At 65.5% G+C, this 57,217-nt stretch carries 47 protein-coding genes and 3 tRNA genes; 20 read left to right on the top strand and 30 right to left on the bottom strand.

The features are described from left to right. A partial coding sequence (locus tag H165_RS19195) for an ATP-binding protein (protein ID WP_017939185.1) occupies window positions 1-161 on the top strand: 161 nt, incomplete at its 5' end. A 192-nt stretch (window positions 162-353) separates the two neighbouring features. Next, window positions 354-1,262, top strand: coding sequence for an AraC family transcriptional regulator (locus tag H165_RS0112040; RefSeq protein ID WP_026146583.1), 909 nt, complete (start codon window positions 354-356; stop codon window positions 1,260-1,262). 6 nt (window positions 1,263-1,268) lie between these two features. Here H165_RS0112040 and epsC read toward each other — a convergent pair whose 3' ends face one another. From epsC to tig, 7 genes are all read right to left on the bottom strand, one after another. Beyond that, window positions 1,269-2,231, bottom strand: a complete 963-nt coding sequence (gene epsC / locus H165_RS0112045) for a serine O-acetyltransferase EpsC (protein WP_017939187.1) — start codon at window positions 2,229-2,231, stop codon at window positions 1,269-1,271. Between the two features lie 294 nt (window positions 2,232-2,525). Further along, window positions 2,526-4,397 carry a SurA N-terminal domain-containing protein gene (locus tag H165_RS0112050; protein WP_017939188.1) on the bottom strand — a complete coding sequence of 624 codons (1,872 nt, stop codon included), beginning with the start codon at window positions 4,395-4,397 and terminating at the stop codon, window positions 2,526-2,528. Window positions 4,398-4,608: 211 nt separating this feature from the next. Next, window positions 4,609-4,881: a nucleoid-associated protein HU-beta gene (gene hupB, locus H165_RS19200; protein WP_017939189.1), complete on the bottom strand. Its 273-nt coding sequence runs from the start codon at window positions 4,879-4,881 to the stop codon at window positions 4,609-4,611. Window positions 4,882-5,016: 135 nt separating this feature from the next. Then, complete coding sequence (lon, locus tag H165_RS0112060) at window positions 5,017-7,413, bottom strand: endopeptidase La (protein WP_026146584.1); 2,397 nt, start codon at window positions 7,411-7,413, stop codon at window positions 5,017-5,019. A gap of 147 nt (window positions 7,414-7,560) precedes the next feature. Continuing rightward, window positions 7,561-8,841 (bottom strand): ATP-dependent Clp protease ATP-binding subunit ClpX, encoded by a 1,281-nt coding sequence (gene clpX, locus H165_RS0112065; RefSeq protein ID WP_017939191.1) that lies wholly within the window; start codon window positions 8,839-8,841, stop codon window positions 7,561-7,563. 107 nt (window positions 8,842-8,948) lie between these two features. Further along, window positions 8,949-9,593 carry an ATP-dependent Clp endopeptidase proteolytic subunit ClpP gene (gene clpP, locus H165_RS0112070; protein ID WP_026146585.1) on the bottom strand — a complete coding sequence of 215 codons (645 nt, stop codon included), beginning with the start codon at window positions 9,591-9,593 and terminating at the stop codon, window positions 8,949-8,951. Between the two features lie 90 nt (window positions 9,594-9,683). After that, window positions 9,684-10,994 carry a trigger factor gene (gene tig / locus H165_RS0112075; RefSeq protein WP_026146586.1) on the bottom strand — a complete coding sequence of 437 codons (1,311 nt, stop codon included), beginning with the start codon at window positions 10,992-10,994 and terminating at the stop codon, window positions 9,684-9,686. A gap of 188 nt (window positions 10,995-11,182) precedes the next feature. Between tig and H165_RS0112080 the strand changes: the two genes are divergently transcribed. Then, window positions 11,183-11,806, top strand: coding sequence for a hypothetical protein (locus H165_RS0112080; RefSeq protein ID WP_017939194.1), 624 nt, complete (start codon window positions 11,183-11,185; stop codon window positions 11,804-11,806). 118 nt (window positions 11,807-11,924) lie between these two features. Here the strand turns inward: H165_RS0112080 and H165_RS0112085 are convergent. The 3 genes from H165_RS0112085 to H165_RS0112095 all read right to left on the bottom strand — a co-directional run bounded on the left by H165_RS0112085 (window position 11,925) and on the right by H165_RS0112095 (window position 12,250). Beyond that, a tRNA-Leu gene (locus tag H165_RS0112085) sits at window positions 11,925-12,009 on the bottom strand. A gap of 54 nt (window positions 12,010-12,063) precedes the next feature. After that, window positions 12,064-12,139 (bottom strand) — tRNA-His (locus H165_RS0112090). A gap of 34 nt (window positions 12,140-12,173) precedes the next feature. Continuing rightward, window positions 12,174-12,250: transfer RNA gene (locus tag H165_RS0112095), tRNA-Arg, on the bottom strand. A gap of 280 nt (window positions 12,251-12,530) precedes the next feature. Here H165_RS0112095 and folD point away from each other — a divergent pair. Beyond that, complete coding sequence (folD, locus tag H165_RS0112100; protein ID WP_017939195.1) at window positions 12,531-13,385, top strand: bifunctional methylenetetrahydrofolate dehydrogenase/methenyltetrahydrofolate cyclohydrolase FolD; 855 nt, start codon at window positions 12,531-12,533, stop codon at window positions 13,383-13,385. A gap of 78 nt (window positions 13,386-13,463) precedes the next feature. Here folD and cysS read toward each other — a convergent pair whose 3' ends face one another. Further along, entirely contained in the window at window positions 13,464-14,849 is a 1,386-nt protein-coding gene (cysS, locus tag H165_RS0112105; RefSeq protein ID WP_017939196.1) for a cysteine--tRNA ligase, read from the bottom strand. Further along, window positions 14,849-16,531, bottom strand: coding sequence for a glutamine--tRNA ligase/YqeY domain fusion protein (locus H165_RS0112110; RefSeq protein ID WP_017939197.1), 1,683 nt, complete (start codon window positions 16,529-16,531; stop codon window positions 14,849-14,851). The genes cysS and H165_RS0112110 overlap by 1 nt, the downstream gene beginning before the upstream one ends. Window positions 16,532-16,653: 122 nt before the next feature. Between H165_RS0112110 and H165_RS0112115 the strand changes: the two genes are divergently transcribed. Both H165_RS0112115 and lpxH read left to right on the top strand, forming a co-directional pair. Then, window positions 16,654-17,151 (top strand): peptidylprolyl isomerase, encoded by a 498-nt coding sequence (locus H165_RS0112115; protein ID WP_017939198.1) that lies wholly within the window; start codon window positions 16,654-16,656, stop codon window positions 17,149-17,151. A gap of 4 nt (window positions 17,152-17,155) precedes the next feature. Continuing rightward, a complete protein-coding gene (gene lpxH / locus H165_RS0112120; RefSeq protein WP_017939199.1) occupies window positions 17,156-17,881 on the top strand; it encodes a UDP-2,3-diacylglucosamine diphosphatase in 726 nt (241 codons plus the stop codon). Between the two features lie 42 nt (window positions 17,882-17,923). Here the strand turns inward: lpxH and H165_RS0112125 are convergent, their stop codons facing one another. After that, window positions 17,924-18,526 (bottom strand): MiaE family protein, encoded by a 603-nt coding sequence (locus tag H165_RS0112125; RefSeq protein WP_017939200.1) that lies wholly within the window; start codon window positions 18,524-18,526, stop codon window positions 17,924-17,926. A 151-nt stretch (window positions 18,527-18,677) separates the two neighbouring features. Between H165_RS0112125 and H165_RS0112130 the strand changes: the two genes are divergently transcribed. Beyond that, entirely contained in the window at window positions 18,678-19,541 is an 864-nt protein-coding gene (locus H165_RS0112130) for a universal stress protein (protein ID WP_026146587.1), read from the top strand. 24 nt (window positions 19,542-19,565) lie between these two features. Here H165_RS0112130 and H165_RS0112135 read toward each other — a convergent pair whose 3' ends face one another. Further along, the gene (locus H165_RS0112135) at window positions 19,566-20,042 is read right to left on the bottom strand and encodes a DUF1289 domain-containing protein (protein ID WP_017939202.1); all 477 of its coding nucleotides are present in this window, start codon (window positions 20,040-20,042) and stop codon (window positions 19,566-19,568) included. 398 nt (window positions 20,043-20,440) lie between these two features. Between H165_RS0112135 and acnB the strand changes: the two genes are divergently transcribed. From acnB to H165_RS0112160, 5 genes are all read left to right on the top strand, one after another. Further along, on the top strand, window positions 20,441-23,050 hold the full coding sequence (acnB, locus tag H165_RS0112140; RefSeq protein ID WP_017939203.1) for a bifunctional aconitate hydratase 2/2-methylisocitrate dehydratase: 2,610 nt from the start codon (window positions 20,441-20,443) through the stop codon (window positions 23,048-23,050). Between the two features lie 302 nt (window positions 23,051-23,352). Continuing rightward, window positions 23,353-24,567: a CmpA/NrtA family ABC transporter substrate-binding protein gene (locus tag H165_RS0112145; protein ID WP_017939204.1), complete on the top strand. Its 1,215-nt coding sequence runs from the start codon at window positions 23,353-23,355 to the stop codon at window positions 24,565-24,567. 18 nt (window positions 24,568-24,585) lie between these two features. Continuing rightward, window positions 24,586-25,164 carry an ANTAR domain-containing response regulator gene (locus H165_RS0112150; RefSeq protein WP_017939205.1) on the top strand — a complete coding sequence of 193 codons (579 nt, stop codon included), beginning with the start codon at window positions 24,586-24,588 and terminating at the stop codon, window positions 25,162-25,164. 138 nt (window positions 25,165-25,302) lie between these two features. Further along, entirely contained in the window at window positions 25,303-26,541 is a 1,239-nt protein-coding gene (gene alaC / locus H165_RS0112155) for an alanine transaminase (RefSeq protein WP_017939206.1), read from the top strand. A gap of 163 nt (window positions 26,542-26,704) precedes the next feature. After that, window positions 26,705-28,771 (top strand): TonB-dependent receptor family protein, encoded by a 2,067-nt coding sequence (locus tag H165_RS0112160; RefSeq protein ID WP_017939207.1) that lies wholly within the window; start codon window positions 26,705-26,707, stop codon window positions 28,769-28,771. 176 nt (window positions 28,772-28,947) lie between these two features. Here the strand turns inward: H165_RS0112160 and H165_RS0112165 are convergent, their stop codons facing one another. Genes H165_RS0112165 through H165_RS0112175 form a run of 3 tightly spaced genes read right to left on the bottom strand, consistent with a single transcriptional unit; the run spans window position 28,948 to window position 32,118 of the window. Beyond that, complete coding sequence (locus tag H165_RS0112165) at window positions 28,948-30,192, bottom strand: lipoprotein-releasing ABC transporter permease subunit (RefSeq protein ID WP_017939208.1); 1,245 nt, start codon at window positions 30,190-30,192, stop codon at window positions 28,948-28,950. Continuing rightward, window positions 30,192-30,875 carry a lipoprotein-releasing ABC transporter ATP-binding protein LolD gene (gene lolD, locus H165_RS0112170; RefSeq protein WP_017939209.1) on the bottom strand — a complete coding sequence of 228 codons (684 nt, stop codon included), beginning with the start codon at window positions 30,873-30,875 and terminating at the stop codon, window positions 30,192-30,194. The genes H165_RS0112165 and lolD overlap by 1 nt, the downstream gene beginning before the upstream one ends. After that, a complete protein-coding gene (locus H165_RS0112175) occupies window positions 30,868-32,118 on the bottom strand; it encodes a lipoprotein-releasing ABC transporter permease subunit (RefSeq protein ID WP_017939210.1) in 1,251 nt (416 codons plus the stop codon). Before H165_RS0112175 ends, lolD begins: the two co-directional genes overlap by 8 nt. 99 nt (window positions 32,119-32,217) lie before the next feature. Here H165_RS0112175 and H165_RS0112180 point away from each other — a divergent pair, with 99 nt between their 5' ends. Genes H165_RS0112180 through H165_RS0112190 form a run of 3 tightly spaced genes read left to right on the top strand, consistent with a single transcriptional unit; the run spans window position 32,218 to window position 33,833 of the window. Beyond that, window positions 32,218-32,790 carry a PilZ domain-containing protein gene (locus H165_RS0112180; protein ID WP_017939211.1) on the top strand — a complete coding sequence of 191 codons (573 nt, stop codon included), beginning with the start codon at window positions 32,218-32,220 and terminating at the stop codon, window positions 32,788-32,790. Between the two features lie 21 nt (window positions 32,791-32,811). Continuing rightward, window positions 32,812-33,117 (top strand): phosphodiesterase, encoded by a 306-nt coding sequence (locus H165_RS0112185; RefSeq protein ID WP_026146588.1) that lies wholly within the window; start codon window positions 32,812-32,814, stop codon window positions 33,115-33,117. Then, the gene (locus H165_RS0112190) at window positions 33,114-33,833 is read left to right on the top strand and encodes a glycerophosphodiester phosphodiesterase (protein WP_017939213.1); all 720 of its coding nucleotides are present in this window, start codon (window positions 33,114-33,116) and stop codon (window positions 33,831-33,833) included. Before H165_RS0112185 ends, H165_RS0112190 begins: the two co-directional genes overlap by 4 nt. Window positions 33,834-33,969: 136 nt before the next feature. Here H165_RS0112190 and sthA read toward each other — a convergent pair whose 3' ends face one another. The 3 genes from sthA to H165_RS0112205 form a co-directional block, all read right to left on the bottom strand. Beyond that, the gene (gene sthA, locus H165_RS0112195; RefSeq protein WP_017939214.1) at window positions 33,970-35,364 is read right to left on the bottom strand and encodes a Si-specific NAD(P)(+) transhydrogenase; all 1,395 of its coding nucleotides are present in this window, start codon (window positions 35,362-35,364) and stop codon (window positions 33,970-33,972) included. A 191-nt stretch (window positions 35,365-35,555) separates the two neighbouring features. After that, on the bottom strand, window positions 35,556-36,563 hold the full coding sequence (locus tag H165_RS0112200; RefSeq protein ID WP_017939215.1) for an FAD:protein FMN transferase: 1,008 nt from the start codon (window positions 36,561-36,563) through the stop codon (window positions 35,556-35,558). 61 nt (window positions 36,564-36,624) lie between these two features. Continuing rightward, a complete protein-coding gene (locus tag H165_RS0112205) occupies window positions 36,625-38,085 on the bottom strand; it encodes a glyceraldehyde-3-phosphate dehydrogenase (protein ID WP_017939216.1) in 1,461 nt (486 codons plus the stop codon). Between the two features lie 138 nt (window positions 38,086-38,223). Between H165_RS0112205 and mfd the strand changes: the two genes are divergently transcribed. Genes mfd through H165_RS0112220 form a run of 3 tightly spaced genes read left to right on the top strand, consistent with a single transcriptional unit; the run spans window position 38,224 to window position 44,828 of the window. Continuing rightward, on the top strand, window positions 38,224-41,664 hold the full coding sequence (gene mfd, locus H165_RS0112210) for a transcription-repair coupling factor (protein ID WP_026146589.1): 3,441 nt from the start codon (window positions 38,224-38,226) through the stop codon (window positions 41,662-41,664). Window positions 41,665-41,676: 12 nt separating this feature from the next. Next, the gene (locus tag H165_RS0112215) at window positions 41,677-42,198 is read left to right on the top strand and encodes a CsiV family protein (protein ID WP_017939218.1); all 522 of its coding nucleotides are present in this window, start codon (window positions 41,677-41,679) and stop codon (window positions 42,196-42,198) included. Beyond that, entirely contained in the window at window positions 42,198-44,828 is a 2,631-nt protein-coding gene (locus H165_RS0112220) for a DEAD/DEAH box helicase (RefSeq protein WP_017939219.1), read from the top strand. Before H165_RS0112215 ends, H165_RS0112220 begins: the two co-directional genes overlap by 1 nt. Window positions 44,829-44,849: 21 nt before the next feature. Here H165_RS0112220 and H165_RS0112225 read toward each other — a convergent pair whose 3' ends face one another. Genes H165_RS0112225 through H165_RS0112240 form a run of 4 tightly spaced genes read right to left on the bottom strand, consistent with a single transcriptional unit; the run spans window position 44,850 to window position 47,911 of the window. After that, on the bottom strand, window positions 44,850-45,590 hold the full coding sequence (locus tag H165_RS0112225) for an S-methyl-5'-thioinosine phosphorylase (RefSeq protein WP_017939220.1): 741 nt from the start codon (window positions 45,588-45,590) through the stop codon (window positions 44,850-44,852). Window positions 45,591-45,600: 10 nt separating this feature from the next. After that, a complete protein-coding gene (gene nagZ / locus H165_RS0112230; protein ID WP_197020061.1) occupies window positions 45,601-46,599 on the bottom strand; it encodes a beta-N-acetylhexosaminidase in 999 nt (332 codons plus the stop codon). Between the two features lie 28 nt (window positions 46,600-46,627). Further along, a complete protein-coding gene (locus H165_RS0112235; RefSeq protein ID WP_017939222.1) occupies window positions 46,628-47,152 on the bottom strand; it encodes a L,D-transpeptidase in 525 nt (174 codons plus the stop codon). 51 nt (window positions 47,153-47,203) lie between these two features. Beyond that, complete coding sequence (locus H165_RS0112240) at window positions 47,204-47,911, bottom strand: TetR/AcrR family transcriptional regulator (RefSeq protein WP_017939223.1); 708 nt, start codon at window positions 47,909-47,911, stop codon at window positions 47,204-47,206. Between the two features lie 239 nt (window positions 47,912-48,150). On the opposite strand from H165_RS0112240, the gene lexA reads away from it, so the two are divergent. Both lexA and sulA read left to right on the top strand, forming a co-directional pair. Beyond that, window positions 48,151-48,762, top strand: a complete 612-nt coding sequence (gene lexA, locus H165_RS0112245) for a transcriptional repressor LexA (protein WP_026146591.1) — start codon at window positions 48,151-48,153, stop codon at window positions 48,760-48,762. 10 nt (window positions 48,763-48,772) lie between these two features. Next, window positions 48,773-49,243, top strand: coding sequence for an SOS-induced cell division inhibitor SulA (gene sulA, locus H165_RS0112250; protein WP_017939224.1), 471 nt, complete (start codon window positions 48,773-48,775; stop codon window positions 49,241-49,243). A gap of 254 nt (window positions 49,244-49,497) precedes the next feature. Here sulA and H165_RS0112255 read toward each other — a convergent pair whose 3' ends face one another. From H165_RS0112255 to fadB, 6 genes are all read right to left on the bottom strand, one after another. Next, window positions 49,498-49,737, bottom strand: coding sequence for a hypothetical protein (locus H165_RS0112255; protein ID WP_017939225.1), 240 nt, complete (start codon window positions 49,735-49,737; stop codon window positions 49,498-49,500). Window positions 49,738-49,800: 63 nt separating this feature from the next. Beyond that, window positions 49,801-50,319, bottom strand: a complete 519-nt coding sequence (locus H165_RS0112260; protein WP_017939226.1) for a DUF6586 family protein — start codon at window positions 50,317-50,319, stop codon at window positions 49,801-49,803. A 77-nt stretch (window positions 50,320-50,396) separates the two neighbouring features. Then, window positions 50,397-52,997 (bottom strand): type I DNA topoisomerase, encoded by a 2,601-nt coding sequence (gene topA, locus H165_RS0112265; RefSeq protein ID WP_017939227.1) that lies wholly within the window; start codon window positions 52,995-52,997, stop codon window positions 50,397-50,399. A gap of 233 nt (window positions 52,998-53,230) precedes the next feature. Beyond that, the gene (locus H165_RS0112270) at window positions 53,231-53,467 is read right to left on the bottom strand and encodes a DUF1653 domain-containing protein (RefSeq protein WP_017939228.1); all 237 of its coding nucleotides are present in this window, start codon (window positions 53,465-53,467) and stop codon (window positions 53,231-53,233) included. Window positions 53,468-53,545: 78 nt separating this feature from the next. Then, a complete protein-coding gene (fadA, locus tag H165_RS0112275; RefSeq protein WP_026146592.1) occupies window positions 53,546-54,721 on the bottom strand; it encodes an acetyl-CoA C-acyltransferase FadA in 1,176 nt (391 codons plus the stop codon). 19 nt (window positions 54,722-54,740) lie between these two features. Continuing rightward, window positions 54,741-56,888: a fatty acid oxidation complex subunit alpha FadB gene (gene fadB / locus H165_RS0112280; RefSeq protein ID WP_017939230.1), complete on the bottom strand. Its 2,148-nt coding sequence runs from the start codon at window positions 56,886-56,888 to the stop codon at window positions 54,741-54,743. Window positions 56,889-57,217: the final 329 nt, after the last annotated feature.

Here is a 57,217-nt window from a genome sequence, read left to right on the forward strand (position 1 = left end):
GCCAAATGCCCGTGGACAACTGGCACGAACTGATCGGCGATCCAACCCTGGCCGACGCCATCCTCGACCGCCTGGTGCACAACGCCTACCGGATCAACCTCAAGGGCGAATCGATGAGAAAGCGGGTGAAGAAATTGACGACACCGGGCACCTCAGACTAACAATGCAACCCCTGCGTCGCTGCGCTCCGACTGCCCGGCCGGATGGCCGTGGAACAGGTGGCCAGATGGCCGTGGAATGCCTGGCCAGATGAGAGCGGACTGGGTGGCCGGATGGCGTGGAATCCGCAGGTTATAAGAAAACCCGGCCATATTCAGTCGTCGCAATCACTTGCTTTTGAGTCCTTTCATTAGATGAATTCATCCTCGCGCCCTTTCGAATGGTTATTAGAGAACCTGGAAGTCGAGACCAGCGTCTTCCATGTCGGCCGTTACTGCGGTGGCTGGCAGGCCAGCACCAGCGGTATGGCGCGGGCCAGCTTCCATCTGCTGCTGCACGGCGACTGCTGGCTGCACCGCGACGACGATGGCTCCAGCACCGCGCTGCGCGAGGGCGATGCGGTCTTCCTGCTCAGTGACCTGCCCTATCGACTGTCCAGCGAGGCCCAGGCGGCGGGCGCCCGGCACAGCCCCCGCCCGGCCATGCAAGCGCTGGCCGTCGGGCAGGCCGAGGGTACCGGGCTGGTCTGCGGCTTCTTCCACTTCCGTCCGGGGCTGAGCAGTCTGATCCTCGAGGCGTTGCCCAAGGTGCTGGTGCTGCGCGTCGGCGATCCGGGCAGCAGCGCGGCGCGCCGTCTATTCGAACTGATCCTCGCTGAATGCACCCGCCCTGCCGGACCTTCGGCCATGCTGCTGGAACGCCTCAGCCAGCTGCTGTTCCTCTACGTGCTGCGCGAACAGGGTCAGGTGGGCGACCTCGGCGGCCTGCTCGGTCTGGCCCGCAATCCGCAATTCGCCCCGCTTCTGGAGGCACTGATCGCCGAACCGGGCCGGGCCTGGAACCTCGCCGAGATGGCCGTGCTCACCGGCCTCTCCCGCTCGGCCTTCTGCAAGCGCTTCCAGGAACTGGCCGGCACCTCGCCGGGCCAGGTGCTGCTCGGCCTGCGCGTTCGCCAGGCCTGCCGCTTGCTGCGCCAGGGCCAGCCGGTGGCCGAGGTGGCCGAGGCGGTCGGCTACCAGTCGGTGGCCGCCTTCACCCGGGCCTTCGCCAAGCTCACCAGCATCCTGCCGGGCGCCTTCCGCAAGCAGTACGCCACCGGGTAACAGCGCTCAGGCGTCGTCGGAAGCGGACTGCCGGCCGCACTCCTGCTGCAGACTGGCCTGGGTGACGCTGCTGCCCGGCGGCACGCTGCGGGTGATCCATACGTTGCCGCCGATGGTCGAACCGGCGCCGATGGTGATGCGGCCGAGAATGGTCGCCCCAGCATAGATCACCACGTCGTCCTCGACGATCGGGTGGCGCGGCTGGCCTTTCAGGAGTTGGCCCTGCTCGTCGCTCTCGAAGCGCTTGGCCCCCAGGGTCACCGCCTGGTAGAGGCGCACCCGCTCGCCGATGATCGCCGTCTCGCCTATGACCACGCCGGTGCCGTGGTCGATGAAGAAGCTGCCGCCGATCTGAGCGCCTGGGTGGATGTCGATGCCGGTGGCCGAGTGGGCCAGTTCGGCGATGATCCGCGCCAGCAGCGGCAGGCCGGCGCAGTACAGGTGATGGGCGATGCGGTGGTGAATCACCGCCAGCACGCCCGGGTAGCAGAGCAGCACCTCGTCGACGCTGCGAGCCGCCGGGTCCCCCTTGTAGGCGGCGATCACGTCGCTGTCGAGCAGCCGGCGCATGGCCGGCAGGGCCTCGGCGAACTCCCGCACCAGGTGCTCGGCCCGGGTATCGACGTCGCCCTCATCACGCCGCGCCTGGCGGGCCGCATAGCGCAGCTCCAGACGGGCCTGCTCGTAGAGACTGTCCAGGGCCTGCTTCAGGGTAAGGGCGACGTACTGCTCCTCGCAGGCATGACGCAGGTCCTCCGGTCCCAAGCGCATCGGAAAGAGCGCCCCGCAGAGGTCGGTGACGAAGGTCTGCACCACCGCCGGCGACGGCAGCTCGCGATCAGCCTCGCTGTTGCGGCCGGTGCGCTTGCGCCAGTCCTGGCGTGCCTCGCGCAGTTGCTGGGTAACCTGGGCCAGCGGCCAACGGCTCGCCAGCTGATCGGGAGAGAGCTTGTAAGGCATGGAAGTCATGGCCCTGGATCAGTGCGAAGACCCGGAAGGATACCGCCTGGCTCCCGGCACGCCAGCAGTTTTTAGCTATGAAGGGCACCCGGGCCGCTCAGACTCTGAACAGTCGTAGCGCTCAGGTCCCACCCTTCCTCCCGCCTGTCCGCCGCCTGAACGGACGCAGCCGTCTTCGACAGAATCGCGGAACAGCGCGTGCCGAACGGCCGGAGAACTCGGGCAAGGCATCGCGTCAGCCTCCCCTCCAAAACGAAAGGGGCAGCTCTCGCTGCCCCTTGGCTCGGCCTCGCCGACCCCGGCCTACTTGCGCTCGATCTCCGCGCTGCGCTCCAGCTCGCGGCGGAAGGCGGAGAAGTCCTGCTGACCGCTGCGCGAAGCCAGGAACTGGCGATACATCTCGCGCTCGTCCTCGGCCAGCTCGTCATCCGGCTCGCTGACGCCCTTCAGCTGCAGGATCACGTAGTCGCCGTTGGCCAGAGCCACGCCAGCGAAGGTCGGCTTACCGTCCACCGGACGCGGCATGCGGAACAGGGTCTGCAGCACCACGGGCTCCACACCTTCCTGGCTGCGGGTCGCTGCTTCAATCTGCTGCCAGGTCTGGCCACCGGCGGCCTGCTCGACCGGGGTCTTGTCCTCGCGCAGACCGGCCAGGAGCTTCTCGCCTTCGCTACGCGCCTGCTCGGCGGCGCGCTTCTCGACCAGTTGCTCGCGAATGCTGGCCGCGACCTGCTCGAAGGGCAGTTGCTCGGGCTTCCGGTGCTCCTTCACCCGCAGCACCACGGCGGTGTCCGGATCCAGCTCCAGGAGGTTGCTGTTGGCGCCATCCTCCAGCACTTCCGGGCTGTAGGCGGCCTGGATCACCTGGTTGTTGGCGGTCAACCCCTCCCCTCCCTCACGCCCGAACGGTGCCGAGATCTGTACCTGGAGACCGAGCTCCTGGGCCGGCTGGGCCAGGTCGGACGCTTCGAAGGCGGCGTCCTCGAGAGCCTTGCTGGCCTCGACGAAACGCTGCTCGACCTGCTGGGCCTTAAGCTCGCGGACCAGTTTGTCCTTCAGGCTGTCGAAGCTGGGTACTTCCGGCGCCTGCACGTCCAGCAGCTTGATCAAGTGCCAGCCGTATTCGCTACGCACCGGCTGGGACACCTCGCCTTTCTTGAGCGCATACAGGGCGGTCTCGAACTCGCTGTCGTACACGCCGGGACCAGCGAAGCCCAGCTCGCCGCCGTTGTCGGCCGAACCTGGGTCCTCGGAGAACTCCTTGGCCAGGGCTGCGAAGTCCTTGCCCTCGTCGAGCTGTTTGCGGATCTCCTCGATCTTCGCCTTGGCCTGAGCCTCGTCGACCTTGTCGTTCACCTCGACGAGGATGTGCGCGGCATTGCGCTGCTCGGCCAGATTGGCGATCTCCCGCTGGTAGAGCGCTTGCAGCTCCTCGTCGCTGACCTCGACCTTGTCGAAGAAGGCGTCCTTCTTCAGTTCGACGTACTCGATGACCACCTGCTCGGGACTCATGTACTGGGCACTGTGCTCGTCGTAGTAGGCCTTGACCTCATCGTCGGAAACCTCGGCGTGCGCCTTGTCAGCCTTGACGGTGAGGCTGGCGAAGTCGCGGGTCTGGCGTTCCAGCCGGGCGAAGGAGCGGACTTCCTCGTCGGTGACGAAGCCGCTGCCGGCAATCCCGGCACGCAGCTGGGCGATCAGCATTTCCTGCTCAAGCATCTGGCGGAACTGCAAACGGGTGTAACCCATCTGGCGGATCACCTGATCGTACTTGTCGACGCTGAACTGGCCGTTCACCTGGAATTCCGGCGTCTGCAGGATCACCTGATCGAGCGCTTGCTGGGAAAACACGAAATCCGCATCGTTGGCGCTCTGCAGCAGCAGCTTGCGCTCGATCAGCCCCTTCAGCGCAGCCTCGCGCAGCAGTTTGTCGTCGAGGCGGGAAACGTCGAAATCCTTGCCCAGACGCTGGATGAGCTGGCGACGCTGCATGTCCACAGCCTGGCTCAGCTCGTTCTGGGTGATTTCCTCACCGTTGACCTCTGCCGCGACCTGGGTGTTGTTCACCGTGTTGATGATCGCGTCGAAGCCAGTCAAGGCCAGCAGGACGACAATGACCCCGATGATGGTCTTGGCGATCCAGCCTTGAGAATTATCCCTGATGTTCTGCAGCATGCTTTGCCCCCGAAAACGGCTGAAACGACAGCACAGCCGCGGAGTGTAGGTAGGTCCAAATATGAGAAAGGCGCATCCGAGGATGCGCCTTCGATTTTACTGCTGGAGCGGTCGAGTCACGTATCAGCGGAACTCGGGGCCGAGCGTCGACCGACTAGTTGCCGCTCCATGCCCAGGCGAGCCTGGCAGGGCTAGGCCCGAAGAGCGCCTATCAGTTGACGGCGTCCTTCAGGGCTTTACCGGCTTTGAAGCCCGGGATCTTGGCAGCAGCGATATTGATCGGCTTGCCGGTCTGCGGGTTACGACCAGTGCGGGCGGCGCGCTCTTTGACGGAGAAAGTGCCAAAACCAACCAGTACTACGGAGTCACCGGCCTTCAGAGCACCAGTAACGGATTCGATTACTGCATCCAGCGCACGGCCAGCGACAGCTTTCGGGATATCAGCAGATGCAGCGATGGCATCAATCAGTTCCGACTTGTTCACTCTAAGTCCCCTTATTCCTGTTGAGTTGTTTCTTAATTTTTGGTGTAAGCAAAGCGGGCGCCGAATGGCCTGCCGCCCCAAATAAGAGCCGCTTTATAACAAGCCCCTGAAAAATGTGTCAAGGAAGCCCCCCAGCTAATGCGTGCTGATTCGCTCCTTGGAGTCAGACTCGCGCTTGTCATCCTTTGCAACCATCTCCGGAGCCGCATCAGGCAAGGGCTCCGGGGCGTATTGCAGCGCAATTTGCAGGACCTCGTCAATCCATTTAACCGGTTTAATCTGCAGATCTTGCTTAATATTTTCGGGAATTTCCTTCAGATCCCGAACATTTTCTTCGGGAATGATCACAGTCTTGATTCCGCCCCGATGCGCGGCCAGCAATTTTTCTTTCAAACCGCCAATTGCCAGCACTTGGCCACGTAGGGTGATCTCCCCGGTCATGGCCACGTCGGCGCGGACCGGAATCTGCGTCAGAGCGGAAACCACCGCCGTGCACATGCCGATACCGGCGCTGGGACCATCCTTTGGCGTGGCCCCTTCCGGCATGTGGATGTGAATGTCGCGCTTCTCGTGGAAATCCACTGGAATCCCCAGGCTCTGCGCTCGGCTTCGCACTACGGTGAGCGCCGCGGTGATCGACTCGACCATCACGTCCCCCAGCGAGCCGGTCTTGATCAGCTGGCCCTTCCCAGGCACCACGGCGGCCTCGATGGTCAGCAGCTCGCCGCCCACCTGGGTCCAGGCCAGGCCGGTGACCTGGCCGATCTGGTCCTGCTGCTCAGCCAGACCGTAGCGGTACTTGCGCACGCCGAGGAAGTGCTCCAGCGAGTCCGGGGTCACAGTCACCTTGAAGCGCTTCTCGCTGGCGTGCTCCTTGACCGCCTTGCGGCAGACCTTGGCGATCTGCCGCTCCAGACCACGCACGCCCGCCTCGCGGGTGTAGTAGCGGATGATATCGCGGATCGCCGCCGGCTCGAACTCCAGCTCTCCCTTCTTCAGGCCGCTGGCCTGGGTCTGCTTGGGCACCAAGTACTTGACGGCGATGTTGACCTTCTCGTCCTCGGTGTAGCCCGGCAAGCGGATCACCTCCATGCGGTCCAGCAGCGGCGCCGGGATGTTCATGGAGTTGGCGGTGCACAGGAACATCACATCCGACAGGTCGTAGTCGACCTCCAGGTAATGGTCGTTGAAGCTGTGGTTCTGCTCGGGATCGAGCACCTCGAGTAGCGCCGAGGCGGGATCGCCGCGCATGTCCTGGCCCATCTTGTCGATCTCGTCGAGCAGGAACAGCGGATTGCGCACGCCGACCTTGCTCATCTTCTGGATCAGCCGGCCCGGCATGGATCCGATGTAGGTGCGCCGATGGCCACGGATCTCGGCCTCGTCACGCACGCCGCCGAGAGCCATGCGCACGAATTTGCGGTTGGTAGCGCGGGCGATGGACTCGGCCAGCGAGGTCTTGCCCACGCCAGGCGGGCCGACCAGGCAGAGCACCGGCCCCTTGAGCTTCTTCACCCGTTTCTGCACGGCAAGGTATTCGAGGATGCGCTCCTTGACCTCTTCCAGGCCATAGTGATCGGCATCCAGGATGGATTCGGCGCGGGTCAGGTCGAAGCGCACCTTGGTCTCGGCCTTCCAAGGAACGTTCACCAGCCAGTCGATGTAGGAGCGTACCACCGTGGCTTCCGCCGACATCGGCGACATCTGCTTGAGCTTGTTCAGCTCGGCCTGGGCCTTGGCATAGGCCTCCTTGCTCATGCCCGCTGCCTCGATGCGCTTCTTCAGCTCCTCAAGCTCGCTGTGGCCTTCGTCGCCGTCACCCAGCTCCTTCTGGATGGCCTTGATCTGCTCGTTCAGGTAGTACTCGCGCTGGCTACGCTCCATCTGCTTCTTGACGCGGCCACGGATGCGCTTTTCCACCTGCAGCAGATCAATCTCGGTATCCAGCAGGGCCAGAACGTGCTCGACCCGCGCGGTCAGGTCGGTGATCTCGAGAATTTCCTGTTTCTGCTCGATTTTTAGCGCCATGTGCGCCGCCATGGTATCCACTAGGCGGCCGGGCTCGTCGATGCTGTTCAGAGACGATAGCACCTCGCTGGGCACCTTCTTGCCCAGTTGCACGTATTGCTCGAACTGACCGAGCAGGCTGCGGACGAACACCTCGGCCTCCCGTTCGGAGACCTCCGGTTCGTCAACCAGCGAAACCTCGACGCGGTAGTGACCGTCCGCCTCGATGAAGCGCTCAATGGCCGCACGCTGCTCACCTTCGACCAGCACCTTCACGGTACCGTCCGGCAACTTGAGAAGCTGCAGCACAGTGGCCACGGTGCCTACGCGATAGAGCGCATCCTCGCCGGGATCGTCATCGGCCGGGTTCCTTTGCGCCACCAGCAGAATTTGCTTGTCGCCGGTCATCGCAGCTTCCAGGGCTTCGATCGACTTCTCGCGGCCGACGAACAGCGGGATGACCATGTGAGGGTAGACCACCACATCACGCAGCGGCAAAAGAGGCAATTCGACTGTTGTCTTCATGATTTCGGCTCTACGGCGGCCTTTCGGCCGTGGATGTCTGGGCACTGCCCTTGCCCCTAAGATGGAGGCAGGGGCAGGAAAAAACAAGCATTCAGATCGGAAATGAAAAGGGGCCCATCAAGGGCCCCTTTGCGGTCGGGTGGACGATCAGGCCTCCGGCGCCGCCTTTGCGGGCTGTTCGCTGTTCTCGTAGATCAGCAGCGGCTTGGAGGTCCCGGCGATTACGCTCTCGTCGATCACCACCCTGCTAACCCCGCTCTGCGAGGGAATGTCGTACATGGTATCCAGCAGCACCCCCTCGAGGATCGACCGCAGGCCGCGAGCGCCGGTCTTGCGTTCCAGGGCACGACGCGCTACCGCGCGCAGGGCGTCCGGACGGAACTCCAGCTCGACACCTTCCATTTCGAACAGCTTGGCGTACTGCTTGGTCAGCGCGTTCTTCGGTTCGGTGAGGATCTGCACCAGAGCAGCCTCGTCCAGCTCGTCCAGAGTGGCGATGACCGGCAGACGACCGACGAACTCGGGGATCAGGCCGAACTTGACCAGATCGTCCGGTTCCACCTGACGCAGGGATTCGCCGACCTTCTTGCCCAGATCGGGGCTGCGAACCTCGGCATTGAAACCGATGCCACCCTTGCTGGAACGGTTCTGGATGACCTTTTCCAGACCGGAGAAGGCGCCACCGCAAATGAACAGGATGTTGCGGGTATCGACCTGCAGGAACTCCTGCTGCGGGTGCTTGCGGCCGCCCTGCGGCGGTACCGAAGCCACGGTGCCTTCGATCAGCTTGAGCAGAGCCTGCTGCACGCCCTCACCGGAAACGTCGCGGGTGATCGACGGGTTGTCCGACTTGCGGGAAATCTTGTCGATCTCGTCGATGTAGACGATGCCCATCTGGGCCTTCTCCACATCGTAGTCGCACTTCTGCAGAAGCTTCTGGATGATGTTCTCGACGTCCTCACCCACGTAGCCGGCCTCGGTCAGGGTCGTGGCATCGGCGATGGTGAACGGGACGTTGAGCAAACGGGCCAGGGTTTCCGCGAGCAGCGTCTTGCCCGAGCCGGTGGGACCGATCAGCAGGATGTTGCTTTTGCCGAGCTCGACGTCGTCCTTCTTGTCGCGCTGGTTGAGACGCTTGTAGTGGTTGTAAACCGCCACCGCCAGGATCTTCTTGGCGCGCTCCTGACCGATGACATATTGATCGAGGATGCTGCTGATTTCCTTGGGCGCGGGAAGTTTGTGCGCGTTGCTTTCGGCCTGGGCTTCCTGCACCTCCTCGCGGATGATGTCGTTGCACAGGTCGACGCACTCGTCGCAGATAAAGACCGAGGGGCCGGCAATCAACTTGCGTACTTCGTGCTGGCTTTTGCCGCAGAAAGAGCAATAGAGCAGTTTGCCGTTGTCCTCGCCGTTGCGGGTATCAGTCATTCGATCAATCCAATCCGGTAGGCTTGAAACACAAGATGAAGGCAAATGCGGGCATTTTCAAGCCCGCGCAACGGCCGGCAGGCAGCCGGCCGCGTGGGATTGACGGTTTAGCCGACGATCTGACGACGGGTCAGAACCTGGTCGATGAGTCCGTATTTCACCGCCTCTTCACCGCTCATGAAGTTGTCGCGGTCGGTATCCTTCGCGATCACTTCGATCGGCTGGTTGCAGTGATGGGCGAGAATCCGGTTCAGGCGCTCACGGATGGTGAGGATCTCCCGGGCGTGGATCTCGATGTCCGAGGCCTGGCCCTGGAAGCCGCCCAGTGGCTGGTGGATCATCATCCGCGAGTGCGGCAAGCAGTAGCGCTTGCCGGCGGCACCACCGGCCAGCAACAGGGCCCCCATACTGCAGGCCTGACCGATGCAGATGGTCGATACGTCCGGCTTGATGAACTGCATGGTGTCGTAGATCGACATGCCCGCGGTCACCGAACCACCCGGCGAATTGATGTACAGGTGGATGTCCTTGTCCGGATTCTCAGCCTCAAGGAACAGCAACTGAGCCACGACCAGGTTGGCCATGTAGTCCTCGACCGGGCCGACCAGGAAGATCACCCGCTCCTTCAACAGACGGGAGTAGATGTCATAGGCGCGTTCGCCGCGAGCAGACTGCTCGATCACCATGGGCACCAGACCGCCGGCGGCCTGGATATCGGGCATTTGCTGCATGTGGAGGGGGTTACGGGACATGTCGTGCGATCGCTCCCTAGTTTTCATGTCTCAGATACGCATAAGCCAGCACGGAGGCTGGCTTATGGTGTGCTCTAACAGCGGTTGGGGTCAGTCGGCTTTCGGAGCCTCAGCCGGCTTAACCGCTTCCTCGTAAGAAACCTGCTTGTCGGTCACTTGGGCCTTCTGCAGGACAGTATCTACAACTTGCTCTTCCAGCACAACCGAGCGCACCTCATTCAGCTGCTGCTCGTTCTTGTAGTACCAGGCCACTACCTGCTCGGGCTCCTGGTAGGCCGAGGCCATTTCCTCGATCAGCTCGCGAACGCGGGCTTCATCCGGCTTCAGCTCGTACTGCTTGACCACCTCGGCAACGATCAGACCCAGCACCACGCGACGCTTGGCCTGCTCCTCGAACAGCTCGGCCGGCAGCTGATCCGGCTTGATGCTGCCACCGAACTGCTGAACGGCCTGAACGCGCAGACGGTTCACCTCGTTGCTGACCAGCGCCTTCGGCACTTCGATCGGGTTGGCGGCCAGCAGACCTTCCATGACCTGATTCTTCACCTTGGACTTGATGGCCTGGCGCAGCTCGCGCTCCATGTTTTTGGACACTTCGGCGCGGAAGCCTTCCAGACCACCCTCCTTGATGCCGAACAGGGCGAAGAATTCGTCGTTCAGCTCGGGCAGCTTGGGTTCGGCAACGCTGTTGACGGTGACTGTGAACTGGGCAGCCTTGCCGGCCAGATCCAGGTTCTGGTAGTCGGCCGGGAAAGTCAGCTCCAGCACGCGCTCCTCACCGGCCTTGGCGCCGACCAGACCTTCTTCGAAGCCCGGGATCATGCGACCGGAGCCCAGCACCAAGGTGGTGCCCTTGGCGGAACCGCCGGCGAAGGCTTCGCCGTCGATCTTGCCGACGAAATCGATGTTCAGTTGATCGCCGTTCTGGGCCTCACGCTCGACCGTCTCGAAACGGGTGTTCTGCTTGCGCAGGATCTCCAGCATGTTGTCGACGTCAGCGTCCTTCACTTCGGCCTGCAGACGCTCGACGGTGATGCCTTCGAAACCGGCCACCTGGAACTCGGGGAAGACCTCGAAGGTAGCGACGTATTCCAGGTCCTTGCCCTTCTCGAAGGTCTTCGGCTCGACGGACGGAGCACCGGCCGGGTTCAGTTTCTGGGCGACGATGGCCTCGTAGAAGGTTTCCTGGATCAGGTCGTTCAGAGCTTCCTGACGAGCGGCACCTTCATAGCGCTGGCGAATGACGCTCATGGGCACCTTGCCCGGGCGGAAACCCGGGATCTTGGCGCGGCGGGCAGTCTGCTGCAGACGCTTGTTGACTTCGGTCTCGATACGCTCGGCAGGAACGCCGACGGTCATGCGACGCTCAAGAGCAGAAGTGTTTTCAACAGAAACTTGCATGGATATTCCTCATTGCACAGACGTTAGCCGGCCTTACCAGCCCCAGATCAAGGGCAAGCATTCTAGTGGCTGATTTCGCAGAAGTCACCTGCTGGACACAGGCCGACCGACAGAGGCTACAGACCGCTGCTCCCAGCACATCAAGGTACCTTGGCAGCCCCAACACCCCATTCAGGAGGAATGAAGCAATGGACCTGTATCAACAAGCCCAAGCACTGGTGGACGACAATCGACTCACTGCCGTTATCTCTGCAGTAGTGACAATGCTTTCCCTGCTTCCAAAGCTACTCTCGCCCCTATTCAAAACCCTCCAGACGCATAGCTGGCAGCCTGCGCGCAAAACTTTTGAGCAATTAAAAAGCCTGCGCTCCAGCACATCCAACAACCCCGAGCTCAATCAGTACCTTGAAAAAGCCATTGAGCTAGAAGCCTTCCGATTAGCCTCCGGCATCTCCACCAGCGAAGCAAAAATGAAATTTTTGCTTCGCCTAGCCCAAGACGGCACCTGGACCAAGCAGCAGCTGAGGCTCCTCTGCAAGCACATCGAGATTCCAGAGGGCAGCACAGAGCCCCGACTAGCAATCAGCACCTTCGACAAGATGACAGCCGCTTGGAGCGCCATCGCAGCCATGGTCATTTGCGCAGCAGGCTCAACAGTTTTCGTCGTCTCAGCCTACCAATTCAGCCTTAAAGGACTGATTACCGGCGCAGGCAGCCTGGCGATCAGCCTTACTCTCGGGCGCTTCGTCGTAGACGACTATCTCAGCTACAGAATTGCCCGCCGCACACAAACCCTAATGCAACACAGGTGAACACCTTCCTTTAACGAAAAAAGGCAGCCCCGAGGCTGCCTTTTCGTGCCCGCCGTTCCCCAAACGCTCCCGCTCAACGGCGAGCTTGGGAAAAAGCCCTTTAAAACAGGCGGTTAGATGGTGCGGACGGAGAGACTCGAACTCTCACACCTTGCGGCGCCAGAACCTAAATCTGGTGTGTCTACCAATTCCACCACGTCCGCAGAACTATCCCCAAAGCAAGACGCCAGGCATGAACCTGGCGTCTTGGGAAAAGATGGGGTGGACGATGGGAATCGAACCCACGACAACAGGAATCACAATCCTGCGCTCTACCAACTGAGCTACGCCCACCATATTGCATTGCACCGCTTGCTGAACTGCCGAATGGCGCACCCGGCAGGACTCGAACCTGCGACCATCCGCTTAGAAGGCGGATGCTCTATCCAGCTGAGCTACGGGCGCTCAGTCATCGGCACTTCGGTTGAAGCACAGATTAAAAGCTCTGGCCAACGCAAATCAAAAAATCGATTCGCACCCGCCTTCTAACCCAGCGCTAGCCGTGCTCGACAAGCGGGGCGCATCATAAAGGGGCCCATGCTGGGCGTCAACCATAAAATGCAAAAAAATCAGCGAGATAAATAAGTTACGGGAAAAACCGACCCTCCCCGCCTTTGCCCACCCGGCCGGGCATGCGAGAATGCGCGTCCTTTTTCATTCCTTTCCAAATGGTTAGCCACGCGTCATGACCGCACAACTGATTGACGGCAAAGCGATCGCCGCCAACCTTCGCCAGCAGATCGCCCAGCGCGTCGCCGAGCGTCGCCAGCAGGGCCTGCGCGCCCCCGGCCTGGCCGTAATCCTGGTGGGCAACGACCCGGCCTCCCAGGTCTACGTCTCGCACAAGCGTAAGGATTGCGAGGAGGTGGGCTTCGTTTCCCAGGCCTACGACCTGCCGGCCAGCACCACCCAGCAGGAACTGAGCGACCTGATCGATCGCCTCAACGACGACCCAAACATCGACGGCATCCTCGTCCAGCTGCCGCTGCCCGCCCACCTGGACGCCTCGCAGCTGCTTGAGCGCATCCGCCCGGACAAGGACGTGGACGGCTTCCACCCCTACAACATTGGCCGTCTGGCCCAGCGCATCCCGCTGCTGCGCCCCTGCACCCCGAAGGGCATCATGACCCTGCTGAACAGCACCGGCCTGGACTTGTACGGACTGAACGCCGTGGTCGTCGGCGCCTCCAACATCGTCGGCCGCCCCATGGCCCTGGAGCTGCTGCTGGCCGGCTGCACCGTAACCGTCACCCACCGTTTCACCAAGGACCTGGCCAGCCACGTGGCCAATGCCGACCTGCTGGTCGTGGCCGTCGGCAAGCCCGGTCTGGTCAAGGGCGAATGGATCAAGCCCGGCGCCGTGGTGATCGACGTCGGCATCAACCGCCAGGCAGACGGCAAGCTGGTGGGCGACGTGGTCTACGAGACCGCCCGCGAGCGCGCCAGCTGGATCACTCCGGTCCCGGGCGGCGTCGGCCCCATGACCCGTGCCTGTCTGCTGGAGAACACTCTCTACGCCGCCGAACAGCTGCACGCCTGAGGCGCATCCCCGAAACGAAGAAAGGCCGCATCAGCGGCCTTTTTATCTGGTTTATCTGGCAGCCAAGAATCGCCTGCCCTACTCCGCCAGGCGCCAGGTAGTGCCGCCCTTGCCGTCCTCCAGCACCACCCCCATGGCAGCGAGCTGGTCACGGATGCGGTCGGACTCTGCCCAGTTCTTCGCCGCGCGAGCCTCGAGGCGCGCCTGGATCAGCGCTTCCACCTGGACAGCGTCCACCTTGCCGGCGGCGCCGGCCTGCAGGAAGGCCTCGGGCTCCAACTGCAGCACGCCGAGCAGCCCGCCCAGGGCTTTGAGGCGCGCCGCCAGAGCGGCCGCCGCCTGGAGATCGCTGTCGCGCAGACGGTTGATCTCACGGACCATCTCGAACAGCACTGCGCAGGCTTCCGGGGTGTTGAAGTCGTCGTCCATGGCCGCGGCGAAGCGCTCGACGAACGCCTCACCACCGGCCGGCGCGACCGCTGGCAAGCCCTTCAGGGCATGGTAGAAGCGCTCCAGGGCACCCTTGGCCTCGCGCAGGCTGTCCTCGGAATAGTTGATCGGGCTGCGGTAGTGGCTGGACACCAGCAGATAGCGCACCACCTCGGGGTGGTACTTCTCCAGCACCTCGCGGATGGTGAAGAAGTTGCCCAGGCTCTTGGACATCTTCTCGCCGTCCACGCGCACCGCGCCGGCGTGCATCCAGGTCGAGGCGTACGGCTTGCCGGTGGCAGCCTCGCTCTGCGCGATCTCGTTCTCGTGGTGCGGGAACACCAGATCAGGGCCGCCGCCGTGGATGTCGAAGGTCTCGCCCAGGCAGCAGGTGGACATCACCGAGCATTCGATGTGCCAGCCAGGGCGGCCGGGGCCCCAGGGCGACTGCCAGCTCGGCTCGCCGGGCTTGGCGCCTTTCCAGAGCACGAAGTCCAGAGGATCTTCCTTGATTTCGTCCACCTCGATGCGCGCGCCGATCTTCAGATCCTCGATCTTCTTGCGCGACAGCTTGCCGTAGCCGGCGAACCTGCCAACCCGGTAGTAGACGTCGCCGTTGCCGGGGGCATAGGCGTAGCCCTTGTCGATCAGGGTCTGGATCATCGCGAACATGCCGTCGATGTGCTGGGTAGCCCGCGGCTCGATGTCCGGACGCAGCACATTGAGGCGTGCCTCGTCCTCGTGCATGGCGGCGATCATGCGTTCGACCAGCGCCTCGAACGGCTCACCGTTCTCGTTGGCGCGGCGGATGATCTTGTCGTCGATGTCGGTGATGTTGCGCACGTAGGTCAACTGGTAACCGCTATGCCGCAGCCAGCGGGCGATCACGTCGAAGGCCACCATCACCCGGGCATGCCCGATGTGACAGAAGTCGTAGACGGTCATGCCGCACACGTACATGCGCACCTGGTTGTCGACCAAGGGCTTGAAGGCCTCCTTGGCCTTGCTCAGGGTGTTGTAGATCGTCAGCGCCATTATTGGCCACCCCAGGAGTCACGCAGAGTCACGGTACGGTTGAACACCGGCGCGCCCGGCTTGCTGTCCTTCAGGTCAGCGCAGAAGTAGCCCTCGCGCTCAAACTGGAAGCGATCCTCAGGCTGCGCCTGAGCCAGCGACGGCTCGGCGCGGCAGCCCTTGAGGACCACCAGGGAATTCGGGTTGATGTTGTCGAGGAAGCTGCCGCCCTCCTCGGCCTTTTCCGGGTTCGGCGAGCGGAACAGGCGGTCGTACAGGCGCACCTCGCACTCGATGCTGCCGTTCACCGGCACCCAGTGGATCACCCCCTTGACCTTGCGGCCCACCGGGTTGTTGCCCAGGGTATCCGGGTCATAGGAGCAGCGCAGCTCGACGACATTGCCAGCGGCATCCCTGATCACCTCGTCGGCACGGATCACGTAGCTGCCGCGCAGACGCACCTCGCCGCCGGGCACCAGGCGCTTGTAGCCGGGCGGCGGGTTTTCCTCGAAGTCGCTGGCGTCGATGAATATCTCGCGGGAGAACGGCAGCACGCGCACGCCCATGTCCTGCTTGGGGTGGCGCGGCAGCTCGAGGTTCTCCACCTGGCCTTCCGGGTAGTTGCTGATCACCACCTTGAGCGGGCGCAGCACGCACATGGCGCGCGGCGCGGTGGCGTCCAGGTGGTCGCGGATGGCGAACTCCAGCATGCCGATGTCCACCACGCCACCGGCGCGGTTGACGCCGATCATCTCGCAGAAGTTGCGGATCGATTCCGGGGTGTAGCCGCGGCGGCGGTAGCCGGACAGGGTGGACATGCGCGGGTCGTCCCAGCCGTCCACGTGCCCCTCGTCCACCAGTTGCTTGAGCTTGCGCTTGCTGGTGATGGTGTAGTTCAGGTTGAGCCGGGCGAACTCGTACTGGCGCGGCTTGCAGGGCACCGGCAGGTTCTCCAGGAACCATTCGTAGAGGGGCCGGTGATCCTCGAACTCCAAGGTGCAGATTGAATGGGTGATGCCCTCGATGGCGTCCGACTGCCCGTGGGTGAAGTCGTAGCTCGGGTAGATACACCACTTGTCGCCGGTCTGGTGGTGATGGGCGTGACGGATGCGATAGAGGATGGGGTCGCGCAGGTTCATGTTCGGCGACGCCATGTCAATCTTCGCGCGCAGCGACTTGGAGCCGTCGGGGAACTCGCCGGCCTTCATGCGCTGGAACAGGTCAAGGTTCTCCTCCACCGAACGGTCGCGGTACGGGCTGTTGCGCCCCGGTTCGGTGAGGGTACCGCGGTACTCACGCATCTCCTCCGGCGACAGGTCGCAGACGAAGGCCTTGCCGGCGCGGATCAGGTACAGCGCCCACTCGTAGAGCTGGTCGAAATAGTCCGAGGCGAAGCGCACCTCGCCAGCCCAGTGGAAGCCCAGCCACTTCACGTCGCGCTTGATGGCGTCGATGTACTCCTGGTCTTCCTTGGCTGGGTTGGTGTCGTCGAAGCGCAGGTGGCAGTCGCCGCCGAACTCCTCGGCCAGGCCGAAGTTCAGGCAGATGCTCTTGGCATGGCCGATGTGCAGGTAGCCGTTCGGCTCCGGCGGAAAGCGGGTGACGATCTTGGTGTGTTTGCCAGACTCCAGGTCGGCCTGGACGATCGGGCGCAGGAAGTTGGCGGCGGCGTTGGGCTTGGGATCGACAGTGGGCTTGCTCATGGGATCCTTGATGGTGCTAGTGCAGCGACTCAGGGTAGGCCGCTAAAGTCAAAGCGCTTATCATAGCCGAAGCTGTCAACCCCCTGACAGGCCTTCGATTTTCCCGACAGAGCGATTCCACCATGATCAAACTGCACACCAACTACGGCGTAATCACCCTGCAACTGTTCGCCGACAAGGCCCCGGAAACCGTGGCCAACTTCGAGGAGTACGTGAAGGCCGGTCACTACGACAACACCATCTTTCACCGGGTGATCAACAACTTCATGATCCAGGGCGGCGGTTTCGAGCCCGGCATGAAGCAGAAGGCGACCCGTGCGCCGATCAAGAACGAGGCCAACAACGGTCTGTCCAACAAGGTCGGCACCATCGCCATGGCCCGCACCATGGAGCCCCACTCGGCCAGCGCTCAGTTCTTCATCAACGTCGCCGACAACACCTTCCTCGACCACAGCGCGCCCACCGTCCAGGGCTGGGGCTACGCAGTGTTCGGCGAAGTGGTCGACGGCATGGACGTGGTCAACAAGATCAAGGCCGTGCCTACCACCATGCGCGCCGGCCACCAGGACGTGCCGGTGGACGACGTAGTCATCGAGAAGGCCGAAATCGTCGCCGAGTAACCCGATGATCCTGCTGATCTCCGATCTGCACCTGGAAGAGAAACGCCCGGACATCACCCGGGCGTTTCTGCATTTCCTCGACACCCGCGCCCGCCAGGCCGAGGCGCTGTACATCCTCGGCGACTTCTTCGAGGTGTGGATCGGCGACGACGCCATGAGCCCCTTTCAGCGCCGGATCGCCCAGGCCCTGCACGCCCTGAGCGAGACCGGCACGCGCATCTATCTGATGCACGGCAACCGCGACTTCCTGATCGGTCGCGACTTCTGCCGCGCGGCCGGCTGCACCCTGCTCGCCGACCCGACCCGGGTGGAGCTGAACGGCGAGCCGGTATTGCTGATGCACGGTGACAGCCTGTGTACCCGCGACCTGGGCTACATCCGCCTGCGCCGCTGGCTGCGCAACCCGCTGTCCCTCTGGCTCCTCCGCCACCTGCCACTCGCCACCCGCCAGAAGCTAGCCCGCAAGCTACGCCAGGAAAGCCGCGCGCAGACCCGCATGAAAGCCAGCGAGATCACCGACGTGACGCCCGAGGAAGTACCGCGGGTGATGGCCGCCCACGGCGTGCGTACCCTGATCCACGGCCACACCCACCGCCCGGCCATCCATCGACTGGAGGTCGAGGGCCAGCCCGCGCAGCGCATCGTGCTCGGCGACTGGGACAGGCAGGGCTGGGCCCTGCAAGTGGACGACCAAGGGGGCTTCCACCAGACGCCCTTCGCCCTCGACTGAGCGTCCCGCCAGGCGCCTCCCACTAAAAAGGAGACCGTCGCCTCAGGCAGCCACGCCGCTGTGGAAACGGAACTCCTCGTCGGGGGTGAGGATGGCGTCGCGCTCCACCTGGGCGAAGAACGCCACTCGCTCGTCGATGGGCTCCTCTGCGTACTGACGGGCCAGCGCCAGGTAGCCCTGGTAGTGGCGCGCCTCGGACTTCAGCAGCGAGCGGTAGAAGCTGCCCAGCTCCTCGTCCAGGTACGGCGCCAGCCGGTAAAAGCGCTCGCAGGAGCGCGCCTCGATGAAGGCGCCGACGATCAGGGTATCCACCAGCTTGTGCGGTTCGCCACTGCGGATGTGCTTGTGCAGGCGCTGAGCGTAGAGCGCCGCGGTGACCGGCCGGTAGCGAATGCCGCGCTTCTCCATCAGCGCCGCCACCTGCTCGAAGTGGCGCAGCTCCTCCCGCGCCAGGCGCGACATGCGGTACTGCAGGTCGGCCTTCTCCACGTAGCGGAACAGCAGGGTCAGCGCCGTGGAAGCCGCCTTCTTCTCGCAGTTGGCGTGATCGATCAGCAGCAGCTCCTCGTTCGCCAGCGCCTGGGCGATCCAGGCATCCGGGGTCGGACAGAGCAGGAAGGATTCGATTTCCGGAATCAGGGACATGGAGCTAGGGCCGTATGGTCGGAAGGCTGGGCATTATACGAATGCCGGCCGACAGGACCAGCGCCGGCAATTGATCCAGCTCAAGAGTCATTCCCCCCACCAGCAACTACAGTTGTAGCTGGCATCGCAATGCTCAGGGAGGCGTCCGAACATGCAAGCAATACGCAGCATTCTGGTGGTAATGGAACCCGATCAGCCGGAAAGTCTCGCTCTGCGGAGAGCCAAGCTGATCGCCAGCGTCACCCAGTCGCACCTGCACCTGCTGGCCTGCGACAAGAAGCATGACCACTCGGCCTATCTGGACGAAATCAGTGCCGGCCTCCAGGAGGAAGGCTACAGCGTCTCCAGTCAGCAGGCCTGGCACGAATCCCTGCACGAAACCATCATTACCGTCCAGCAGGCCGAGGGATGCGGCCTGGTGATCAAACATCACCGCCCGGACAGCCCATTGAAAAAGGCCCTGCTCACCCCGGACGACTGGAAGCTGCTGCGCTACTGCCCGTCCCCGGTGCTGATGGTGAAGACCGATCGGCTCTGGAGCGGCGGCACCATTCTCGCCGCGGTGGACGTCGGCAACTCCGACAGCGAACATCGCAGCCTGCACGCCGCCATCATCAGCCATGCCTACGACATCGCCAGCCTGGCCAAGGCTCAGCTGCACGTGGTCTCCGCCCACCCCTCGCCGATGCTCTCCGCCGCCGACCCGGTGTTCCAGCGCAAGGAGACCATCGAGGCGCGCTACCGCGAACAGTGCAAGAGTTTCCAGGCCGAATACGGCTTCAGCGACGAGCAGCTGCATATAGAGGAAGGTCCGGCCGACGTGCTGATTCCCTACGTGGCCGGCAAGCTTGGCGCGGTGGTCACGGTGATAGGCACGGTAGCGCGCACCGGACTGTCCGGGGTACTGATGGGCAATACCGCCGAAGTGGTGCTGGATACCCTGGAAAGCGACGTACTGGTCCTCAAGCCCGACGAAGTCATCGATCACCTGGAGAAGCTGGTCGCCCTGCGCTAGCGGCAGCCCCACCGACCGGGTCGATCAGACCCGGCTGTCCACGCCCTCGCGGAGGAATTTCGGCGCGATGTAGCGTTCGTAGTGAGCTTCGGAAAGCAGGAAGAACTCCCGATCGATGGCATCGCGCAGCTCCACCAGCGAACAGCGACGGAACTCCGGCAACAATGCCACGCCATAGGCCTCCAGCTGGGTGATCTGCCGCGCGCCGCGGGCGATCAGTTGGTAGGCCCAGCAATAGGGCGACTGCTCGGGCACGAAACGGATGCCGTGCAGCTCCAGCTTGCCGCGCAGGCGCCCGGCGTCGAACACGTCCAGCTTGTCCTGCACCACCTGGATCAGCAGGTATTCGAGGCGCTGCCAGACCGCCCGCTTCTCCTCCTCGCGATACAGGTTCCAGTTCACCACCTCGTGATGGAAGCGCTTGCAGCCGCGACAGACCAGGTCGCCGTAGACGGTGGAGCAGAGGCCGACGCAGGGCGTCTTGATGCGCGTGACGGACATGGCGGGATAGGGAATCGACAGGTGAAACAGGCCGGCATCTTAGCCCTTTGTCTAAGGAGGGTCACCCCGCATCGGGTGGGGGTTTTGGCTTAACTTTGCCCTTCCTTTCCAGTAGAATCCCCCCGCCTCTAGAGGCGCCGATGTCCGTAAGAAGCTGTTTTCAAAGCGTCACGAGCACAGTTTTCTCCAGCAGGAGCACGTTGGCGCCGGATCTCCTTCCGGGTCCTGCGCGCCAACCCCGTCCACCCGCCCCTGTAAGCGTAAAACTTTGAAAACAGCTTCTGGATGGGGCCACTGAAACCATCGTTCCCCGCCCATAAGGCGATGGCGCGGATGTGTTTAGCGGTTCCCGAACGCGTCCCGGACACCCGTTGGGACCACTGATGAGGGTAATAACTGTGCTTGAAGCCTATCGCAAACACGTTGAAGAGCGTGCCGCTCAGGGCATCCCGCCCCAGCCGCTGAACGCCGAACAAACCGCAGGTCTGGTCGAGCTGCTGAAGAATCCCCCGGCCGGCGAGGAAGCCTATCTCGTCGACCTGATCACCAACCGCGTTCCGCCGGGTGTGGACGAGGCCGCCTACGTCAAGGCCGGTTTCCTCTCCGCGATTGCCAAGGGCGAAGCCAGTTCCCCGCTGATCGACAAGAAGCGCGCCGTCGAGCTGCTCGGCACCATGCAGGGCGGTTACAACATCGCCACCCTGGTCGACCTGCTGGACAACGCCGAACTGGCTGACGTGGCTGCCGAGCAGCTCAAGCACACCCTGCTGATGTTCGACGCCTTCCACGACGTGGCCGATAAAGCCAAGGCCGGCAACGCCGCCGCCAAGGCCGTGCTGCAGTCCTGGGCCGACGGCGAGTGGTTCACCGCCCGTCCGGCCGTACCGGAGAAGATCACCCTGACCGTGTTCAAGGTGCCCGGCGAAACCAACACCGACGACCTCTCCCCTGCTCCGGACGCCTGGTCCCGCCCGGACATCCCGCTGCACGCCCTGGCCATGCTGAAGATGCCCCGCGACGGCATCCAGCCCGACCAGCCGGGCTCCATTGGCCCGCTGAAGCAGATCGAAGCCGCCAAGGCCAAGGGCTACCCGGTTGCCTACGTCGGCGACGTGGTCGGTACCGGTTCTTCCCGCAAGTCCGCCACCAACTCCGTGCTGTGGTTCTTCGGTGACGACATCCCCTACGTGCCGAACAAGCGCGCCGGTGGCTTCTGCTTCGGCACCAAGATCGCCCCGATCTTCTACAACACCATGGAAGACGCCGGCGCCCTGCCGATCGAATTCGACTGCACCAACCTGGCCATGGGCGACGTCATCGACGTGTACCCGACCAAGGGCGAAGTGCGCCGTCATGACACCGACGAGCTGGTCACCACCTTCCAGCTGAAGACCGACGTGCTGCTGGACGAAGTCCGCGCCGGCGGCCGTATCCCGCTGATCATCGGCCGTGGTCTGACCGAGAAGGCTCGTGCAGCCCTGGGCCTGCCGCCGTCCACCCTGTTCAAGAAGCCGCAGGCTCCGGCCGACAGCGGTAAGGGCTTCACCCTGGCCCAGAAGATCGTCGGCCGCGCCTGTGGTCTGCCGGAAGGCCAGGGCGTGCGCCCGGGCACCTACTGCGAGCCGAAGATGACCACCGTCGGTTCCCAGGACACCACCGGCCCGATGACCCGCGACGAGCTGAAGGACCTGGCCTGCCTGGGCTTCTCCGCCGACCTGGTGATGCAGTCCTTCTGCCACACCGCGGCCTATCCGAAGCCGATCGACGTCAAGACCCACCACACCCTGCCGGACTTCATCATGACCCGCGGCGGCGTGTCCCTGCGTCCGGGCGACGGCATCATCCACAGCTGGCTGAACCGCATGCTGCTGCCGGACACCGTGGGTACCGGCGGTGACTCCCACACCCGCTTCCCGATCGGTATCTCCTTCCCGGCCGGTTCCGGTCTGGTGGCCTTCGCCGCGGCTACCGGCGTGATGCCGCTGGACATGCCGGAGTCGGTTCTGGTGCGCTTCAAGGGCAAGATGCAGCCCGGCATCACTCTGCGTGACCTGGTGCATGCCATCCCCTACTACGCCATCCAGCAGGGTCTGCTGACCGTCGAGAAGAAGGGCAAGAAGAACATCTTCTCCGGCCGCATCCTCGAGATCGAAGGTCTGGAAAACCTGACCGTGGAGCAGGCGTTCGAACTGTCCGACGCCTCCGCCGAACGTTCCGCCGCCGGCTGCACCATCAAGCTGTCGAAGGAATCGATCGCCGAGTACCTGAAGTCCAACATCACCATGCTGCGCTGGATGATCAGCGAAGGCTACGGCGACGCCCGTACCCTGGAGCGCCGCGCCCAGGCCATGGAAGCCTGGCTGGCCAACCCGCAACTGCTGGAAGCCGACAAGGACGCCGAATACGCTGCGGTCATCGAGATCGACCTGGCCGAGGTCAAGGAGCCCGTGCTGTGCGCCCCGAACGACCCGGACGACGCCCGCCTGCTGTCGCAGGTCGCCGGCGACAAGATCGACGAGGTGTTCATCGGTTCCTGCATGACCAACATCGGTCACTTCCGCGCGGCCGGCAAACTGCTCGAGAAGGTCAAGGGCGGCATCCCGACCCGTCTCTGGCTGGCTCCGCCGACCAAGATGGACCAGCATCAGCTGGTCGAGGAAGGCTTCTACGGCATCTACGGCAAGGCCGGCGCACGCATGGAAATGCCGGGCTGCTCGCTGTGCATGGGTAACCAGGCTCGCGTGCAGACCGGTGCAACCGTGGTCTCCACCTCCACCCGTAACTTCCCGAACCGTCTGGGCGACTCCACCAACGTGTACCTGGCCTCCGCCGAACTGGCAGCGGTCGCCTCGATTCTCGGCAAGCTGCCGACCGTCGAGGAGTACATGGCCTACGCGAAGGATATCGACAGCATGTCTGCCGACATCTACCGCTACCTGAGCTTCGACCAGATCGCCGAGTACCGGGAAGCGGCCGAGAAGGCCAAGATCCCGGTCGTTCAGGCCTGAGTCTTGCGGTAATCGGAAAAGCCCCGCCCTGTGCGGGGCTTTTTCTTGGTAACGGCCATTCACGGCCCGGCTCGCCGACTTGCCGGCCGACAACCAGCAACTAGTGCCTCCGGGAGAAGCCAGAGCACTGAGTCGCCCCTTTTTCCCACGGACCACCACCAGCCTGGCATATCGCTTGCTTGCTGAGCACCAGCAACACCTTCTCCAACGGCGGGGGAGGCTTCTGGACGACGGCGTCGCTTCCTGCCATCACTAGCGTGACGGCCGGGAGGGCGCTTTTTTGCCTTGCAGGCGGACCAGCGATGAGCGAATACGACAATCCCCGCAGCGATGCCCTGGCCTGGGTGGCCGGCTCCGATGCCCCGGAGAAGAGCAGCCTGGAAATCGGCTTCATGCCGCTGACCGACTCGGCTTCGCTGATAGTCGCGGCGACCCAGGGCTTCGCCCAGCCCTACGGCCTGACCCTCAATCTGCGCCGTCAGGCCTCCTGGGCGACCCTGCGCGACAAGCTCCTGGCAGGCGAGCTGGACGCCGCGCAGATGCTCTACGGCCAGGTCTACGGCATTCACCTGGGGATCGGTGGGCCGGCCGCCGAGATGACCATCCTCATGGGCCTGAACCAGAACGGCCAGGCCATCAACCTCTCCGAGCCGCTGCGCCAGGCTGGAGTGACCCATCCCGAAGCGCTGACCAAGAGCGTGCACCAGGAAGGCGCACGCCTGACCTTCGCGCAGACCTTCCCCACCGGCACCCACGCCATGTGGCTGTACTACTGGCTGGCCGCCCATGGCATCCACCCTCTGCAGGACGTGGCCAGCGTGGTGGTGCCGCCGCCGCAGATGGTCGCTCACCTGCAGGCCGGACGCATCGACGGCTTCTGCGCCGGTGGCCCCTGGGGCGCTCTGGCCATCGAGCAGGGTCAGGGCTTCACCATCGCCACCAGCCAGCAGATCTGGGCGGACCACCCGGAGAAGGTCCTCGGCGTCACCCGCGAGTTCGTCGAGCGCTATCCGAACACCACCCGCGCCATGATCCAGGCAGTGCTGGAAGCCAGCCGCTTCATCGACGCCGACGAGGAGAACCGCCGCAGCACCGCCCAACTGATCAGCGGCCGCGACTACCTGGACGCGCCGCTCGCGGCGATCCTGCCGCGCTTCCTCGGCCAGTACCGCGACGGTCTCGGCAACGCCTGGCAGGATGCCCACCGGCTACGCTTCTTCGCCGACGGCGAAGCCACCCTGCCCTGGCTGTCCGACGGCATCTGGTTCATGACCCAGTTCCGCCGCTGGGGCCTGCTGCGCGAGGACCCGGACTACTTCGGCGTGGCCCGCCGCATCCACCAGCTGGATCTGTACCGCGAGGCCGCCGGGGCCCTCGGCATCGCCGTGGCGAACGAGCCCATGCGCAGCGCCACCCTGCTCGATGGCAGCCGCTGGGACGGCAGCGACCCGGCTGGCTACGCACGCAGCTTCGCCATCCACGCAGGCGACGCGTGCGCCGCGAGCACCGCCCACTGACGCCCGGGGACGCGCACGATGCTACGCATTCTCCTCATCAACGACACGGCGAAGAAGGTCGGCCGTCTGAAGAACGCCCTGGTCGAGGCCGGCTTCGAGGTGATCGACGAGCCCGGGCTGGTCATCGACCTGCCGCAGCGCGTCGAGGCCCTGCACCCGGACGTCATCCTCATCGACACCGAATCCCCCGGCCGTGACGTCATGGAACAGGTGGTGCTGGTCAGCCGTGACCGGCCGCGGCCCATCGTGATGTTCACCGACGACCACGATCCCAAGGTGATGCGCCAGGCCATCCAGGCCGGGGTCAGCGCCTACATCGTCGAGGGCATCCAGACCGAGCGCCTGCAGCCGATCCTCGACGTGGCCATCGCCCGCTTCGAGAGCGACCAGGCCCTGCGCGCCCAGCTCCAGGCTCGCGAGCAGCAGCTCGCAGAGCGCAAGCGCATCGAGTTGGCCAAGGGCCTGCTGATGAAGATGAAGCAATGCGGCGAGGAAGAGGCCTACACCCTGATGCGCCGCCAGGCCATGAGCCGCCAGCAGAAGCTGATCCAGGTGGCCGAACAGGTCATCGCCATGCACGAGATGCTCGGCCACTGAGCAGCGCCGACCGGGAGCACTGCTGAGGTCCGTCCTGGCCCTCGACAGGCCTGCCTGGCAGGCGTATGGTGCGCTCCTGGCCAGGCCCTGGCCAACGTCGCTCGGACGGTTCCGGGCGCTTACGTGCATGAGGAAATCATGGCTGAGAACGCCAAGCGCCGCTTTGCGCGCATCGATCGTCTCCCCCCCTACGTTTTCAACATCACCGCCGAACTGAAGATGGCCGCCCGCCGCCGCGGTGAGGACATCATCGACTTCAGCATGGGCAACCCCGACGGCGCCACCCCGCCGCACATCGTCGAGAAGCTCTGCACTACCGCGCAGCGCGGCGACACCCACGGCTACTCCAGCTCCCGCGGCATCCCGCGCCTGCGTCGGGCCATCGCCAACTGGTACCGCGAGCGCTACGCCGTGGACATCGACCCGGAAAGCGAGGCCATCGTCACCATCGGCTCCAAGGAAGGCCTGGCACACCTGATGCTGGCCACCCTGGAACATGGCGACACCGTGCTGGTGCCCAACCCCAGCTACCCGATCCACATCTACGGCGCAGTGATCGCCGGCGCCCAGGTGCGCTCGGTGCCGCTGATCCCCGGCGTGGACTTCTTCGCCGAGCTGGAACGGGCGATCCGCGAGTCCATTCCGAAGCCGAAGATGATGATCCTCGGCTTCCCCTCCAACCCCACCGCGCAGTGCGTGGAGCTGGACTTCTTCGAACGCGTGGTAGCCCTCGCCAGGCAGTACGGCGTGCTGGTGGTCCATGACCTGGCCTATGCCGACATCGTCTACGACGGCTGGAAGGCGCCGTCGATCATGCAGGTACCGGGCGCCAAGGACATCGCCGTGGAATTCTTCACCCTGTCGAAGAGCTACAACATGGCCGGCTGGCGCATCGGCTTCATGGTCGGCAACCAGGAGCTGGTGGCCGCCCTCGCGCGGATCAAGAGCTACCACGACTACGGCACCTTCACCCCGCTGCAGGTGGCCGCCATAGCCGCCCTGGAAGGCGACCAGCAGTGCGTGCTGGATATCGCCGAACAGTACCGCCAGCGCCGCAACGTACTGGTCAAAGGCCTCCACGAGGCCGGCTGGATGGTCGAGAATCCCAAGGCCTCCATGTACGTCTGGGCGAAGATCCCCGAGCCCTACGCGCACCTGGGCTCCCTGGAGTTCGCCAAGAAGCTGCTGGCCGAGGCCAAGGTCTGCGTATCGCCGGGCATCGGCTTCGGCGACTACGGCGACGACCACGTGCGCTTCGCGCTGATCGAGAACCAGGACCGCATCCGCCAGGCGGTGCGCGGCATCAAGGCGATGTTCCGCGCCGACGGCCTGCTGCCGCCCGGCAAGCCGCGCAAGGCCCACGCCGAGGCAAGGTAAGCCCCGCCCTCGCGGCCCCTCCCCGGAGGGGCCGCCCTGTCAAGAGCCTCAGCGCTCCGAGTGCCTAGCACCTTCTCAGGACATTTCTCCTTCCAAAGACCCATTTCCGCCGCCTCGTCCTTCGGTATCGAATGTCTCCACCGAATCGACAACGAAGCGAGCCATGTCCAGACGTCTGCCCCTGCTTCCCGCCCTACTCTGCGTGCCCTTCGCCGCCGCGGAGACCGACCTTTCCCTCGATCCCTTGGTAATCAGCGGCTCGCGCAGCGAGGCCGCGGGCTTCGACCTGCCGTTCTCGGTGGACAGCCTGGAGCGCCGGCAGATCAGCGAGGGCCAACCCGGCATCAACGCCTCGGAAGTGCTGCAGCGGGTTCCCGGCCTGGTGGTGCAGAACCGCCAGAACTACGCCCAAGACCTGCAGATTTCCTCGCGCGGCTTTGGCAGCCGGGCCACCTTCGGAGTGCGCGGCATCAAGCTGATCGCCGACGGCATCCCGGCCAGCACCCCGGACGGCCAGGGCCAGGCGGCCACCTTCGACCTGGACACCGCCGAACGCATCGAGGTGCTGCGCGGGCCCATGGCCACCCTCTACGGCAGTAACTCGGGCGGGGTGATCCAGCTCTTCTCCCGGGACGGCGAAGGCCCGCTGCAGCTCTCCGGCGGCAGCGCCTTCGGCAGCGACGGCCTGCGCAAGGAGCGCCTGAGCGCCGAGGGCGGCAACGGGCAGGCCGGCTTCATCCTCGACCGTTCGCGGCTGGACACCGACGGCTACCGCGACCACAGCGCCGCCTGGCGCGAGCAAAACTTCGCCAAGCTGCACATCGATCCCGACGAGGACAGCCGTCTGGCGCTGATCTACAGCGACCTCAACCAGCAGAGCGACGACCCCCTGGGGCTCACCTGGGATGCCTACCGCCGTGACCCGCGCTCGGTGGCGGCGGTCGCCGAGCAGTTCGACACCCGCAAGAGCATCGACCACCGCCAGCTGGGCCTCAACTACGAACGCTACTTCGGCGCGGCGCGCCTGCAGGCCAGCCTCTACGGCGGCACCCGGCGGGTGGTGCAGTACCAGTCGATTCCCCGCGGCCCGCAGGCGGCGTCCAGCCATGCCGGCGGGGTGATCGACTTCGAGCGCGAATTCCACGGCGGCAGCCTGCGCTGGCTGCAACCGGTGACGGCGCTGCCCGGCGACTTCGAGTGGATCCTCGGCGTCGACTACGACTTCAGCGAGGACGACCGCCAAGGCTACGAGAACTTCGCCGGCGCCCGCCAGGGCATCAAGGGCCGCCTGCGCCGCGACGAGATCGACACGGTCACCAGCCTCGACCCCTACCTGCAGGCCAACTGGCGCCTCGGCGACTGGACCCTGCAGGCCGGCCTGCGCCACAACCAGATGAAAGCCGAGGTGGACGACAAGTTCCTCGCCAACGGCGACGACAGCGGCAGCCGCACCTACCGCAAGACCACCCCGGCCCTCGGCGTGATGTATGCCTTCACCCCCGATTTGCACGGTTATCTGAGCGCCGGCAAGGGCTTCGAGACGCCGACCATGAGCGAGCTGGCCTACTCGCCCGGCGGCGGCTTCAACCTGGAGCTGGATGCCTCCAGCAGCACCCAGTACGAAGCCGGCCTCAAGGCACGGCTCGGCGAAGGCACCCGGCTCAACGCCGCGCTGTTCCAGATCCGCACCGAGGACGAGCTGGTCGTGGCCGCCGCCTCCGGAGGCCGCACCACCTACCAGAACGCTGCGCGCACCCTACGCCAGGGCTTCGAGCTGGCCATCGACAGCCAGTGGAGCGAGCAGTGGAGCACCACCCTGGCCTACACCCGGCTATCCGCCACCTACGATGACGATTTCACCAGCAACGGCCGCACCATCGCCAAGGGCCGGCACCTGCCCGGAGTACCCGGCACCACCCTGTACGGCGAGCTGGCCTGGCGCCCGCGCGAGGGCATCAGCAGCGCCATCGAGGGGCTGTACCGCAGCAAGGTCTACGTCGAGGACAGCAACCAGGAGCGCCCGGCCCCCGGCTACGCGGTGTTCAACTGGCGTACCCGCCTAGAGCAGCAACTGGGCCCCTGGACCTTCGGCCAGACCCTGCGCATCGACAACCTGTTCGACCGCGAGTACATCGGCTCGGTCATCGTCGCCGACGGCAACGGCCGCTATTACGAGCCGGCGCCAGGGCGCAACTGGTACGCGGGGCTGGATCTGGCCTACTGCTTCTGAACGGCGGCCTCGAACGGTAAAAGGGCGCCCCAGGGCGCCTTTTTACTGCGCACGCCCCTCCCAGCCAGAGCATGGCAGGAGCGTGCAGGGATCATCGCGGCAGAGAAAACTCCGGCAAGGCCAAGCGCCACACAGGCCATAGCCGGGACATGCCGGTATGGCGCGCCCCGCCAGGCTCACTCGTAGCGCAGGGCCTCGGCCGGCTGCACCTGTGCCGCGCGCCAGGATGGATAGAGGGTGGCCAGGAAGCTCAGGGTCAGGGCCGCCAGGCAGATCAGCAGCACGTCCAGGGCCTGCAGGTCGGACGGCAGGTTGCTGACGAAGTAGACGTCCGAGCTGAAGATCTGCCGGCCGCTCAGGCGCTCCAGCCAGCCAACCAGCTCGCTGACGTTGAGCGCGGCGATCACCCCGAGCAGCGCGCCGACGCTGGTGCCGATCACCCCGATGATCGAGCCCTGGACCATGAAGGTGGCCATCACATGCCCCGGGGTGGCGCCCAGAGTACGCAGGATGGCAATGTCGGCACGCTTGTCGGAAACCACCATGATCAGCGTGGCGATGATGTTGAAGGCCGCCACCGCGACGATCAGCAGCAGCAACAGGCCGATCATGGTCTTCTCCATCTTCATCGCGCTGAACAAGCTGCCCTGGGTCTGGGTCCAGTCGCTGGCCTTGTAGCCCTCGCCGAGCTGCGCGGCGACGGTCCTAGCCACCTCGGGGGCCTGGTAGAGGTCCTTGACCGCCAGGCGCACGCCCTGCACCTGGCCGGACGCCAGGCGCTGGATGCTGGCCGCGTCGGCGACGTGAATCAGCGCCAGGTTGCCGTCCAGCTCGGCCCCCACCTTGAACACCGCGACCACGCTCAGGCGCTGCATGCGCGGGGTGATGCCGCCGGGCACCGAGCTGGGCTCGGGGACGATCAGGGTCAGCTTGTCGCCGACGTTGACCCGGAAGCGTCGCGCGCTGATCTCGCCGAGCACCACGCCGAACTCGCCGGGCTTCAGGTCCTCCAGACGGCCCTGGACGATGTGCCGGCCGATGCTCGACACCCTCTCCTCCTCGGCCGGGTCTATGCCGTTGACCTGCACCGACTGCATGGCGCCACGGTAGGAGAGCATGCCGTCCAGCTCGGCGAAAGGCGCCGCGCCCAGCACCTGCGGGTGGCGCTCGGCCAGCGCGGCCACCGCCCGCCAGTCGTCCAGACCCTTGCCGTGACCGAGGGTGACGTGCGGCACGGTGCCGAGGATCCGCGAGCTCATTTCCTTCTGGAAGCCGTTCATCACCGAAAGCACCACGATCATCGCCAGCACGCCCAGGGCCAGGCCGATCATCGAGGTCAGCGAGATGAACGAGATGTAGTGGTTGCGACGCTTGGCCCGCGTGTAGCGGCTGCCGATGAACAGGGGGATGGGCCGGAACATCAGGCGGCCACCAGCTTGCCGTCCTCCAGGCGGAGGATGCGATCCATCTGCCGGGCCAGCTCGGGGTCGTGGGTGACCACCAGGAAGGCGGTATCCGAAGCGCTACTCAGCTCGCGCATCAGCTCCTGGATACCCTGCGCGGTGTGGTGGTCGAGGTTGCCGGTGGGCTCGTCGAGCAGCACCAGCCCGGGGCGGTTGACCAGTGCCCGGGCGATGGCCACGCGCTGGCGCTCGCCACCGGACAGCTCGGCCGGCTTGTGGTCCAGGCGGTGCTTGAGGCCGACCCGTTCGAGCAGTGCGGTGGCCCGCTGGCGCGCCTCGGGGATCGGCGTCCTGCCGATCAGCAGCGGCATGCAGACGTTCTCCAGGGCGGTGAACTCCGGCAGCAGGTGGTGGAACTGGTAAACGAAGCCGAGCTTCTCGTTGCGCAGCAGGCCGCGGGCCTTCTCGCTGAGCGCCGAGAGCTCCTGACCGGCCAGCCAGACGCTGCCGTGGGTCGGTGTGTCGAGGCCGCCGAGCATATTCAGCAATGTGCTCTTGCCCGAGCCGGAGCTGCCGACGATGGCCACCCGCTCGCCGGCATGCAGCTCCAGGTCGAGACCAGCCAGCACGGTCACCGATTGCGGGCCCTCGTCGTAGCTCTTGCCCAGGTTGCGGCAGCTGAGGACGACTTGCTTACTCATAACGTAACGCCTCCGCGGGCTGGGTACGCGCGGCACGCCAGGCCGGATAGAGAGTGGCGAGGAAACTGAGGATCAGTGCCGCAGCGCAGACCAGGATCACGTCCTCGCTCTGCACCTGCGACGGCAGGTAGTCGATGAAGTAGACGTCGGCATTCAGGAACTGGATGCCCAGCAGGCGCTCCAAGCCGGCGATCCAGTCGCTGACGTTGAGCGCGGCGAGAATGCCCAGCGCGCCGCCGAGCAGGGTGCCGACCACGCCGATCACCGTGCCCTGGACCATGAAGATGCGCATGATCTGCCCGGGCGTGGCGCCCAGGGTGCGCAGGATGGCGATGTCGCCCTTCTTGTCGGTGACCACCATGACCAGGGTGGAGATGATGTTGAAAGCCGCCACCGCGACGATCAGCAGCAGCAGTAGGCCGATCATGGTCTTCTCCATGCGGATCGCCTGGTACAGGTTGCCGTGCGAGCGAGTCCAGTCGCGGGCGTAGAAGTCCTGGCCACCCAGACGCTGGGCCAGCTCCCAGGCGATGCGCGGGGCTTGGAACAGGTCGTCGAACTTCAGGCGCAGACCCTGCACCTGCCCGGGCTGCCAGCGCTGCAGGCGTGCCACGTCGTGGAGGTTGGCCAGCGCCACGTGACCATCGATCTCGCCTGCGCCGACGTGGAAGATCCCCGCCACGGTGAAACGCTTCAGGCGCGGGAAGATGCCCGCCGGAGTCACCGAGGCCTCGGGGGCGACGAAGGTAACCTTGTCGCCGACGCCGACCCCCAGCCTGGCCGCCGCGCGGTCGCCGAGGAGGATACGGAAGCCCCCCTCCTCCAGCGCCTCCAGGCCGCCCTCGCGGAAAAAGTCGCCGATGATCGACACCTTGGGCTCTTCCGCCGGGTCGACGGCGTTGATCAGCACCTTCTGCACCTGACCCTCGTTGGTCAGCAGGCCCTGGATCTGCGTGAAGGGCGCCACCGCCACCACCTGCGGCTGGCGGCGCACCTGGTCCGCCAACGCACGCCAGTCGCCGATGGGCGTGGGCGATTCCACGGTGGCGTGTGGCACCATGCCCAGCACCCGGGCGCGCATCTCGCGGTCGAAGCCGTTCATCACCGAGAGCACCAGGATCATCACCAGCACGCCGAGGGCGAGGCCGATCATCGAGGTCAGGGAAATGAACGAAACGAAGTGACTGCGGCGCTTGGCGCGCGTGTAGCGGGCGCCGATGAAGACGGACAGAGGTCTGAACATTGGGGAATTCGATTCGCCGGCGGAAAGAGGGAACGTCCTTGTGGCGGGGCCTGACGGCCGGCCCTAAACTCTGACCACCAACGCAGTCATGGGTTCGCCATGTCGATTGAAGACGTAGATGATCGCCGCGAATACTACCGCATCGAGGATAGGATCGCACTGCAATTCCGCGTGCTGGAGGAGGACGCGGCCAGGACCGGCGCAGCCCCGGACGGAGATGCGGCGCTGTTCGCGCTGCTCAGCGAACTGCATGCCCTGGACTACGAGTCCCAGCACCTGCTGCGGCATATCGGCGAGCGCGATCGCAAGCTGGCCGGCTACCTGAAGATCGTCAACAGGCGCATCGACCTGCTCGGCCAGGCCCTGGCCCAGCGCCTGCTCGGCGAGCTCGGGGAACCGCAGCCGGTGGTGCTCTCCGAAGGCGGGCTGAGCTTCTCCAGCGCGCAGCCGGTTGCCGTCGGCAGCCGCCTGGCCCTCAAGCTGGTGCTGATGCCCCAGGCCCTCGGCCTACAGCTGCGCGCCGTTGTGATCCATTGCCAGCCGCGGGACGACGGCGGCTATACCATCGGCACCGCCTTCGAGCATCTGAGCGACGCGCAGCGCCAGCTACTGGCCCGTCACATCCTGCAGAAACAGGCGCTGGAGCGTCGCCAGGCCCGTCAGCCATCCTGATCTGGAGCTTCGGCCATGCCGCTGTCACGAATCCTGCTTCTGTTCATGCTGCTCGCCCCGACGTCCATCCGGGCGGATACCCTGACCATTCCCGTCGGCCAGCAGGGCCCGGCGAACACTCCCCTGCCGGCCCGCGGCGAAACCCAGCGCGCCGTGCTGGAGCGCTTCGGTCTCGCCGACGAGGAACACGCACCGGTCGGCCAGCCGCCGATCACCCGCTGGGACTATCGGGATTTCAGCGTCTATTTCGAGAGCGGCCGGGTGATCGACAGCGTCATCCACCACCGGCCACGCCATCTTCCCGTACGTTCCGAGGAGTCCCAGTGACACTGATCTACGGCCATCGCGGCGCCAAGGGCGAAGCCCCGGAAAACACCCTGGCCAGTTTCCAGCAGTGCCTAAAGCACGACGTTCGGCGCTGCGAGCTGGACCTGCACCTATCCCGCGACGGCGAGTTGATGGTGATCCACGACCCGACGCTGAAGCGCACCACCGGGCTGCGTGGCAAGGTCGCCGAGCACGCCGCCGCCGACCTGGTGCGCTACGACGCCCGCCAAGGCGGCCCCGGCTGGCCACACCCCTGCCCCATCCCGCGGCTCGCCGAGCTGTTCGAGAAGTGCCCCTTCGAGCACTGGCAGCTGGAAGTGAAGAGCGCCTCGCGGGACCGCGCGGCACGCACCGTGCTGGCGATCCGGGAACTGGTCAGCGAATACGGGCTGGCCGACAGGGTCACCGTCACCTCCAGCTCGCGGGTGGTGCTGCGCGCCCTCGCCGAGCTGACCCCGCAGCTGGCCCGCGGCCTGGTGGCCGAGTACGCCTGGCTGGATCCCATCAAGGTGGCGCAGAACCACGGCTGCCACCTGCTGGCGCTGAACTGGACGCTGTGTACCCCGGAACGCCTGCTCAAGGCGCAGAGGCAGGGCCTGCACGTCTCGGTGTGGACGGTCAACGAACCGGCGCTGATGCGCCGGCTCGCCGACTTCGGGGTGGACAGCCTGATCACCGACTTCCCCGGTCTGGCGGTGCGCACCCTCAGGCAATGAACGGCACCCCGGCCGCCCCTCGCTGCCGAGGGGCGCAGGCCCGCCTGTCAGAAGCTCTCCCGGTTCGGCCAGCGCCAGCTACGGGAGTTGCCGAAGAAGTCCTCTCCGACCGGCTCAGGCCACCGGCCGGAGCCGCTCAAAAAAGCCGGTTGAGCCCGTCGAACGCCGCCACGCGGTACGCCTCGGCCATGGTCGGGTAATTGAAGGTAGTGTTGACGAAGTACTTGAGGGTATTCGCCTCGCCCTTCTGGTTCATGATCGCCTGGCCGATGTGGACGATCTCCGAGGCCTGGTAGCCGAAGCAGTGCACCCCCAGCACTTCCAGGGTCTCGCGGTGGAAGAGGATCTTCAGCATGCCCACCGGCTCGCTGGAGATCTGCGCGCGGGCCATACCCTTGAAGAACGCCTTGCCTACCTCGTAGGGGATCTTCGCGCGGGTCAGCTCCTGCTCGGTCTTACCGATCGAGCTGATCTCCGGAATGGTGTAGATGCCGGTCGGCACGTCATCGATGAAGCGCCAGCTGTCGTGCTCGGCGATGTTGCCGGCAGCCGAGCGGCCCTGATCGTAGGCGGCGCTGGCCAGGCTCGGCCAGCCGATCACGTCGCCGGCGGCGTAGATGTTCGGCACCGAGGTGCGGTAGTGCTGGTCCACCTCGATCTGCCCGCGGCTGTTGACCTCGATGCCGATGTTCTCCAGCCCCAGCTGGTCGGTGTTGCCGGTACGCCCGTTGCACCACAGCAGGGCATCGGCCTTGATCTTCTTGCCGGACTTCAGGTGCAGGATCACCCCGTTGTCGAGCCCCTCGATGCGCTCGTACTCCTCGTTGTGGCGGATCAGCACGTTCTGGTTGCGCAGGTGGTAGCTAAGCGCGTCGGAGATCTCACTGTCGAGGAAGCTGAGCAACTGGTCGCGGTTGTTGATCAGGTCCACCAGCACGCCCAGGCCGCTGAAGATCGAGGCGTATTCGCTGCCGATCACCCCGGCGCCGTAGATGATCAACCGGCGCGGCGTGTGGGTCAGGCTGAGGATGGTGTCGCTGTCGTAGACGCGCGGGTGGTTGAAGTCCACGTCGGCCGGGCGGTAGGGGCGCGAGCCGGTGGCGATGATCACCTGCTTGGCCACCAGCTTCTCCACCGCGCCGTTGTTGCAGACCACCTCGATGGTGTGTTCGTCAGCGAAGCTGGCGGTACCGAAGAACACGTCGATGCGGTTATGGGCATAGTAGCCGGTGCGCGAGGCGACCTGCTTGGCGATCACCTTCTCGGCGCTCTTCAGAACGTCGGGGAAGGAGAACCAGCGCGGCTCGCCGATCTGGCGGAACAGCGGGTTGGTGTTGTACTGCATGATCTGCCGCACCGAGTGACGCAGCGCCTTGGACGGAATGGTGCCGAGGTGCGTGCAGTTGCCACCGACCTCGCGACGCTTGTCCACCACGGCCACCTTCAGGCCGCTCTTGGAGGCGTTCATCGCCGCGCCTTCCCCGGCCGGTCCCGAGCCGAGCACCACCACATCGTAATTGTAGACAGCCATGCTTACTCCTTCAGAACGGGCCACGGGCTCTGCCATGGCATTGCCGCGGCTCCCGCCACGGCCAGTGATTTCGTTGCGCCTACCCGGCTCATCCAGCCAGCTTAGCCGGGGCACCAAGCGCTGCACATTAGCGCTTGGTCGTGGGGTAGGCGAGTTTTCTTGCCACTACAAGGCGTCGCCAGTGGCAGCGCTTAAGGGACGGCTCCCGCCTCCAGACGCTGGAAAGCCTCACTCGCCTCCGTGACGAAACCGTCCGCCCCCCGCCGCACGAACAGCGCGGCGATCCCCTGCTCCTCCGCGAAGGCCAGACCGCGTTGCGGCCCCAGCACCATCAGCAGGGTGGACAGGCCGTCGGCGACCAGCGCCGAGCGGTCCACCACGGTCACCGAGGCCAGATCGTGGGCCACGGGCGCGCCGCTGCGTGGGTCCAGGGTGTGGGAATAGCGCCTGCCGTCCACCTCGAAGTAGTTGCGGTAGTCCCCCGAGGTGGACAGTCCGTAGCCGTCCAGGGCCAGCACCCGCTGGGCCACGCGGCGATCGTCGCGTGGCGCCTCGATGGCCACCCGCCAGGGCGAACCATCCGCCTTGCGGCCACGCACCTTGAGCTCGCCGGTGACGTCCAGCAGGTAGCTGTCCACGCCCAGCGCCTCCAGCCGCGCGGCGATGCGCTCCACCGCATGACCGGCAGCGATGCTGTCGAAGTCCAGCTGCAGGGCGGTGGCCTTGCACAGGCGCTCGCCCTCGAGGCGCAGCTGGCGGTAGCCGATCTGCGTCCTGGCCGCAGCGATCTCCTGCGCCGACGGAACCCGCTCGCCCCGCGACTGCGGGCCGAAGCCCCACAGCTCGCGCAGCGGCTCGACGGTGAGGTCGAAAGCGCCCTCGCTGCGTTCGGCCAGTTCGGCGCCGAAGCGCACCAGCGCCCGCACCGTCGCCGGTGCCGCGGCACAGGCCCCGGCCGGCAGTTGATTGAAGCGCGACACCCAGGAGTCGCTGCGCCAGGTGGAGAACTGCGCGTCCACCTCGGCAAGGATCGCCTCCACCTCGGCCTTCAGCCGGGCCCGTTCGGGCACGCCGCCGCCGGCGAGGTACTTGAGCGAATAGCGACTCCCCATGGTCGGCCCGCCGAACTCCTCGACCGGCCGGCCGCAGCCGGTCAGCACGAGGCCCAGCATCAGCAGTGCAAGCCAGGCGCGCGACATCTTCACCCTCTTCCACAATGCGAAACGGGAGCCGAAGCTCCCGTTTGCAAGTGCACCGCGATCAGCGCGGGAAGGCAGGCGGGTTGACCCCGGCCATCTCTTCCATCACGCGCACCACCTGGCAGCTGTAGCCGAACTCGTTGTCGTACCAGACGTAGAGCACGACACGGTTGTCGTTGCAGATGGTCGCCTCGGCGTCCACCACGCCGGCGTAGCGGGAGCCAACGAAGTCGGTGGATACCACTTCCTGGGACTGCACGAAGTCGATCTGCTTGTGCAGCTCGGAGTGCATGGCCATCTGGCGCAGGTACTCGTTGATCTCCTCGCGGCTGGTGGCCTTCTCCAGGTTCAGGTTGAGGATGGCCATGGACACGTTCGGAGTGGGCACGCGGATGGCGTTGCCGGTCAGCTTGCCCTTGAGCTCCGGCAGGGCCTTGGCCACGGCCTTGGCGGCACCGGTCTCGGTCAGCACCATGTTCAGCGGAGCGCTGCGGCCACGGCGGCTGCCCTTGTGGAAGTTGTCGATCAGGTTCTGGTCGTTGGTGTAGGAGTGAACGGTCTCGACGTGGCCGTTCTGGATGCCGAAGCGATCGTTGACCGCCTTGAGCACCGGCACGATGGCGTTGGTGGTGCAGGACGCGGCGGAGATGATCTTGTCGTCCGGGGTGATGTCGCCGTGGTTGATACCGTGGACGATGTTCTTCAGCTCGCCCTTGCCCGGCGCGGTGAGGATCACACGGGCGATGCCCGGGCACTTCAGGTGCTGACCGAGCCCCTCGGCGTCACGCCACTTGCCGGTATTGTCGACCAGCAGGGCGTTCTTGATGCCGTACTGGGTGTAATCGACGGAAGCCGGGTCGTTGGAGTAGATCACCTGGATCAGGTTGCCGTTGGCGATGATGGCGTTGTTTTCCTCGTCCACGGTGATGGTGCCTTCGAACGGGCCGTGCACCGAGTCACGGCGCAGCAGGCTGGCACGCTTGGAGAGGTCGTTCTCGGCGCCCTTGCGGACCACGATGGCACGCAGACGCAGGCCGTCACCGCCGCCGGTCTTCTCGATCAGGATACGCGCCAGCAGGCGACCGATGCGCCCGAAACCGTAGAGCACTACGTCGGTGCCTTCGCGTTTGACGCCGTTCTGCTTGCCGGTGACCTCGGCCAGCTCGTCCTTGACGAACTGCTCCAGGCTGCGGCCGTTGCCCTGGGCGTGGAACTTGGCAACCATCTTGCCCAAGTCGACGGAGGCGGCGCCCAGCTTGAGCTCGCTCATGGTCTTGAGAATGGCGTAGGAGTCGTGGACAGAGAGCTCGTCGCCCAGACGGTGGCGGGCGAAGCGGTGGGCTTTGAGGATGGCGATCACCGAGCGGTTGATCAGGCCACGGCCGTAGATCGAGGTCACCACGTTGTTGTTGCGGTAGAGCTGGCCAATCAACGGAATCATCGCTTCCGCGAGGGCTTCACGATCGATCCACTCACCGAGACACTGGTCGGGCTTCTGGGTCACGGGCAGTACCTTCCACATGTAGGAGCTGAAAAAAGGGGCTACATTATGCCGACGCGCCAATACGGCGGCAATCGCCACCAGCATCGAGACTGACAGCAGCTCCCCCGGATAGTTACAATCCGCCGGTCCTTTTTTCCGACCAGAGCCACGTCTGCCGTGCCCGTACTGCGTCTCCCCCCCTTGCCGGCCGGCGCCGGCAAGCAACACTGGGGCAATCTGCCCGGTGCCGCCCAGTCCCTGGCCATCGCCGAGGCCGCCAGCGCCGCCCGGCGCTTCACCCTGCTGCTCACCGCAGACAGCCAAAGCGCTGAGCGCCTGGAGCAGGAGCTACGCTTCTTCGCCCCGGAACTGCCGGTGCTGCACTTCCCGGACTGGGAAACCCTGCCCTACGACCTGTTCTCGCCGCACCAGGACATCATCTCCCAGCGCGTCGCCACCCTCTATCAGCTGCCACAGCTGAGCCACGGCGTGCTGGTGGTGCCGATCAGCACCGCCCTGCACCGCCTGGCGCCGACCCGCTTCCTGCTCGGCTCCAGCCTGGTCCTGGACGTCGGCCAGAAGCTCGACGTGGAGGAGATGCGCCTGCGCCTGGAGGCCGCCGGCTACCGCTGCGTGGAGACCGTCTACGAACACGGCGAGTTCGCCGTGCGCGGCGCGCTGATCGACCTCTTCCCGATGGGCAGCGACACGCCCTTCCGCATCGACCTGTTCGACGACGAGATCGAGAGCCTGCGCACCTTCGACCCGGAGACCCAGCGCTCCGTCGACAAGGTGGAGTCCATCCGCCTGCTGCCGGCTCGGGAGTTCCCCCTGGACAAGAAGGCGGTCAGCGACTTCCGCGGCCGCTTCCGCGAGCGTTTCGACGTCGACTTCCGCCGCTGCCCCATCTACCAGGATCTTTCCAGCGGCATCACCCCGGCCGGCATCGAGTACTACCTGCCGCTGTTCTTCGAGGAAACCGCCACCCTGTTCGACTACCTGCCGGCCGACACCCAGGTGTTCTCCCTGCCGGGCATCGAACAGGCCGCCGAGAACTTCTGGAGCGACGCCCGGCAGCGCTACGAGGACCGCCGCGTGGACCCCGAGCGGCCGCTGCTGCCGCCGATGGAGATCTTCCTGCCGGTGGAGGACTGCTTCGCCCGGCTGAAGAACTGGCCGCGGGTGGTTGTCACCCAGGAGGACCTCGAGAGCGGCGTCGGCCGCGAACGCTTCTCCGCCCGTCCGCTGCCCGACCTGGCGATCCAGGCCAAGGCCAGCGAGCCGCTCGCCGCGCTGCGCCGCTTCCTCGAGGAATACTCCGGCCGCGTGCTGTTCAGCGCCGAGTCCGCCGGACGCCGCGAGGTGCTCCTGGAGCTGCTCGCGCGCCTCAAGCTGAAGCCGAAGGAAGTCTCCGGTTGGCCGGAATTCGTCGCCGGCAGCGAGCGGCTGGCGATCTGCATCGCCCCACTGGACGAGGGCCTGCTGTTCGACGAGCTGGCGCTGATCGCGGAAAGCCCGCTGTTCGGCCAGCGCGTCATGCAGCGCCGACGCCGCGAGAAGGGCCGCGACGCTGGGGAGAACGTCATCCGCAACCTCGCCGAGCTGCGCGAGGGCGCGCCGGTGGTGCACATCGACCACGGCGTCGGCCGCTACCTGGGCCTGGTGACCATGGAGTTCGACGGCCAGGCCGCCGAATTCCTCGCCCTGCAGTACGCCGACGACGCCAAGCTCTACGTGCCGGTCTCCAGCCTGCACCTGATCGCCCGCTACACCGGCAGTGACGACGCCTTGGCGCCGCTGCACCGGCTCGGCTCGGAGCAGTGGCAGAAGGCCAAACGCAAGGCCGCCGAGCAGGTCCGCGACGTGGCCGCTGAGCTGCTCGACATCTACGCCCGGCGCGCCGCCCGGCAGGGCTTCGCCTTCACCGACCCGAAGGCCGACTACGAAACCTTCGCCGCCGGCTTCCCGTTCGAGGAGACGCCGGACCAGCAGGCAGCCATCGACGCGGTACGCGCCGACATGCTCTCTGGCAAGCCGATGGACCGTCTGGTCTGCGGCGACGTCGGCTTCGGCAAGACCGAGGTGGCGATGCGCGCCGCCTTCATCGCCGTGCACAGCGGCAAGCAGGTGGCGGTGCTGGTGCCCACTACCCTGCTCGCCCAGCAGCACTACAACAGCTTCCGCGACCGCTTCGCCGACTGGCCGGTGAAGGTGGAAGTGATGAGCCGCTTCAAGACCGCCAAGGAGGTGGACGAAGCCATCAGCCGCCTCGCCTCCGGTGACATCGACATCGTCATCGGCACTCACAAGCTGCTCCAGGACGAGGTGCGCTTCAAGAACCTCGGCCTGGTGATCATCGACGAGGAACACCGCTTCGGGGTGCGCCAGAAGGAGCAGCTCAAGGCCCTGCGCAGCGAGGTGGACATCCTCACCCTGACCGCCACGCCCATCCCGCGCACCCTGAACATGGCGGTCTCCGGCATGCGCGACTTGTCGATCATCGCCACCCCGCCGGCGCGCCGCCTGTCGGTGCGCACCTTCGTGATGGAGGCCAACAAGCCGACCATCCGCGAGGCGCTGCTGCGCGAGCTGCTGCGCGGCGGTCAGGTCTACTACCTGCACAACGACGTGAAGACCATCGAGAAGTGCGCCGCCGAGCTGGCCGAGCTGGTCCCCGAGGCGCGCATCGGCATCGGCCACGGGCAGATGCGCGAGCGGGACCTCGAGCAGGTGATGAGCGACTTCTACCACAAGCGCTTCAACGTACTGGTGGCCTCCACCATCATCGAGACCGGCATCGACGTGCCGAGCGCCAACACCATCATCATCGAGCGCGCCGACAAGTTCGGCCTGGCCCAGCTGCACCAGCTGCGCGGCCGGGTCGGGCGCAGCCACCACCAGGCCTACGCCTACCTGCTCACCCCGCCGCGCCGGCAGATGACCGAGGACGCCCAGAAGCGCCTGGAAGCCATCGCCAACGCCCAGGACCTCGGCGCCGGCTTCGTGCTGGCCACCCACGACCTGGAGATCCGCGGCGCCGGCGAACTGCTCGGCGAGGGCCAGAGCGGGCAGATCCAGGCAGTGGGCTTCACCCTCTACATGGAAATGCTCGAGCGCGCGGTCAAGGCCATCCAGAAGGGCGAGCAGCCCAACCTGGAGCAGCCTCTGGGCGGCGGCCCGGAAATCAATCTGCGGGTGCCGGCGCTGATCCCCGAAGACTACCTGCCCGACGTGCACGCCCGCCTGATCCTCTACAAGCGCATTGCCAACGCCGCCGACGAGGAGGCCCTGAAGGAGCTGCAGGTGGAAATGATCGACCGCTTCGGCCTGCTCCCCGAGCCGACCCGCAACCTGATGCGCCTCACCCTACTCAAGCTGCAGGCCGACCGACTCGGCATCCGCAAGGTGGACGCCGGCCCGCAGGGCGGCCGCATCGAGTTCGCCCAGGACACCTGCGTCGACCCGCTGACCCTGATCAAGCTGATTCAAAGCGCGCCGAATCGTTACAAGTTCGAGGGCGCCACCCTGTTCAAATTCCAGGTCCCCATGGAGCGTCCGGAGGATCGCTTCAATACACTGGAGGCCCTGTTCGAACGTCTCACCACGCCATCCACCTAGAAGGACCGATCCATGCGCATGTTCCGCTCCCTGGCCCTGTTACTTGCCCTGTTCGCCCCGCCGGCCCTGGCCGACGCCCTCTACCAGGTCGAGCTGGTCATCTTCCGCCAGGCCGGCGATCCGGTCCCCGCCAGCCAGCCGGCGCCGGACGACTGGGCCGGCGGCGCGCCCTCGATCGCCGGCAACGAACGGGCCACCAGCCTGGACGAGGCCGTCGCCAGACTGACCCCGGACAACGGTTACAAGGTGCTGCTGCACAAAGCCTGGATACAGACCATCTCCGCCGTGCCAAACAGCGTCGCGGTGAGCACCGGCGAGGCCCGCTTCGGCCACTATCCGGTGGAAGGCACCCTGAGCATGAGCTTGAACCGCGTCACCGAGGCCAACCTGGACTTCTGGATCAACCAGTTCGACGCCCACGGCCTGCTCACCAGCAGCGAGCGCCTGAAGCAGAGCGCCCGCCTGAAGAACGGCGAGCTCACCTACCTCGACCACTCCAACCTCGGCGTGCTGATCAAGATCGTGCCGATGTAATGAGCGATTTGCCGGCATTCGCCGCGCGCCTGCGCGAACTGCCCTGGCGTGACGCCTTCGACAGCGGCGCCCTGGAGCGCGGCCGAGGCTACGCCCGCCAAGGCCGGGCACGGATCCTACGGCTGGAGAGTGGTCAACTGGTCAGCCGCTGCCAGGGCTCGGCCAGCGAGTATACCCAGCGCATCCGCCTCGGCCGCCACGGCGAGCCGGTGGTGGGCTTCTGCAGCTGCCCGGTTGGCTACAACTGCAAGCACGTGGTGGCCGCTCTCCTCCAGCTGCTGGAGGCGCCCGCACCGGTGGCGGCCAGCCCGGAGCGGCGCATCGACGACCTGCCGCCCACGCCGGTGCTGAGCCTCGGCAGCCTGACCTTCAGCCACTACGACCCGCGCTCCCGACGCATGCTGCTCGGCCAACATCACCGCGCCGGACTGGCCTTCGACTACGCCGGCCGCCGGGTGCACGGCAAGCCACATCACGATCCGCACCTTCACCTGGAGCGCGACGGCGAGGCTATCTGCATCGTTCGCCAGCTGGCCGCCGAACAGCTCCTGCGCAAGCATCTGCAAGCCCTCGGCTTCCGCGTCGCCCTGCGGCAGAGCCAGGCGCTGCCGGCCAACGCCGGGGAAATGTTCGAGCTGCCCGACCAGGACGCCTGGCTGCGCTTCGTCCGCGAGCAACTGCCAGCGTTGCGCGAACAGGGCTGGCAGATCGACATCCGCCCGGGCTTCGCCTATGACCTGACCCCGGTCGACGGCTGGTACGCCGAGGTGGACGAGGCCCCCGAACTCCAGTGGTTCGATCTGGAGCTGGGGATCATCGTCGACGGCCAGCGCATCAGCCTGCTACCGGTGCTACTGCGCCTGATCCGCAGTACCCCGGAACTGTTCAGTCCGCAGCACCTGGCCCAGCGCGGCGACGACGAGCTGTTGCTGGTACAGCTCGACGCCCAGCGCAGCAGCGACGGCCAGGCCCTGCAGGTGATGCTGCCCTACGGCCGCCTCAAGCCGGTACTGGCCACCCTCGGCGAGCTGTACCTGCGCGAACCCGTCAACGAGCCGCGGCTGCGCCTGGCCACCCCGGACGCCGCACGACTCGGCGAACTGGACGGTCTGGACCTGGAGTGGCGCGGCGGCGAGCGCCTGCGCGCGTTCGCCCACAAGCTGCGCGCCGGCGGCCAGGCCCGGGTCTGCGCTCCCGCCGGCCTCAAGGCCCGGCTGCGTCCCTACCAACTGGAGGGCCTGAGCTGGATGCAGACCCTCCGCGAGCTGGAAGCCGGCGGCGTGCTCGGCGACGACATGGGCCTCGGCAAGACCCTGCAGAGCCTCGCCCACCTGCTCACCGAGAAGCGCGCCGGGCGCCTCGACCGCCCAGCCCTGGTAGTCATGCCCACCAGTCTGATCTCCAACTGGCAGGACGAGGCGGCACGCTTCGCCCCCGAGCTTCGCGTCCTAGCCCTCTACGGCCCGCAGCGGCACCGCGACTTCGCCAGGCTGGCCGAGCACGATCTCCTGCTGACCACCTACGCCCTGCTGCCGCGGGACCTCGAGCGGCTGCGCGAGCAGCCCCTGCACCTGCTGATCCTCGACGAGGCGCAGCACATCAAGAATCCCGCCAGCAAGGCCGCCCAGGCCGTCCGCCAGCTCCAAGCCCGACAGCGTCTGTGCCTGACCGGCACGCCATTGGAGAACCATCTGGGCGAGCTCTGGTCGCTGTTCCACTTCCTGATGCCCGGCTGGCTGGGCGACGCCCGGGAATTCACCAGGAACTACCGTACGCCCATCGAGAAGCACGGCGACCTGGCCCGCCTCGCCCACCTCAAGGCGCGCATCCGCCCCTTCCTGCTACGCCGCAAGAAGGAGGACGTGGCCAGAGAGCTGCCGGCCAAGAGCGAGATCGTCCACTGGGTGGAACTCAACGACACCCAGCGCGACCTCTACGAGACCGTGCGTCTGGCCATGGACCGCAAGGTTCGCGAGGAGATCGAGCGCAAGGGCCTGGCACGCAGCCAGATCGTCATCCTCGAGGCCCTGCTCAAGCTGCGACAGGTTTGCTGCGACCTGCGCCTGGTCAAGGACGATCTCCCGTCGCGACGCGGCGCCAGCCATTCCAGCAAGCTGGAAAGCCTGCTGGAGATGCTCGACGAGCTGCTCGCCGAGGGCCGTCGAGTGCTGCTGTTCTCACAGTTCACTTCGATGCTTGCTCTGATCGAGGAGGAACTGCAACAGCGGCACATCCCCTACGTGTCCCTGACCGGCGCAACCCAGGACCGACGCACCCCAGTGGAGCGCTTCCAGAGCGGTGCGGTGCCGCTGTTCCTGATCAGCCTCAAGGCCGGCGGCACCGGTCTCAACCTGACCGCAGCGGACACCGTGATCCACTACGATCCCTGGTGGAACCCGGCCGCGGAGAGTCAGGCCACCGACCGCGCCTACCGCATCGGCCAGGACAAGCCGGTGTTCGTCTACAAGCTGATCGCCCGCGGCACCGTGGAAGAGAAGATCCAGCAACTGCAGCAGCGCAAGGCGAGCCTCGCCGCCGGCGTGCTGGAAGGCGGCGGCAAGGCCGACTGGCGCCTGAGCGCCGAGGACATCGACGCCCTCTTCGCCCCCCTGCCCGGCCGACGCCGCTAGACGCCCGCCGCCTGCATGGCCTCAGGCGGCGTCCAGCACCCGTGCCAGCACCGCGCGCACCTGATCCATGCCATCGCCCAGAGCGCGGTCGATCGCGGTCATGCTGATCGCCCCCGGTGCCTTGCCGGCCGCCGGGTTCACCACCAGGGCCAGACAGGCGTAGGGCAGCCCCAGCTCGCGGGCCAGGACCGCCTCGGGCATGCCGGTCATGCCGACGATGTCGGCGCCGTCACGCTCCAGACGGGCGATTTCCGCCGCCGTCTCCAGACGCGGGCCCTGCATGCAGGCGTACACGCCGGCGGCGCTATAGGCACAGCCCTGTTCGGCCAGTGCGACGAGCAGGCGCTCGCGCAGCCCGGCATCGTAGGGCTGGGTGAAGTCGATATGGGTGACGTGCTCCAGGTCGCCGGCGAAGAAGGTGTGTTCGCGGCCCCATGTGTAGTCGATGATCTGGTCCGGCACGCAGAGGTGGCCGGTGCCCATCGCACCATTGATCCCACCCACCGCGTTGACCGCGATGATCGCCTCGGCGCCGACCTGCTTGAGCGCCCAGAGGTTGGCGCGGTAGTTGACCTGGTGCGGCGGGATGCGGTGCGGATGGCCGTGGCGGGCCAGGAACAGCACCTCGCGGCCGGCATAATCGCCGCGCAGCAGCGGTGCCGAGGGGGCGCCATAGGGGGTGTCGACGTTCAGGGCGGCGGTGACGGTCAGGCCCTCCAACTGGGTCAAACCACTGCCGCCGATGATGGCGTAGACGCTCATTGCAGACTCCTCAGTCGATCAGTTGGGCAGCGCGCAGGTCGGCCAGTGCCGCTTGCCAGCGCGGATGCTGCTGGTATTCGGTGGTCGGGAAGCCCCGACCGCGCATCCGTACCAGGCGCGGCGGCGGCCGCACCCTGAGTCGCTGCAGGGCGCCCAGCGCCAGCTCGGCCGCCCCCCGATCGTTGCACACCAGGCCCATGTCGCAGCCTGCCCCCAGCGCCGACTCGATGCGCGCCGCCGCGTCACCGGCCACGTGGGCGCCAGCCATGGACAGGTCGTCGCTGAAGATCACCCCGTCGAAGCCCAGCTCGGCGCGCAGGATCTGCTGCAGCCAGAAGCGCGAGAAGCCGGCCGGCTGCGCGTCCACCTGCGGGTAGATGACGTGCGCCGGCATCACCGCGCCGAGCTGCCGGCTCAGCCGCGCGAAGGGCACCAGGTCGCTGGCGCGGATCTGCTCCAGGCTGCGCTCGTCGCGGGGAATCGCCACATGGGAATCCGCCTCGGCCCAGCCGTGCCCGGGAAAATGCTTGCCGGTGGCGGCCATCCCGGCGGCGTGCATGCCGCGGATGAAGGCACCGGCCAGGGCTGCGGCACGCTCCGGATCACCCTCGAAGGCACGGCTGCCGATCACCGCACTGCGCTGGTGATCGAGGTCGAGCACCGGGGCGAAACTGAGGTCCAGGCCCACCGCCAACACTTCCGTGGCCATCAGCCAGCCGCACTGCTCGGCCAGCCATTCGGCCTCGGGGTTATCGGCGATCGCGCGCATCGCCGGCAGGCGCACGAAGCCCTGGCGCAGGCGCTGCACCCGGCCGCCCTCCTGGTCGACGGCGAGCAGCAGGTCCGGGCGCAGGGCGCGGATCGCCGCTGCCAGTTCGCGCACCTGGCGGGGATGTTCGATGTTGCGGGCGAACAGGATCAAGCCGCCGACTTGCGGCTGGCGAAGGATCTGCCGGTCCTCGGCGGTCAGCCAGGTGCCGGCGATGTCCAGCATCAGGGAGCCTTGCAGGCCTGAAGTCATGGGAGAAAAGGTCCTTTCAAGCAAGTGGCGCCGTCAGCCACTGCGGGCACGGCGCTTCTTCGATGTTCACAGGGCAATGGACGGGGACGCGCGGAAAGAGTTCCAGCAGGTCGGCATTGCGCAGGCGGATGCAGCCATGGGACAGAGGGACGCCGAGGGGCTCGGTGTCTGGCGTGCCATGCAGGTAGATGTAGCGGCGGAAGGTATCCACCTCCCCCAGCCTGTTGCGGCCCGGCTCGCAGCCGCTGAGCCAGAGGATACGGGTGAGGATCCAGTCACGTCCGGGATGCTGCGCGTGCAGCTCCGGGGTCCAGACCTCGCCGGTCCAGCGCCGGCCACGCAGCACCGCGCCGAGCGGCAGCCCCTCGCCGATCCTGGCGCGTACCTGATGGCGCCCCCGCGGGGTGCAGCCGGAGCCATTGCGTTCGCCGGGACCATTCAACGCCGTGGAAACCGGCAGACGCAGCACCAACTGGCCGTCGGCGAATCCATACAGGCGCTGATCGGCCAGGGAAATATGCAGCAGATCAAGAGTTCGCATGGGCGGCTAGCTTAGCCGATCGGCCTGGCGCCGCCCACCGCGGGAGAGAATTCAGACCTTGGCAGGCTGCGTGGTCGAGGGTTTGCGTGGCTTGAGCTGGGCGCTGGCTAGGGTCTCGTCGGTGACCGCACTCTCCGCGCGCATCCCGGCGGCGAGGAACGGCACCATCAGGCGCATCACCTGCTCGATGGAGGTGTTCACGCCGAAATCGTTCTCGGCGATGGCGCGCAGCGCCTTGATGCCGGACATGCTGAAGGCCGCGGCGCCGAGCATGAAGTGAATGCGCCAGAACAACTCGATCGGCGGGATGCGCGGCGCGGCGTCCTGGATGAGCACCATGTAGCGACGGAACACCTTGCCGTAGACGTCTTCCAGGTAGCGGCGCAAGTGGCCCTGGCTCTGGCTGAAGGCTAGCCCCAGAAGGCGCATGAAGATGGAAAGGTCGTTGCCGCTGCGCGGCTTCACCGCCATAGCCTGCTCGACGAGAATCTCCAGCAGCTCTTCCAGGCTCGCCTTGTAGTCGGCGTTGGCCTGGCGGCGATCCAGCTCCTTCTCGAGGCTGGCACAGAAGGGGCCGAGGAAGCGCGAGAACACCGCCTGGATCAGTGCCTTCTTGGAACCGAAATGGTAGTTGACCGCCGCCAGGTTGACTCCGGCCTTGCTGGTGATCAGGCGCAGCGAGGTTTCCGCGAACCCCTTTTCGGCGAACAACTGTTCCGCTGCGTCGAGGATCCGCTCGACGGTCTCAGACTGGGCCATGACGACTTACACCTAACAAACACTCGTTTCAAACATATGTTTTGACCACTCGCATTGTCAAGCAAAGCCCGGGGACTTTGTTGCCGCGAATCGCGAATGACGCATGCAAGACGCCAGCCAGCGGTAATAAGTAACAGCCGCTCGCCAGGCGGTCGCTGCGTGCCGAGCGGCATGGGGATTGCCAAGCCCAGAGCACTGTATATAATTCCAGTCACTGTATAAAAAAACAGAGTCAAGCCATGCTGAAACTGACGCCGCGACAAGCCGAGATCCTCGCCTTCATCAAGCGTTGCCTGGAAGACAACGGCTATCCCCCGACCCGCGCCGAAATCGCCCAGGAACTTGGCTTCAAGTCCCCCAACGCTGCCGAGGAACACCTCAAGGCACTGGCCCGCAAGGGGGCCATCGAGATGACCCCCGGCGCCTCGCGCGGCATCCGCGTGCCCGGCTTCGAGCCCGGCCACAGCGAGGAGGATGGTCTCCCCGTCATCGGCCGAGTCGCCGCCGGCGCTCCCATCCTGGCGCAGGCGAACATCGAGGAATCCTGCCGGATCAACCCCGACTTCTTCCACCCCCCGGCCGACTACCTGCTGCGAGTACGCGGCATGAGCATGAAGGACATCGGCATCCTCGACGGCGACCTGCTCGCCGTGCACAGCACCCGTGAGGCACGCAACGGTCAGGTGGTGGTGGCCCGCCTGGACGACGAGGTCACGGTGAAACGCTTCAAGCGCGAGGGCGACAAGGTCTGGCTGATCGCCGAAAACCCCGAATTCGCGCCCATCGAAGTGGATCTGAGAACCCAGAACCTGGTGATCGAAGGCTTGAGTGTCGGCGTCATCCGCCGCTAAAGGAGTTCCCATGCAGTTCCCGCAGTCGCTGGGACGTACCCAGCTCCCGCTGCTCGATGCCTTCCTGGCGCAACCGGCCGTCCTCTTCGACGAGGCGCCTGCCCCTCTCCCGGTCGACGAACCGGACACCTTCAGCGAGCTGACGCTGCGCGGCGCTGCCGGCAACCGCCTGCACCTGCTGGCGCCGATCCTGCGGGAGCTGAGCGACAATCAGGACGCCCGCTGGCTGACCCTGATCGCCCCGCCCGACAGCCTGACTCTGAACTGGCTGCGCAAGATCGGCCTGAACCGTGAACGCATCCTGATCCTCCAGCCGCGCCGCGGCCAGACGCCGCTGGACCTCGCTTGCGAGGCCCTGCGCCTGGGCCGCAGCCACACCGTGGTGAGCTGGCTGCAACCACTGCACGCACCGGCACGCCGCCTGCTGGCCGCGGCGGCCAGCGAAGGCAATGCCCAGAGCCTGAACATCAGTCTGACTTGATCGAACCGCCGAAAGCTCGGCATCCCCTTGGCACACGGATGTGCCATCCTTTTTCTCCCCTCCTGCCCCCTACGCACAAGTCACGACCGGATCCAGAATGCCGGAATCGGCGTCCGTCTGGTCAGGGCATGGCATTGCCCTCGTGAAGCTCGTGGCGGAACGCGATGGTCGAATCGGACTGCAGAAAGCCGACAGTCTTCGCATACCTGACGGCAAGCGGGATGGCAGGCCCGGAACGCCTGCCAGTCAGCGCATCAGTGCAGGACGCGCGGACCGTCCTCTTCGTCGTGCTCGAAGTCGCCCTCGGCCAGGCGGCCGGCCATCTGCACGCCGACGTTGAGCATGGCCTTGGCGACTTCCACGTGGTAGCCCTGCAGGAAGGCCTTGGCATCGCTGGAGAACTCCAGGGTCACCAGAGCCTCTTCGTCCTCGGCGCGGCGCAGGGCGATGCGACCATCCGGCAGTTCAACGATTTCGAGAAAGGAAGTGGACATTCGGAATCTCCAGAAAATGCTGGGTGCGGCCGGCTTCGCCGGGCGCAGTGTCAGACAACCAACTCAGCACTCACTGAGCGATTCGCGGAAACGCAGCACCAGCTGCTTGAGCTGCTGACGCCATTCCTCGAGGGTCTCGCGCGCCAGCGGCGGCGCCTCCTCGTCCAGGCTCACCGACTGGATCAGCGGCAGCGCAGGATCCACCTTGGCTGTCTTCGGCGCCCGGGGCGGCTGGAAGAGCGCGGCATGGGCGGCCAGCAGTTGGGCCAGCCAGGTTTCCGGCTGCTGCACCAGCTCGAGCAGCTCGGCCAGCTCGGGGGTCGGCGTGGCCTCCAGCACCGCCGGGGAGAGCAGCAGCTCGACGCGCGGTACCCCAGCCTGGGGCAGGCGGTAGTAGCCGGCCACCTCGTGGCACAGGCCAAGCACCGCGCCGTAAAGGTGGAACAACGCCGCCTCGCGCTCGGCCTGAACCAGCGCCGGGACATTCATGGCCTGCCCCTCCTCCGCCCTCTTCCAGGCCTCGAGCGCCAGACCGGCGAAATAGATCTTCTGGTTGGTGCGGGTATAGAGTTCGTGGGCCATCGCCGTGCCCTCCAGAACGAATTGGGTTCACTATACGCGCACCGGCGGACCTGCCGGCACGCGTTCATCCGGTCGCCTCAGCGCTTGTCCTCGACCTTCCACTGCTTACCGTCGTAGAAGGCGCGCCAGCCGGTGGGCTTGCCGTCCACCTCGGACTGCACGTACTGCTCCCTGGTCTTGCGGCTGAATCGGATGACCGCCGGGCGGCCTTCCGGGTCGCGCTGCGGCGCTTCCAGCAGATAGTGGTACTTGGGATCCAGCTCGTCGCGGTGCGGCAGCAGCTCGATCACCAGCGGCGCGCGGGTCTCGCGGTTCTTCGGGAACTGGCTGGCGGCCAGGAACAGACCGGAGGCGCCGTCACGCAGCACGTAGATGTCGTCGACCTTCTCGCACTTCAGTTCGGGCATGCGGATAGGATCGATCTTCGGCGGCGCCGCCTCGCCGTTCTTCAGCAGCTTGCGGGTGTTCTTGCAGGTCGGGTTGGTGCAACCGAAGAACTTGCCGAAGCGCCCGGTCTTCAGCTGCATCTCGCTGCCGCACTTGTCGCATTCCAGGCTCGGGCCCTCGTAGCCCTTGATGCGGTAGTGGCCGTGCTCGATCTCGTAGCCCGCGCAGTCCGGGTTGTTGCCGCAGATGTGCAGCTTGCGGGTCTCATCGAGCAGGTAGGCATCCATCGCCGTGGTACAGATCGGACAACGTCGCTTGCCAAGCAGTACCCGGGATTCCGATTCGCCCTCGTCGTCGGCTGCAATCTCGTCGCCGGGGATCAGGTTGATGGTCGCCTTGCAGCGTTCCTTGGGCGGCAGGCTGTAGCCGGAGCAGCCGAGGAACACCCCGGTGGAGGCGGTGCGAATCATCATCGGCCGGCCGCACTCGCGGCAGGGAATGTCGGTAGGGGTCGGCAGGTTGGCGCGCATACCGTCATTGGCCGCCTCGGCCTGCTCCAGCTTGCGCTTGAAGTCGGCGTAGAACTCGTCGAGCAGGTTCTTCCACTCCCGGGCACCCTGGGCTACGTCGTCCAGATGCTCCTCCATGCGCGCGGTGAAGCCGTAGTCCATCAGGTTGGCGAAGCTCTCGTTGAGCCGCTCGGTGACGATGTCGCCCATCTTCTCAGCGTAGAAGCGCCGGTTGTGCACGGTGACGTAGCCGCGCTCCTGGATGGTGGAGATGATCGCCGCATAGGTGGACGGCCGGCCGATGCCGCGCTTCTCCAGCTCCTTGACCAGGCTGGCTTCCGAATAGCGGGCCGGCGGCTTGGTGAAGTGCTGGCTGGGGTCGAGCTCGAGCAGCTTGAGGCTTTCGCCCTCGCGCATGTCCGGCAGCACGTCGTCCTCGCCGGGCTTGCTCTGCTGCGGCAGCACCCTGGTGTAGCCGTCGAACTTGAGGATGCGGCCCTTGGCGCGCAGCTCGAACTCGCCGGCCTGCACGGTGACGCTGGTGGACAGGTATTCCGCCGGGGTCATCTGGCAAGCCACGAACTGGCGCCAGATCAGCTCGTAGAGGCGCTCGGCATCACGCTCCATGCCGGTTAGCTGGCCGGGGCGCAGGTTGACGTCGGAGGGACGGATCGCCTCGTGGGCCTCCTGAGCGCCCTCCTTGCTCGCATAGAAATTGGGCTTGGCGGGCAGATACTTCTGGCCGAACTCGCTCTCGATGAACCCGCGCGCCATGTTCAGGGCGTCCTGCGACAGGTTGGTCGAGTCGGTACGCATATAGGTGATGTAGCCGGCCTCGTAGAGGCGCTGAGCCATCATCATGGTCTTCTTCACGCCGAAGCCTAGGCGGTTGCTGGCCGCCTGCTGCAGGGTCGAGGTGATGAAGGGCGCCGAGGGCCGGCTGCTGGTCGGCTTGTCCTCGCGCTTGGTCACGCGGTAGCTGGAGGCCTTGAGCTTTTCCAGGGCGGCCATGGCCTGGGCCTCGTTCAAGGGTTTGAAGGCCTCGCCGTTCTGTCGTGCGACCTCGAATCGCGCCTTGTCGCCACGGGCGGTCGCCAGGTCGGCGTGCACCTCCCAGTATTCTTCGGGGATGAAGGCGCGAATTTCCTTCTCGCGCTCCACCACCAGCTTCACCGCCACCGACTGCACGCGGCCGGCGGACAGGCCGCGGGAGATCTTCTGCCAGAGCAGCGGCGAGACCATGTAGCCCACCACGCGGTCGAGGAAACGACGCGCCTGCTGGGCGTTGACGCGGTTGATGTCCAGCTCGCCGGGCTTGGCGAAGGCCTCCTGGATGGCCTTCTTGGTGATCTCGTTGAACACCACGCGCTTGTAGCGGCTATCGTCGCCGCCGATGGCCTCGCGCAGGTGCCAGGCGATGGCCTCCCCTTCGCGGTCCAAGTCGGTGGCGAGGTAGATGGTGTCGGCATCCTTGGCCAGGCGCTTGAGCTCCTCGATGACCTTCTCCTTGCCGGGAAGGATCTCGTAGTGGGCCTGCCAGCCGTTCTCCGGGTCCACGCCCATGCGTGCGAACAACTGGCGCTTGGCCTTTTCCTTGGCGGACAGGGCCTTCTCTTCGGCCGCCTTGCCGCGCTTGGCCGGGGCCTTGGCGGCGCCCGATCCACTGGTCGGCAGGTCACGGATATGGCCGATGCTCGACTTCACCACGTACTGGCTGCCCAGGTACTTGTTGATGGTCTTGGCCTTGGCCGGGGATTCCACGATGACCAGCGATTTGCCCATGGATCGGAAAATTCCTGAGTTGGAGAAATGAAAGGCGGGATACCGGGGAAACTGACGCGTTTCGAGCGAGCCGGACAAGGCGGGAAAGGCCGGAACAGTGCAGCCTGAAAGCCCAGGCGAACATTCCGGAACCCTTTTCCTTGCCTGATGCGGACGCGGTTGGAGCGAGACAGGTTCCCGAAAGGCACCGCTATATATAGTGGCGAGCGAGTCGAGGTCAAGGTCGGCGCGCGTCAGCGGCCTCCCAGCGGGGACTCCTCGGCCCGTACCAAAGCAAAGCGCGGCACCGCCTGCCCGTCCACCTCGACGCTTTCCAGGAACATGCTCAGCGGTCGTACCCAGAGGCCGTAGTCGCCGTACAGAGCCTGGTAGACCACCACCTCCTCCTCGGTCTCGGAATGCCGGGCCGTGCCGAACACCCGGTATTCGGGGCCCTTGTAGTGACGGTAGAGGCCGGGTTGCAGGGACATGGATCGCTCTCCTGATCGCTGGGTGGTGAAAAACGAAAACCGGGGCGCTAGGCCCCGGTCTTCCCCTCTCCTGGCGCGTCAGACGCGTTCGAAGATGGTGGTGATGCCCTGGCCGAGGCCGATGCACATGGTGGCCACGCCGAGGGTGCCGCCATTCTGCTTCATCACGTTCAGCAGAGTGCCGGAAATGCGCACCCCGGAACAACCGAACGGGTGGCCCAGGGCGATGGCGCCGCCGTGCAGGTTGACCTTCTGGTCCATCTTGTCGAGCAGCTTGAGGTCCTTCAGCACCGGCAGGGCCTGGGCAGCGAAGGCTTCGTTCAGCTCCACGTGATCGATGTCATCCATGGTCAGGCCGGCACGCTTGAGGGCCTTCTGGGTGGACGGCACCGGGCCGTAGCCCATGATCGCCGGGTCGACGCCGGCCACAGCCATGGCGCGTACCTTGGCCAGCGGCTGGATGCCCAGGTCCTGGGCGCGCTGGGCGCTCATCACGATCATGCAGGAGGCGCCGTCGGTGATCTGCGAGGAGGTCCCCGCGGTCACGGTACCGCCTTTCGGGTTGAACGCCGGCTTCAGTTCGGCCAGGCCTTCCAGGGTGGTATCCGGGCGGATGGTCTCGTCGTAGTCGAACACCTTCAGGAAGCCGTTCTCGTCGTAGCCCTCCATCGGGATGATCTCGTCCTTGAACTTGCCTTCCTGGGTGGCCTTCCAGGCCAGCTGGTGGGAACGGTAGCCGAACTGGTCCTGCTGCTCGCGGGTGATGCCATGCATCTTGCCGAGCATTTCTGCGGTCAGGCCCATCATCCCCGAGGCCTTGGCGGCGTACAGGGACAGGTGCGGGTTCGGATCGACACCGTGCATCATGCCGACGTGGCCCATGTGCTCCACGCCGCCGACCACGAAGACGTCGCCGTTGCCGGTCTGGATGGCCTGCACCGCGGTGTGCAGAGCGCTCATGGAGGAACCACACAGGCGGCTGACGGTCTGCGCCGCGCTGGTGTGCGGGATCTGGGTCATCAGCGAGGCCATGCGGGCGATGTTCCAGCCCTGCTCCAGGGTCTGGTTCACGCAGCCCCAGATCACGTCCTCGACTTCGGCCGGGTCGATCTTCGGGTTACGCTCCAGGAGCTTGCGGATCAGGTAGGCGGACATGTTTTCGGCGCGGGTGTTGCGGTGCATGCCACCCTTGGAGCGACCCATCGGGGTGCGGCCGAAATCGACAATGACTGCATCTCTGGGATTAAGGCTCATAATCTTCACTCTCGCTCAATTAGCCGAAAAACTTCTGGCCGTTCTTGGCCATTTCGCGAAGCTTGGCGGTCGGGTGGTACAGCGGGCCCAGGTCGGCGTACTTGTCGGCCAGCGCGACGAACTCGGCGACCCCGATGGAGTCGATGTAGCGCAGCGCACCGCCGCGGAAGGGCGGGAAGCCGATGCCGTAGATCAGGCCCATGTCGGCCTCGGCGGCGCTCTCGACGATGCCATCTTCCAGGCAGCGCACGGTTTCCAGGCACAGCGGGATCATCATGAAGTTGATGATGTCCTCGTCGGTGACTTCACGCTGCTCGTAGACGATCGGCGCCAGCACTTCCTGCACGGAGGCGTCGGCGACCTTCTTCGGCTTGCCGCGCTTGTCGGTTTCGTAGGCGTAGAAGCCCTTGCCGTTCTTCTGCCCCAGGCGGTTGGCCTCGTACAGCGCATCGACGGCGGTCTTGCGGTCTTCCTTCATGCGCTCCGGGAAGCCTTCGGCCATCACATCGCGGGCATGGTGGGCGGTGTCGATGCCGACCACGTCCATCAGGTAGGCCGGGCCCATGGGCCAGCCGAATTTCTCCATGACCTTGTCGATGCGCACGAAGTCGACGCCGGCGCTGACCAGCTTGGCGAAGCCGCCGAAGTACGGGAACAGCACGCGGTTGACCAGGAAGCCCGGGCAGTCGTTGACCACGATCGGGGTCTTGCCCATCTTCTTGGCGTAGGCCACGGTGGTGGCGATGGCGGCTTCGCTGGTCTTCTCGCCGCGGATCACTTCCACCAGCGGCATCATGTGCACCGGGTTGAAGAAGTGCATGCCGACGAAGTTCTCCGGACGCTTCAGGGCCTGAGCCAGGTAGCTGATGGAGATGGTCGAGGTGTTAGAAGCCAGGATGGTGTCCTCGCGGACCACGCCTTCCACTTCGGCCAGCACGGCGTGCTTGACCTTCGGATTCTCGACCACGGCCTCGACCACGATGTCGACGTTGCCGAAGTCGCCATAGGACATGGTCGGGCGGATGGCGTTGAGGGCCTCGGCCATCTTGGCCGGGGTCAGACGGCCCTTCTCGACACGCTTGCCGAGCAGCTTGGCCGCTTCGTTGAGACCCATCTGGATACCTTCTTCGCGGATATCCTTCATGAGGATCGGGGTGCCCTTGACCGCGGACTGGTAGGCGATGCCGCCGCCCATGATGCCGGCGCCGAGCACGGCGGCCTGCTTCACGTCGCGGGCCACCTCGTCGTAGCGCTTGGCTTTCTTCTTCAGCTCCTGGTCGTTGAGGAACAGGCCGATCAGGCTCTCGGCGACCGAGGTCTTGGCCAGCTTGACGAAGCCGGCGGCCTCGACTTCCAGCGCCTTGTCACGGCCGAAGTTGGCGGCCTTCTGGATGGTCTTGATGGCTTCCACCGGAGCCGGGTAGTTGGGACCGGCCTTGCCGGCGACGAAGCCCTTGGCGGTCTCGAAGGCCATCATCTGCTCGATGGCGTTGAGCTTGAGCTTCTCCAACTTCGGCTGGCGCTTGGCCTTGTAGTCCAGCTCGCCGGCGATGGCGCGCTTGATCAGATCCAGAGCTGCGTCCTTGAGCTTCTCGGGCTTGACCACGGCGTCCACTGCGCCCACTTTCAGGGCTTCCTCGGCCTTGTTCTCCTTGCCGGAGGCGATCCACTCGACGGCGTTGTCCACGCCGATCAGGCGCGGCAGGCGCACGGTGCCGCCGAAGCCCGGGTAGATGCCCAGCTTGACTTCCGGCAAGCCAATCTTGGCGCTCTCGCTCATCACCCGGTAGTCGGCCGCCAGGCACATCTCCAGGCCGCCACCCAGGGCGATGCCGTTGATGGCCGCCACGGTCGGCACCGGCAGGTCTTCGAAGTCGCAGAAGATCCGGTTGGCTTCGAGGTTGCCGGCCACCAGCTCTTCGTCGGGCAGCTTGAAGTTGTCGGTGAACTCGGTGATGTCGGCGCCGACGATGAACACGTCCTTGCCGCTGGTGACGATCACGCCCTTGATCGAACCGTCGGCCTTGATGGCGTCCACCGACTGGCGGAGCTCGGTCAGGGTCAGGCGGTTGAATTTGTTGACGGACTCACCCTTGAGGTCGAAGTTCAATTCGACGATGCCGCTCTCAAGAGCCTTAACCGTGATGGCTTTACCTTCGTAAATCATCAACTGATCTCCACGGTATGGAAGCTGGACTTGTTACACGTCAGACGCCGTAGGCAACGGAAAATCCCGACGCAGAGCCTTCGAGAATAGTCCCATTACCCCGGCACACCCGCCGACGCGATATTCGGACGCCGATGAAGGCGAGCGCTCCCGACTGGCAAACGCTCATTTCATACGCCCGTTTGATTTGGGTGCGCACACCTTCGGGGAAAAGCTCGTGATTGTCAATCTTGACCGTTGGCGAACTGCCGGGGAAAGGAAAACCGCCAGGCTGATGAGCCGCCATCAGTCCCGTCGATGGGACTCTGGACGAGACGTGACGAATTTGT

The sequence above is a fragment of the Pseudomonas thermotolerans DSM 14292 genome, assembly GCF_000364625.1.
GTDB lineage: Bacteria > Pseudomonadota > Gammaproteobacteria > Pseudomonadales > Pseudomonadaceae > Aquipseudomonas > Aquipseudomonas thermotolerans.

What these genes read in the sequence shown, in the direction of transcription:
- H165_RS0112040 (WP_026146583.1), top strand. Translation starts at nt 354, where the DNA reads ATGAATTCATCCTCGCGCCCTTTCGAATGGTTATTAGAGAACCTGGAA.
- epsC (WP_017939187.1), bottom strand. Translation starts at nt 2,231, where the DNA reads ATGACTTCCATGCCTTACAAGCTCTCTCCCGATCAGCTGGCGAGCCGT.
- H165_RS0112050 (WP_017939188.1), bottom strand. Translation starts at nt 4,397, where the DNA reads ATGCTGCAGAACATCAGGGATAATTCTCAAGGCTGGATCGCCAAGACC.
- lon (WP_026146584.1), bottom strand. Translation starts at nt 7,413, where the DNA reads ATGAAGACAACAGTCGAATTGCCTCTTTTGCCGCTGCGTGATGTGGTG.
- clpX (WP_017939191.1), bottom strand. Translation starts at nt 8,841, where the DNA reads ATGACTGATACCCGCAACGGCGAGGACAACGGCAAACTGCTCTATTGC.
- clpP (WP_026146585.1), bottom strand. Translation starts at nt 9,593, where the DNA reads ATGTCCCGTAACCCCCTCCACATGCAGCAAATGCCCGATATCCAGGCC.
- tig (WP_026146586.1), bottom strand. Translation starts at nt 10,994, where the DNA reads ATGCAAGTTTCTGTTGAAAACACTTCTGCTCTTGAGCGTCGCATGACC.
- H165_RS0112080 (WP_017939194.1), top strand. Translation starts at nt 11,183, where the DNA reads ATGGACCTGTATCAACAAGCCCAAGCACTGGTGGACGACAATCGACTC.
- folD (WP_017939195.1), top strand. Translation starts at nt 12,531, where the DNA reads ATGACCGCACAACTGATTGACGGCAAAGCGATCGCCGCCAACCTTCGC.
- cysS (WP_017939196.1), bottom strand. Translation starts at nt 14,849, where the DNA reads ATGGCGCTGACGATCTACAACACCCTGAGCAAGGCCAAGGAGGCCTTC.
- H165_RS0112110 (WP_017939197.1), bottom strand. Translation starts at nt 16,531, where the DNA reads ATGAGCAAGCCCACTGTCGATCCCAAGCCCAACGCCGCCGCCAACTTC.
- H165_RS0112115 (WP_017939198.1), top strand. Translation starts at nt 16,654, where the DNA reads ATGATCAAACTGCACACCAACTACGGCGTAATCACCCTGCAACTGTTC.
- lpxH (WP_017939199.1), top strand. Translation starts at nt 17,156, where the DNA reads ATGATCCTGCTGATCTCCGATCTGCACCTGGAAGAGAAACGCCCGGAC.
- H165_RS0112125 (WP_017939200.1), bottom strand. Translation starts at nt 18,526, where the DNA reads ATGTCCCTGATTCCGGAAATCGAATCCTTCCTGCTCTGTCCGACCCCG.
- H165_RS0112130 (WP_026146587.1), top strand. Translation starts at nt 18,678, where the DNA reads ATGCAAGCAATACGCAGCATTCTGGTGGTAATGGAACCCGATCAGCCG.
- H165_RS0112135 (WP_017939202.1), bottom strand. Translation starts at nt 20,042, where the DNA reads ATGTCCGTCACGCGCATCAAGACGCCCTGCGTCGGCCTCTGCTCCACC.
- H165_RS0112145 (WP_017939204.1), top strand. Translation starts at nt 23,353, where the DNA reads ATGAGCGAATACGACAATCCCCGCAGCGATGCCCTGGCCTGGGTGGCC.
- H165_RS0112150 (WP_017939205.1), top strand. Translation starts at nt 24,586, where the DNA reads ATGCTACGCATTCTCCTCATCAACGACACGGCGAAGAAGGTCGGCCGT.
- alaC (WP_017939206.1), top strand. Translation starts at nt 25,303, where the DNA reads ATGGCTGAGAACGCCAAGCGCCGCTTTGCGCGCATCGATCGTCTCCCC.
- H165_RS0112160 (WP_017939207.1), top strand. Translation starts at nt 26,705, where the DNA reads ATGTCCAGACGTCTGCCCCTGCTTCCCGCCCTACTCTGCGTGCCCTTC.
- H165_RS0112165 (WP_017939208.1), bottom strand. Translation starts at nt 30,192, where the DNA reads ATGTTCCGGCCCATCCCCCTGTTCATCGGCAGCCGCTACACGCGGGCC.
- lolD (WP_017939209.1), bottom strand. Translation starts at nt 30,875, where the DNA reads ATGAGTAAGCAAGTCGTCCTCAGCTGCCGCAACCTGGGCAAGAGCTAC.
- H165_RS0112175 (WP_017939210.1), bottom strand. Translation starts at nt 32,118, where the DNA reads ATGTTCAGACCTCTGTCCGTCTTCATCGGCGCCCGCTACACGCGCGCC.
- H165_RS0112180 (WP_017939211.1), top strand. Translation starts at nt 32,218, where the DNA reads ATGTCGATTGAAGACGTAGATGATCGCCGCGAATACTACCGCATCGAG.
- sthA (WP_017939214.1), bottom strand. Translation starts at nt 35,364, where the DNA reads ATGGCTGTCTACAATTACGATGTGGTGGTGCTCGGCTCGGGACCGGCC.
- H165_RS0112200 (WP_017939215.1), bottom strand. Translation starts at nt 36,563, where the DNA reads ATGTCGCGCGCCTGGCTTGCACTGCTGATGCTGGGCCTCGTGCTGACC.
- H165_RS0112205 (WP_017939216.1), bottom strand. Translation starts at nt 38,085, where the DNA reads ATGTGGAAGGTACTGCCCGTGACCCAGAAGCCCGACCAGTGTCTCGGT.
- H165_RS0112215 (WP_017939218.1), top strand. Translation starts at nt 41,677, where the DNA reads ATGCGCATGTTCCGCTCCCTGGCCCTGTTACTTGCCCTGTTCGCCCCG.
- H165_RS0112220 (WP_017939219.1), top strand. Translation starts at nt 42,198, where the DNA reads ATGAGCGATTTGCCGGCATTCGCCGCGCGCCTGCGCGAACTGCCCTGG.
- H165_RS0112225 (WP_017939220.1), bottom strand. Translation starts at nt 45,590, where the DNA reads ATGAGCGTCTACGCCATCATCGGCGGCAGTGGTTTGACCCAGTTGGAG.
- H165_RS0112235 (WP_017939222.1), bottom strand. Translation starts at nt 47,152, where the DNA reads ATGCGAACTCTTGATCTGCTGCATATTTCCCTGGCCGATCAGCGCCTG.
- H165_RS0112240 (WP_017939223.1), bottom strand. Translation starts at nt 47,911, where the DNA reads ATGGCCCAGTCTGAGACCGTCGAGCGGATCCTCGACGCAGCGGAACAG.
- lexA (WP_026146591.1), top strand. Translation starts at nt 48,151, where the DNA reads ATGCTGAAACTGACGCCGCGACAAGCCGAGATCCTCGCCTTCATCAAG.
- sulA (WP_017939224.1), top strand. Translation starts at nt 48,773, where the DNA reads ATGCAGTTCCCGCAGTCGCTGGGACGTACCCAGCTCCCGCTGCTCGAT.
- H165_RS0112255 (WP_017939225.1), bottom strand. Translation starts at nt 49,737, where the DNA reads ATGTCCACTTCCTTTCTCGAAATCGTTGAACTGCCGGATGGTCGCATC.
- H165_RS0112260 (WP_017939226.1), bottom strand. Translation starts at nt 50,319, where the DNA reads ATGGCCCACGAACTCTATACCCGCACCAACCAGAAGATCTATTTCGCC.
- topA (WP_017939227.1), bottom strand. Translation starts at nt 52,997, where the DNA reads ATGGGCAAATCGCTGGTCATCGTGGAATCCCCGGCCAAGGCCAAGACC.
- H165_RS0112270 (WP_017939228.1), bottom strand. Translation starts at nt 53,467, where the DNA reads ATGTCCCTGCAACCCGGCCTCTACCGTCACTACAAGGGCCCCGAATAC.
- fadA (WP_026146592.1), bottom strand. Translation starts at nt 54,721, where the DNA reads ATGAGCCTTAATCCCAGAGATGCAGTCATTGTCGATTTCGGCCGCACC.
- fadB (WP_017939230.1), bottom strand. Translation starts at nt 56,888, where the DNA reads ATGATTTACGAAGGTAAAGCCATCACGGTTAAGGCTCTTGAGAGCGGC.